The sequence below is a fragment of the Nocardia sp. NPDC051052 genome (assembly GCF_044456045.1).
Taxonomy (GTDB): domain Bacteria; phylum Actinomycetota; class Actinomycetes; order Mycobacteriales; family Mycobacteriaceae; genus Nocardia.
The window spans coordinates 570592-625429 of the sequence record NZ_JBITFL010000001.1 but is presented as its reverse complement, the minus strand read 5'-3'; the positions used below and the strand labels follow the sequence as shown (position 1 = coordinate 625429).

Annotated in this window: 59 protein-coding genes and 1 other RNA gene (1 of these 60 cut by a window edge); 33 read left to right on the top strand and 27 right to left on the bottom strand. The window is 66.9% G+C overall.

Annotation, left to right across the window (positions count from 1 at the left end):
* Positions 1 to 751 carry the end of an elongation factor G-like protein EF-G2 gene (locus ACIBCN_RS02775; protein ID WP_396989735.1) on the top strand. 1448 nt of this gene lie to the left of the window's left edge, so only the last 751 of its 2199 coding nucleotides appear in the window; its start codon lies beyond the left edge, outside the window; the stop codon is at positions 749 to 751.
* A gap of 62 nt (positions 752 to 813) precedes the next feature.
* Here the strand turns inward: ACIBCN_RS02775 and ACIBCN_RS02770 are convergent, their stop codons facing one another.
* From ACIBCN_RS02770 to glnA, 3 genes are all read right to left on the bottom strand, one after another.
* On the bottom strand, positions 814 to 1713 hold the full coding sequence (locus ACIBCN_RS02770; protein WP_396989734.1) for a tyrosine-protein phosphatase: 900 nt from the start codon (positions 1711 to 1713) through the stop codon (positions 814 to 816).
* 375 nt (positions 1714 to 2088) lie between these two features.
* Entirely contained in the window at positions 2089 to 3492 is a 1404-nt protein-coding gene (locus ACIBCN_RS02765) for an alpha/beta hydrolase family protein (RefSeq protein WP_396989733.1), read from the bottom strand.
* A 533-nt stretch (positions 3493 to 4025) separates the two neighbouring features.
* The gene (gene glnA, locus ACIBCN_RS02760) at positions 4026 to 5462 is read right to left on the bottom strand and encodes a type I glutamate--ammonia ligase (protein ID WP_396989732.1); all 1437 of its coding nucleotides are present in this window, start codon (positions 5460 to 5462) and stop codon (positions 4026 to 4028) included.
* A 251-nt stretch (positions 5463 to 5713) separates the two neighbouring features.
* Here glnA and ACIBCN_RS02755 point away from each other — a divergent pair, with 251 nt between their 5' ends.
* Both ACIBCN_RS02755 and ACIBCN_RS02750 read left to right on the top strand, forming a co-directional pair.
* On the top strand, positions 5714 to 6169 hold the full coding sequence (locus tag ACIBCN_RS02755; protein WP_396989731.1) for an RDD family protein: 456 nt from the start codon (positions 5714 to 5716) through the stop codon (positions 6167 to 6169).
* A 51-nt stretch (positions 6170 to 6220) separates the two neighbouring features.
* Entirely contained in the window at positions 6221 to 6589 is a 369-nt protein-coding gene (locus ACIBCN_RS02750) for a YrdB family protein (protein ID WP_396989730.1), read from the top strand.
* 112 nt (positions 6590 to 6701) lie between these two features.
* On the opposite strand, the gene ACIBCN_RS02745 is transcribed toward ACIBCN_RS02750, so the two are convergent.
* The 4 genes from ACIBCN_RS02745 to ACIBCN_RS02730 all read right to left on the bottom strand — a co-directional run bounded on the left by ACIBCN_RS02745 (position 6702) and on the right by ACIBCN_RS02730 (position 9563).
* Positions 6702 to 7436: a DUF4191 domain-containing protein gene (locus tag ACIBCN_RS02745; protein WP_357382115.1), complete on the bottom strand. Its 735-nt coding sequence runs from the start codon at positions 7434 to 7436 to the stop codon at positions 6702 to 6704.
* Between the two features lie 77 nt (positions 7437 to 7513).
* Positions 7514 to 7963, bottom strand: coding sequence for a TY-Chap domain-containing protein (locus ACIBCN_RS02740; protein ID WP_396989729.1), 450 nt, complete (start codon positions 7961 to 7963; stop codon positions 7514 to 7516).
* Positions 7964 to 8114: 151 nt separating this feature from the next.
* A complete protein-coding gene (locus ACIBCN_RS02735) occupies positions 8115 to 8561 on the bottom strand; it encodes a DoxX family protein (RefSeq protein WP_396989728.1) in 447 nt (148 codons plus the stop codon).
* Positions 8562 to 8714: 153 nt separating this feature from the next.
* Entirely contained in the window at positions 8715 to 9563 is an 849-nt protein-coding gene (locus tag ACIBCN_RS02730) for a sigma-70 family RNA polymerase sigma factor (RefSeq protein ID WP_396989726.1), read from the bottom strand.
* Positions 9564 to 9808: 245 nt separating this feature from the next.
* On the opposite strand from ACIBCN_RS02730, the gene ACIBCN_RS02725 reads away from it, so the two are divergent.
* A complete protein-coding gene (locus tag ACIBCN_RS02725; RefSeq protein ID WP_396989725.1) occupies positions 9809 to 10549 on the top strand; it encodes a DUF2334 domain-containing protein in 741 nt (246 codons plus the stop codon).
* Positions 10550 to 10989: 440 nt separating this feature from the next.
* Positions 10990 to 12111: a glycosyltransferase gene (locus ACIBCN_RS02720; protein WP_396989724.1), complete on the top strand. Its 1122-nt coding sequence runs from the start codon at positions 10990 to 10992 to the stop codon at positions 12109 to 12111.
* A gap of 156 nt (positions 12112 to 12267) precedes the next feature.
* On the opposite strand, the gene ACIBCN_RS02715 is transcribed toward ACIBCN_RS02720, so the two are convergent.
* Positions 12268 to 13203: a DMT family transporter gene (locus tag ACIBCN_RS02715; RefSeq protein ID WP_396989723.1), complete on the bottom strand. Its 936-nt coding sequence runs from the start codon at positions 13201 to 13203 to the stop codon at positions 12268 to 12270.
* Between the two features lie 442 nt (positions 13204 to 13645).
* On the opposite strand from ACIBCN_RS02715, the gene ACIBCN_RS02710 reads away from it, so the two are divergent.
* The 5 genes from ACIBCN_RS02710 (at position 13646) to ACIBCN_RS02690 (ending at position 19292) form a co-directional block, all read left to right on the top strand.
* A complete protein-coding gene (locus ACIBCN_RS02710; RefSeq protein WP_396989722.1) occupies positions 13646 to 15319 on the top strand; it encodes a CocE/NonD family hydrolase in 1674 nt (557 codons plus the stop codon).
* On the top strand, positions 15316 to 16692 hold the full coding sequence (locus tag ACIBCN_RS02705; RefSeq protein WP_396989721.1) for a M20/M25/M40 family metallo-hydrolase: 1377 nt from the start codon (positions 15316 to 15318) through the stop codon (positions 16690 to 16692). The genes ACIBCN_RS02710 and ACIBCN_RS02705 overlap by 4 nt, the downstream gene beginning before the upstream one ends.
* Positions 16689 to 17924: an alpha/beta fold hydrolase gene (locus ACIBCN_RS02700; protein WP_396989720.1), complete on the top strand. Its 1236-nt coding sequence runs from the start codon at positions 16689 to 16691 to the stop codon at positions 17922 to 17924. Before ACIBCN_RS02705 ends, ACIBCN_RS02700 begins: the two co-directional genes overlap by 4 nt.
* 9 nt (positions 17925 to 17933) lie before the next feature.
* Positions 17934 to 18386, top strand: coding sequence for a 6,7-dimethyl-8-ribityllumazine synthase (locus ACIBCN_RS02695; protein ID WP_396989719.1), 453 nt, complete (start codon positions 17934 to 17936; stop codon positions 18384 to 18386).
* A gap of 672 nt (positions 18387 to 19058) precedes the next feature.
* Positions 19059 to 19292 carry a hypothetical protein gene (locus tag ACIBCN_RS02690; protein WP_396989718.1) on the top strand — a complete coding sequence of 78 codons (234 nt, stop codon included), beginning with the start codon at positions 19059 to 19061 and terminating at the stop codon, positions 19290 to 19292.
* On the opposite strand, the gene ACIBCN_RS02685 is transcribed toward ACIBCN_RS02690, so the two are convergent.
* Positions 19256 to 20200 carry an endonuclease/exonuclease/phosphatase family protein gene (locus ACIBCN_RS02685; protein WP_396989717.1) on the bottom strand — a complete coding sequence of 315 codons (945 nt, stop codon included), beginning with the start codon at positions 20198 to 20200 and terminating at the stop codon, positions 19256 to 19258. The genes ACIBCN_RS02690 and ACIBCN_RS02685 overlap by 37 nt on opposite strands.
* Before the next feature lie 186 nt (positions 20201 to 20386).
* On the opposite strand from ACIBCN_RS02685, the gene ACIBCN_RS02680 reads away from it, so the two are divergent.
* Entirely contained in the window at positions 20387 to 20674 is a 288-nt protein-coding gene (locus ACIBCN_RS02680; protein WP_396989716.1) for a hypothetical protein, read from the top strand.
* 66 nt (positions 20675 to 20740) lie between these two features.
* On the opposite strand, the gene ACIBCN_RS02675 is transcribed toward ACIBCN_RS02680, so the two are convergent.
* Positions 20741 to 21382, bottom strand: coding sequence for a cysteine hydrolase (locus ACIBCN_RS02675; protein WP_396989715.1), 642 nt, complete (start codon positions 21380 to 21382; stop codon positions 20741 to 20743).
* Between the two features lie 10 nt (positions 21383 to 21392).
* The gene (locus ACIBCN_RS02670; RefSeq protein ID WP_396989714.1) at positions 21393 to 21719 is read right to left on the bottom strand and encodes a hypothetical protein; all 327 of its coding nucleotides are present in this window, start codon (positions 21717 to 21719) and stop codon (positions 21393 to 21395) included.
* Positions 21720 to 21830: 111 nt separating this feature from the next.
* Between ACIBCN_RS02670 and ACIBCN_RS02665 the strand changes: the two genes are divergently transcribed.
* The gene (locus ACIBCN_RS02665; RefSeq protein WP_396989713.1) at positions 21831 to 22193 is read left to right on the top strand and encodes a winged helix-turn-helix transcriptional regulator; all 363 of its coding nucleotides are present in this window, start codon (positions 21831 to 21833) and stop codon (positions 22191 to 22193) included.
* A gap of 14 nt (positions 22194 to 22207) precedes the next feature.
* Here ACIBCN_RS02665 and ACIBCN_RS02660 read toward each other — a convergent pair whose 3' ends face one another.
* From ACIBCN_RS02660 to ACIBCN_RS02650, 3 genes are all read right to left on the bottom strand, one after another.
* Complete coding sequence (locus tag ACIBCN_RS02660) at positions 22208 to 25270, bottom strand: bifunctional [glutamine synthetase] adenylyltransferase/[glutamine synthetase]-adenylyl-L-tyrosine phosphorylase (protein ID WP_396989712.1); 3063 nt, start codon at positions 25268 to 25270, stop codon at positions 22208 to 22210.
* Positions 25271 to 25348: 78 nt separating this feature from the next.
* Entirely contained in the window at positions 25349 to 26689 is a 1341-nt protein-coding gene (locus tag ACIBCN_RS02655) for a glutamine synthetase family protein (RefSeq protein ID WP_150408211.1), read from the bottom strand.
* A 94-nt stretch (positions 26690 to 26783) separates the two neighbouring features.
* Positions 26784 to 28316, bottom strand: coding sequence for an alpha/beta hydrolase (locus ACIBCN_RS02650; RefSeq protein ID WP_396989711.1), 1533 nt, complete (start codon positions 28314 to 28316; stop codon positions 26784 to 26786).
* Between the two features lie 277 nt (positions 28317 to 28593).
* Between ACIBCN_RS02650 and panB the strand changes: the two genes are divergently transcribed.
* The 5 genes from panB to ACIBCN_RS02625 all read left to right on the top strand — a co-directional run bounded on the left by panB (position 28594) and on the right by ACIBCN_RS02625 (position 32703).
* A complete protein-coding gene (panB, locus tag ACIBCN_RS02645; RefSeq protein WP_396989710.1) occupies positions 28594 to 29451 on the top strand; it encodes a 3-methyl-2-oxobutanoate hydroxymethyltransferase in 858 nt (285 codons plus the stop codon).
* 20 nt (positions 29452 to 29471) lie between these two features.
* A complete protein-coding gene (locus ACIBCN_RS02640) occupies positions 29472 to 30311 on the top strand; it encodes a phosphotransferase (RefSeq protein ID WP_396989709.1) in 840 nt (279 codons plus the stop codon).
* Positions 30312 to 30386: 75 nt separating this feature from the next.
* Positions 30387 to 30842 carry a hypothetical protein gene (locus ACIBCN_RS02635; RefSeq protein ID WP_396989708.1) on the top strand — a complete coding sequence of 152 codons (456 nt, stop codon included), beginning with the start codon at positions 30387 to 30389 and terminating at the stop codon, positions 30840 to 30842.
* Positions 30842 to 31819, top strand: a complete 978-nt coding sequence (gene pip / locus ACIBCN_RS02630; protein WP_396989707.1) for a prolyl aminopeptidase — start codon at positions 30842 to 30844, stop codon at positions 31817 to 31819. The genes ACIBCN_RS02635 and pip overlap by 1 nt, the downstream gene beginning before the upstream one ends.
* Positions 31820 to 31821: 2 nt before the next feature.
* Positions 31822 to 32703, top strand: a complete 882-nt coding sequence (locus tag ACIBCN_RS02625; RefSeq protein WP_396989706.1) for a CHAD domain-containing protein — start codon at positions 31822 to 31824, stop codon at positions 32701 to 32703.
* Positions 32704 to 32786: 83 nt separating this feature from the next.
* Here the strand turns inward: ACIBCN_RS02625 and ACIBCN_RS02620 are convergent, their stop codons facing one another.
* On the bottom strand, positions 32787 to 34220 hold the full coding sequence (locus ACIBCN_RS02620; RefSeq protein ID WP_396989705.1) for an RNB domain-containing ribonuclease: 1434 nt from the start codon (positions 34218 to 34220) through the stop codon (positions 32787 to 32789).
* Between the two features lie 16 nt (positions 34221 to 34236).
* Positions 34237 to 34569, bottom strand: coding sequence for a hypothetical protein (locus ACIBCN_RS02615; protein ID WP_150408191.1), 333 nt, complete (start codon positions 34567 to 34569; stop codon positions 34237 to 34239).
* 429 nt (positions 34570 to 34998) lie between these two features.
* Here ACIBCN_RS02615 and ACIBCN_RS02610 point away from each other — a divergent pair, with 429 nt between their 5' ends.
* Complete coding sequence (locus ACIBCN_RS02610) at positions 34999 to 35376, top strand: hypothetical protein (RefSeq protein ID WP_396989704.1); 378 nt, start codon at positions 34999 to 35001, stop codon at positions 35374 to 35376.
* A 3-nt stretch (positions 35377 to 35379) separates the two neighbouring features.
* Here ACIBCN_RS02610 and ACIBCN_RS02605 read toward each other — a convergent pair whose 3' ends face one another.
* The 3 genes from ACIBCN_RS02605 to rnpB form a co-directional block, all read right to left on the bottom strand.
* On the bottom strand, positions 35380 to 36318 hold the full coding sequence (locus ACIBCN_RS02605) for a slipin family protein (protein WP_396990166.1): 939 nt from the start codon (positions 36316 to 36318) through the stop codon (positions 35380 to 35382).
* Between the two features lie 131 nt (positions 36319 to 36449).
* Positions 36450 to 36893: a hypothetical protein gene (locus ACIBCN_RS02600; RefSeq protein WP_396989703.1), complete on the bottom strand. Its 444-nt coding sequence runs from the start codon at positions 36891 to 36893 to the stop codon at positions 36450 to 36452.
* 198 nt (positions 36894 to 37091) lie between these two features.
* Positions 37092 to 37505, bottom strand: an RNA gene (gene rnpB / locus ACIBCN_RS02595) — RNase P RNA component class A.
* 76 nt (positions 37506 to 37581) lie between these two features.
* Here rnpB and ACIBCN_RS02590 point away from each other — a divergent pair.
* The 4 genes from ACIBCN_RS02590 to ACIBCN_RS02575 all read left to right on the top strand — a co-directional run bounded on the left by ACIBCN_RS02590 (position 37582) and on the right by ACIBCN_RS02575 (position 39909).
* On the top strand, positions 37582 to 38469 hold the full coding sequence (locus tag ACIBCN_RS02590; RefSeq protein WP_396989702.1) for an alpha/beta hydrolase: 888 nt from the start codon (positions 37582 to 37584) through the stop codon (positions 38467 to 38469).
* A 168-nt stretch (positions 38470 to 38637) separates the two neighbouring features.
* Positions 38638 to 39156 (top strand): TrmH family RNA methyltransferase, encoded by a 519-nt coding sequence (locus ACIBCN_RS02585; RefSeq protein ID WP_396989701.1) that lies wholly within the window; start codon positions 38638 to 38640, stop codon positions 39154 to 39156.
* Positions 39157 to 39295: 139 nt separating this feature from the next.
* Positions 39296 to 39514 (top strand): type II toxin-antitoxin system HicA family toxin, encoded by a 219-nt coding sequence (locus tag ACIBCN_RS02580; protein WP_396989700.1) that lies wholly within the window; start codon positions 39296 to 39298, stop codon positions 39512 to 39514.
* Positions 39511 to 39909 carry a hypothetical protein gene (locus ACIBCN_RS02575; protein WP_396989699.1) on the top strand — a complete coding sequence of 133 codons (399 nt, stop codon included), beginning with the start codon at positions 39511 to 39513 and terminating at the stop codon, positions 39907 to 39909. The genes ACIBCN_RS02580 and ACIBCN_RS02575 overlap by 4 nt, the downstream gene beginning before the upstream one ends.
* A 51-nt stretch (positions 39910 to 39960) precedes the next feature.
* On the opposite strand, the gene ACIBCN_RS02570 is transcribed toward ACIBCN_RS02575, so the two are convergent.
* The gene (locus tag ACIBCN_RS02570; RefSeq protein WP_396989698.1) at positions 39961 to 40602 is read right to left on the bottom strand and encodes a TetR/AcrR family transcriptional regulator; all 642 of its coding nucleotides are present in this window, start codon (positions 40600 to 40602) and stop codon (positions 39961 to 39963) included.
* A gap of 41 nt (positions 40603 to 40643) precedes the next feature.
* Here ACIBCN_RS02570 and ACIBCN_RS02565 point away from each other — a divergent pair, with 41 nt between their 5' ends.
* From ACIBCN_RS02565 to ACIBCN_RS02555, 3 genes are all read left to right on the top strand, one after another.
* Positions 40644 to 41357 (top strand): hypothetical protein, encoded by a 714-nt coding sequence (locus ACIBCN_RS02565; protein ID WP_396989697.1) that lies wholly within the window; start codon positions 40644 to 40646, stop codon positions 41355 to 41357.
* Between the two features lie 126 nt (positions 41358 to 41483).
* Positions 41484 to 41768 (top strand): hypothetical protein, encoded by a 285-nt coding sequence (locus ACIBCN_RS02560; protein ID WP_396989696.1) that lies wholly within the window; start codon positions 41484 to 41486, stop codon positions 41766 to 41768.
* Positions 41769 to 41812: 44 nt separating this feature from the next.
* Entirely contained in the window at positions 41813 to 42367 is a 555-nt protein-coding gene (locus ACIBCN_RS02555; protein ID WP_396989695.1) for an NUDIX hydrolase, read from the top strand.
* A 4-nt stretch (positions 42368 to 42371) separates the two neighbouring features.
* On the opposite strand, the gene ACIBCN_RS02550 is transcribed toward ACIBCN_RS02555, so the two are convergent.
* Positions 42372 to 43226 carry a phytanoyl-CoA dioxygenase family protein gene (locus ACIBCN_RS02550; RefSeq protein ID WP_396989694.1) on the bottom strand — a complete coding sequence of 285 codons (855 nt, stop codon included), beginning with the start codon at positions 43224 to 43226 and terminating at the stop codon, positions 42372 to 42374.
* A gap of 46 nt (positions 43227 to 43272) precedes the next feature.
* On the opposite strand from ACIBCN_RS02550, the gene ACIBCN_RS02545 reads away from it, so the two are divergent.
* Together ACIBCN_RS02545 and ACIBCN_RS02540 are read left to right on the top strand one after the other, a co-directional pair.
* Entirely contained in the window at positions 43273 to 43851 is a 579-nt protein-coding gene (locus ACIBCN_RS02545) for a TetR/AcrR family transcriptional regulator (RefSeq protein ID WP_396989692.1), read from the top strand.
* Between the two features lie 133 nt (positions 43852 to 43984).
* The gene (locus ACIBCN_RS02540) at positions 43985 to 44815 is read left to right on the top strand and encodes a hypothetical protein (protein ID WP_396989691.1); all 831 of its coding nucleotides are present in this window, start codon (positions 43985 to 43987) and stop codon (positions 44813 to 44815) included.
* 13 nt (positions 44816 to 44828) lie between these two features.
* Here ACIBCN_RS02540 and ACIBCN_RS02535 read toward each other — a convergent pair whose 3' ends face one another.
* Positions 44829 to 45299 carry a GNAT family N-acetyltransferase gene (locus ACIBCN_RS02535; protein WP_396989690.1) on the bottom strand — a complete coding sequence of 157 codons (471 nt, stop codon included), beginning with the start codon at positions 45297 to 45299 and terminating at the stop codon, positions 44829 to 44831.
* Between the two features lie 423 nt (positions 45300 to 45722).
* Between ACIBCN_RS02535 and ACIBCN_RS02530 the strand changes: the two genes are divergently transcribed.
* A complete protein-coding gene (locus ACIBCN_RS02530; protein ID WP_396989689.1) occupies positions 45723 to 47225 on the top strand; it encodes an MFS transporter in 1503 nt (500 codons plus the stop codon).
* Positions 47226 to 47243: 18 nt separating this feature from the next.
* Here the strand turns inward: ACIBCN_RS02530 and ACIBCN_RS02525 are convergent, their stop codons facing one another.
* Complete coding sequence (locus ACIBCN_RS02525) at positions 47244 to 47663, bottom strand: DUF2000 family protein (protein WP_396989688.1); 420 nt, start codon at positions 47661 to 47663, stop codon at positions 47244 to 47246.
* 50 nt (positions 47664 to 47713) lie between these two features.
* On the opposite strand from ACIBCN_RS02525, the gene ACIBCN_RS02520 reads away from it, so the two are divergent.
* A complete protein-coding gene (locus ACIBCN_RS02520; protein WP_396990165.1) occupies positions 47714 to 48019 on the top strand; it encodes an AraC family ligand binding domain-containing protein in 306 nt (101 codons plus the stop codon).
* A complete protein-coding gene (locus ACIBCN_RS02515) occupies positions 47917 to 48537 on the top strand; it encodes an AraC family transcriptional regulator (protein ID WP_396990164.1) in 621 nt (206 codons plus the stop codon). The genes ACIBCN_RS02520 and ACIBCN_RS02515 overlap by 103 nt, the downstream gene beginning before the upstream one ends.
* 19 nt (positions 48538 to 48556) lie before the next feature.
* On the opposite strand, the gene ACIBCN_RS02510 is transcribed toward ACIBCN_RS02515, so the two are convergent.
* Both ACIBCN_RS02510 and ACIBCN_RS02505 read right to left on the bottom strand, forming a co-directional pair.
* Positions 48557 to 50707: a DUF6461 domain-containing protein gene (locus tag ACIBCN_RS02510; RefSeq protein WP_396990162.1), complete on the bottom strand. Its 2151-nt coding sequence runs from the start codon at positions 50705 to 50707 to the stop codon at positions 48557 to 48559.
* A gap of 60 nt (positions 50708 to 50767) precedes the next feature.
* On the bottom strand, positions 50768 to 51967 hold the full coding sequence (locus ACIBCN_RS02505) for an FAD-dependent oxidoreductase (protein WP_396989687.1): 1200 nt from the start codon (positions 51965 to 51967) through the stop codon (positions 50768 to 50770).
* Positions 51968 to 52119: 152 nt separating this feature from the next.
* On the opposite strand from ACIBCN_RS02505, the gene ACIBCN_RS02500 reads away from it, so the two are divergent.
* Positions 52120 to 52725: a TetR/AcrR family transcriptional regulator gene (locus ACIBCN_RS02500; protein ID WP_396989686.1), complete on the top strand. Its 606-nt coding sequence runs from the start codon at positions 52120 to 52122 to the stop codon at positions 52723 to 52725.
* Between the two features lie 155 nt (positions 52726 to 52880).
* On the top strand, positions 52881 to 53438 hold the full coding sequence (locus ACIBCN_RS02495) for a DUF6959 family protein (protein WP_396989685.1): 558 nt from the start codon (positions 52881 to 52883) through the stop codon (positions 53436 to 53438).
* Positions 53439 to 53451: 13 nt separating this feature from the next.
* On the opposite strand, the gene ACIBCN_RS02490 is transcribed toward ACIBCN_RS02495, so the two are convergent.
* Both ACIBCN_RS02490 and ACIBCN_RS02485 read right to left on the bottom strand, forming a co-directional pair.
* Positions 53452 to 53805 carry a DUF2087 domain-containing protein gene (locus tag ACIBCN_RS02490; protein ID WP_396989684.1) on the bottom strand — a complete coding sequence of 118 codons (354 nt, stop codon included), beginning with the start codon at positions 53803 to 53805 and terminating at the stop codon, positions 53452 to 53454.
* Positions 53806 to 53898: 93 nt separating this feature from the next.
* Positions 53899 to 54279 carry a hypothetical protein gene (locus tag ACIBCN_RS02485; protein ID WP_396989683.1) on the bottom strand — a complete coding sequence of 127 codons (381 nt, stop codon included), beginning with the start codon at positions 54277 to 54279 and terminating at the stop codon, positions 53899 to 53901.
* Between the two features lie 127 nt (positions 54280 to 54406).
* Here ACIBCN_RS02485 and ACIBCN_RS02480 point away from each other — a divergent pair, with 127 nt between their 5' ends.
* Positions 54407 to 54814 (top strand): avidin/streptavidin family protein, encoded by a 408-nt coding sequence (locus ACIBCN_RS02480; RefSeq protein WP_396989682.1) that lies wholly within the window; start codon positions 54407 to 54409, stop codon positions 54812 to 54814.
* Positions 54815 to 54838: the final 24 nt, after the last annotated feature.

Sequence of the window (54838 nt, the reverse complement as noted above, 5' to 3'; positions counted from 1 at the left end):
CACCCACCAGCTGGTGCTGTGGTGTCTCGGCGAGGCGCACCGCGATGTCGCGCTGGAGCGGTTGCGGAGCCGGTTCGGGGTGCAGGTCGATGTGGTCGATCATCAGGTCGCGCTGCGAGAAACGTTCGCGGGCAAAGCGAATGGGCGCGGCAGGCATGTGAAGCAGTCCGGCGGGCACGGGCAGTACGCCGTCTGCGAGATCGAGGTCGAGCCGCTGCCGGGCGGTTCCGGCATCGAGTTCGTGGACCGGGTGGTCGGCGGAGTCGTTCCGCGCCAGTTCATTCCGTCGGTGGAGAAGGGCGTGCGCGCGCAGGCGACCCGTGGTGTCGCGGCCGGATATCCGCTGGTGGATGTGCGGGTGACGCTGTTCGACGGCAAGGCGCATTCGGTCGACTCCTCCGATGCCGCGTTCCAAACAGCGGGCGCGCTGGCGTTGCGTGAGGCCGCGGCCAGCGCGGGTGTCGCGCTGCTCGAGCCGATCGCCGAGGCGTGGGTGGTCGTCTCCGACGACTATGTCGGCCCGGTGCTCAGCGACCTGTCCAGCCGCCGCGGTCGCGTCCTCGGCACCGAACCGCACGGCGTCGGCCGCACCCGAATCCATGCCGAGGTACCCGAACTCGAACTCAGCCGCTATGCCATCGATCTGCGCTCGCTCTCGCACGGCACCGGCGATTTCACCCGCGCCTACACCCGCCATGAATCGATGCCCGGCCAGCTCTCCGCCGCACTCCGCGAGCAGGCGAAAAAGTAGCCCCGGCAACGGCAACGGGCCCATCCACAGGGTAAGTGAATGGGCCCGAACAGCTTTCATGCCTAGGTGACCAGGTTCTTACGCAGCTTAACGATGGTGCCCGCGTCCAGGCCGAGGCCCTTGGTGAGGAACTTGCCGAGATCGCCGTAGTCCTGCTCCATCTTGTCGACCGCGGCGTCCAAGTACGCGTCCCTGACCTCCTGCAGCGGGATGAGCAGATCGGGGTTCTGCATCAGACCCGCCTGCTGCACCTGCTTGCGCAGTGCGGCGTCCGCGGCGGCGCGGTACTGGTTGGACAGCAGATAGTCTTGCCGCGCAGTGCCTTCCGGCACGCCGACCGCGCGCAGCAGCACGTAGGTGAGCCAGCCAGTGCGGTCCTTGCCCGCGGTGCAGTGATACAGCGTGGCCTTGTCCGTGTTGGCGAGATCTTTGATCGTCTGTCCGAACGTCGCCCGTGACTCCGGGCGACTGATGAACGTGGTGTACATGTTCAGCATGATCTGCTCGGCCTTACCGTTGCCGAGCGCGTCCTGCTGCTTCTGCGGATCGCGGGTCTGGATCACCGCGAGCATCTGCTGGAACAGCCCGGTGTCGTCGATCGGCCGCGCCACCGCCTGCGCGCCCGGAATCGGCTTGTCCGCGCCGGCGAACTGGATCTCCCCCGGCGTGCGCAGGTCGACCACCGCCTGCACCTTCAGGCCCGCCAACTTCTGCACATCGGCATCGGTCAGTTTCTCCAACGAGTCGGACCGAATAGCCTTGCCCGACTTCGTCTTCGCACCGTCATAGGTCCGATACCCGCCGATATCGCGGGTATTCACGGCACCCTGCAAATCAATCTTTCCCCCGGCCACCGCCAATTCCGCTTCGGGCTGTGCGGTCGCGAGTGGTGGAGCGGTCGTCATCGTCACGGCGAAAATCGCCAAAGCGGCGGTTATCAATGAAATCAACGAAATCTTCATGACGCCGGACAGTAGAACCTGTTTCAGTCAGGTATCGGCGTTCGCCCCCATCCCGCCGCATCTGCCCCGCTCACCGGGACTCCCCGGACAGTCAACGAGATTCACGCTGGACAACCTGTCCTGAACTCGTAACCTGCTGCGCCGCAGCGGACAAACCAATGCGAATCCCACAACTGCCGCGCCCGAAACCGTCGCCGCGGTATCACCACGGGCAGACGCGCACAGCCGCAGGCCTTTCGACATGCGCCCGTGTTTGTGCGGCGATTCGTCGTGCGGGAAATCAGGCGTGGCCCGGTTGATTCGGCGATTGCCGCAGCAACCTATCCGGAAACAGCATTGTAGGCACGGACTTCCGGTTGGAACCGCGCAGGGGCGTTACGGGAGTAGCAGTCCCCAAAACACGGCCCACGGTAGGAAAACAAGTCCGGCGGCCAGGAGCAGTAGCAGGCGCACGCGGTCCGCGCCGACGATTTCTCGGCGGTGGCGCCACCATGACACCGCGGTGGTGAGTGTTGCTAGCGCGGCGCCGAGGGTGAGCAGTTGCAGGACGAGCCACGGGATCGGACGGGCGAGGACGAGCGGACCGAGGTGACGCATGCCGGTGGATTGCAGCAGTGCGAGATAGGCGAGGAAACCCACCACGACAAGCGGCGCGGTGACGACGAGCCAGCGGGCTTGATGACGTACCGGCGATGACGAATTCCGGCCGCGAATCCTGCGGATCAGCCCAGTTAGCGGGTAGGTCAGGAATGCCACCAGGAACAATGCGAGCGCAAATCCCTGGGCCCACAACGATTCGTACCAAGCCAGTGGCAGCAACGGTTCGGACTGCCGGTCCTGCGCTGGCGCGGATTCGACGACCACGTCGGGTTGTCGGTTCGCAAGGCCGGTGAGCCACGCACCAACCAACTCCGGATAACGCGGGGCCAAGGGTTCGAGCGCGTCGAAGCCTGCGTCGCTGGTCGTATCGAGATCGGGGCCGCCACCCGGCACGAACTCGATCGCGTAATGCTGGTTGCCGCCGCGCGCCAACGCTTCGGTGAACACCCGGGAGCTTTCCTGCGGCGGATGGTTGATGTCGTATTCGCCCCACAGCGCGAGCAGCGGTTGGCGAATCCGCTCCAGGACCGGAACCGGGTCGTAGTCGGCTTCCGGGAACAAGCCCGCAGCGACGATTATCCGGGTTGTGTTGTGCGCGAACGTTTTCGGCATCGAACCCGAGACGCCCTGGTGGCGGATGAGGTTCTCCTGATACCACGCGGTCTGGCGGGCACCGCCCATCCCGACACCACCTACGGTGATCACGAAGCCGACGTGATCGGACCGGGATGCCGCGAGCGGAGCGACCCAGGCGCCCTCGCTGACTCCCCACAATCCGACCCGCGCCGGATCGACCTCGGGCCTGGCGCGCAGCAGTTCGACCGCGGCGGCCGCGTCGTCGGCGAGCAGGCCGTAGTTGCGGTGCGTCTTCGAATATCCGACGGTCCGCTTGTCGAAGGTGAGTGTGACCAAGCCGAGCTGCGCGAACATCTCCGCGTGCTTGCGTAGGTCGGCGCGGACGTGCCAATCCGAACCACCGAGAAGCACGATCGCAGCGCTCGGGGTGTGTGCCGACATCGGCACCGTGACGGTGCCGTTCAGCACCACACCATCGGAACCGGTGAAAGATACGTCCGTCGTGGACACTCCGGTTTCCTGGGCGTGCACGGGAGAAGCCGACACCCACCCGATCGACAGCACCAGTGCGACAACCGCCAGCCAATAGGCAAGCGGGCTCACCGAACAGGAGCGTGCACGACGCGCCGATAATGGTGGGATACACCATGATTGGCTATCCATGCCAAGCAACGCTACACGCCGACGCGTCCGCCGAAATCATGCTGAAGAGCCAGCGGATTCGACCACTATCGATACCTCTGGGGCATGGACGATTCGGCACAACCGTGCTGAGCGTGTCCTCACGTGGATGCTCCGAACCACGAAAGTAACGCTCTAAGTGGCTCAGACTACGTCGCAATCAGACGCACGGACTCGCCACATAACTTACCCATGTCGTCGACATCGCTGGTGAGCAAGGCCACCGGACCCTGCTGCCGTAGTGCCATTTCCGCGACAACAGCGTCGATCGCATACTTGCGCCCGTGCAGTCCGGCATCGAACGGGCAACGGGAACGGGCAACGGGAACGGGCAACGGGAACGGGCAACGGGAACGGGCAACGGGAACGGGCAACGGGAACGGGCAACGGGAACGGGCAACGGCCCACCCGCGTTGCGGATGGGCCGTTGCCGAACGACTCTGTGTACGAACGACTTACACGTCGTAGTACAGCTCGAATTCGTAGGGGTGCGGGCGCAGGTTGACCGGGGCGATTTCCTGCTCGCGCTTGATGCTGATCCAGGTCTCGATCAGGTCGTCGGTGAAGACGTTGCCTTCGGTCAGGTAGTCGTGGTCCTGCTCGAGGCGGTCGATGACCGTGGCCAGGCTGGTGGGGGCCTGCGGGATGTTCTTGGCCTCCTCCGGCGGGAGCTCGTAGAGGTCCTTGTCGACCGGGGCCAGCGGCTCGATCTTGTTCTTGATGCCGTCCAGGCCCGCCATCATCATGGCGGCGAAGGCCAGGTACGGGTTGCCCGAGGAGTCCGGCGCGCGGAACTCGATGCGCTTGGCCTTCGGGTTGTTGCCGGTCACCGGGATACGCACGGCCGCGGAACGGTTGCGCTGCGAGTACACCAGGTTGATCGGCGCCTCGTAGCCCGGAACCAGGCGGTGGTAGGAGTTCACCGTCGGGTTGGTGAACGCCAGCAGCGACGGCGCGTGGTGCAGGATGCCGCCGATGTAGTGCCGCGCCAGATCCGACAGCCCGCCGTAGCCGGCCTCGTCGTGGAACAGCGGCTTGCCGTCCTTCCACAGCGACTGGTGCACGTGCATGCCCGAGCCGTTGTCACCGAAGAGCGGCTTCGGCATGAACGTGACGGACTTGCCTTCCTGCCACGCGGTGTTCTTCACGATGTACTTGAACAGCTGCAGGTCGTCGGCCGCACCGAGCAGCGTGCCGAACTTGTAGTTGATCTCGGCCTGACCGGCGGTGCCGACCTCGTGGTGGCCGCGCTCCAGCTCGAAGCCCGCGTTCTGCAGGTTGGTCGAGATCTTGTCGCGCAGGTCGACGTAGTGGTCGTACGGGGCGACCGGGAAGTAACCACCCTTGTTGCGAACCTTGTAGCCGAGGTTCGGGGAGCCGTCCGGGTTCGTCCGCGCGCCGGTGTTCCAGGAACCCGAGACCGAGTCGATCTCGTAGGACGCGCCGTTCATCTTCGACTCGTAGCGGATCGAGTCGAAGATGTAGAACTCCGCCTCGGCGCCGAAGTACGCGGTGTCGGCGATGCCGGTCGAGCGCAGGTACTCCTCGGCCTTGCGCGCGATGTTGCGCGGGTCGCGGCTGTACGCCTCCCGGGTGAACGGGTCGTGCACGAAGAAGTTGAGGTTCAGCGTCTTGGCGGCGCGGAACGGGTCCAGTCGCGCGGTGCTGAAGTCGGGCAGCAGCAGCATGTCCGACTCGTCGATCGACTGGAAGCCACGGACGGAGGAGCCGTCGAACGCGAGCCCTTCCTCGGCGAGGTCGGTCGTGAAGGCCTTCGCCGGGATCGAGAAGTGCTGCTGAACGCCGGGAAGATCGCTGAAGCGGATGTCGACATATTCGACTTCTTCATCAGCGAGGAATTTGATGACCTCGTCGGCCGTGCTGAACGTCACTTGTTCTCCTTACGGATCGGTTCCCAGCGAGTGTCGATTGCGTGGGTTCGTCGCGTCCAGACGGTATGGACGCGGTGTTTCCCGGCGGTCAAGTTTGTGTTTCGCCAGTGTTACACGTACGGCTGACCGGGTGACTAGGCCCACCCGGGCTCGAACTGCATGCTAATCCTGCCATCCGCGCCGATGCGCGCTGACGTGAACTCCCCTTATGCGGTGCCGAGCGGCCGGTCGGCCCCGCATATTGTGGGGGCATGGCACGTATAACGGGATCGTGGCTCTCCGGCCCTGCGGAGGGTGCGGACGATCCGGCAACCTCCGAGTTCCCCGGCGAACAGCTTGGGCTGCCGAAGTCCGGTGCGGGATCGTTGTCCGGGATGGCCCGGCGGATCGCCGCGCTGTTCGTGGACTGGTTGATCGCGCTCGGCATCGCGGCGTTGATCATGCGTGGCGGGTCGGCGTCCAGCCTGACGTTGCTGATCTGGTTCGTGATCGGGGTTGCCGCGGTGACGCTGTTCGGGTTCACGCCGGGGCAGTACTTCTTGCGGTTGCGGACCGTCCGGATCGACGCACCGGTGACGGTCGGGTTCGTGCGGGCGCTGGCCAGGCAGGCGTTGCTGGTGTTCGTGGTGCCCGCGTTGTTCACCGATTCCGATGGCCGCGGGATGCATGACCGGGCGACGGGTACCGCGCTCGTCCACTCGCGCTGACAGCTGCGTATACATCTGACACCGCCCTGCTCGGTTAGTTACGCTCCGGCGGTGTCACTCAATCCGGCCATGCTCGCGATCCGGTTTCTGCTAGAGCTCATCGCCATCGCGTCCTTCGGTGTCTACGGTTGGCGAGCCTTCGATTCGCCGTGGAAGTTTCTGCTCGTAGTCCTGTTGCCGCTGGTCGCCGCAGCACTGTGGGGAACACTCGCGGTACCCGGCGACCCGAGCCGCAGCGGGGAAGCGCCCGTCTCGGTGCCCAGGGCCGTGCGGCTCGTGGTCGAACTCGCCGTCTTCTTCGGCGGCGCCGCAGTCCTCTGGGCCGCCGGCTTACCCAGATGGGCCCTGATTTCCGTCGCGGTGCTCGTCATCTACCAAGCCCTCGCCTACGACCGCATCGCCTGGCTGGTCAAAGCATGATCATGGGGAACTGGTGCTGGCATCCGTCGAGAAGCCAACAACACCAGTTCCCCATGATCTTGAAGTCGGCTGGTAGCGGCCGCCGCACACGGGCCTTTCGTCTAGGTCCAGCTCAGCGGCGGCGAATGGTGCGCTGCACGCCGCGCATCTTGGCGCCCGCGGGCATCGGCCCCTTCGGCAGGGCCGGGCCGGTGCGCGAGCTCAGCGCGGTCAACCGGCCTTCGATGAGGTCCATCCGCTTGGCGTCGATGTTGCGGGGCAGTTTGGTCAGGTAGCGCTGCAGCTCTTTCAGCGGCACCTGGCCTTCGTCGTTGCCGATGACGACGTCGTAGATGGGGGTGTCACCGATGAGCCGGGCGGTGCGCTTCTTCTCCTGCGCGAGCAGCGATTTCACGCGCTGCGGTGCGCCCTCGGCGACCAGCACCACACCGGGCAGGCCGATCACCCGGTGCACCGCGTCGAGCTGGGTGGTCGCGGCGATGCCGTTGGACACCCGCCACTTGCCCTGCAGGTTGTCCAGCACCCACGCCGCGGCGCCCGCTTGGCCCTCGGCCTTGCCGTAAACGCTCTTCTGCACCCGGCGACCGAAGATGATGAACGCGGCCAGCGCGCCGAGCACCACGCCGAGCGGGACGAGGAACCAGGTCAGACCGAAGATCAGGCCGATGACCAGGAAGACGGCGGTGATGCCGAGCAGGGCGCCGATCATCAACGGCAGCAGCAGCTTGTCTTCCTTGCGCTGCATCTGGAACGCCTGCCAGAGCTGCTGCCTGCGCTCTTTCGACTGCTGCTTGCGGGCCGCTTTCGCCGCGGCCTTCGCTTCCTTGGTGGGCTTACCTGCTGCCATGTCACTCAGGATAGTGCCCATGTCGTGCGAGTTTCGCCACGCCTACCTCGGCGGCGCGCATTACCGCCGCGACGGCGTCAATTCCAACCGCGCCTGACCATCGATCCGAGCGCGGTGAGATCCAAATCACCGGACACCTCGGTCCACCCCATCGCCCGCAATTCCACCGGGGTGGCGACACCGAGCGCGTCACGGAAACCGATGGCGACCGAGCGGGCGAACTCGATCAAACTGCGCGGCGAAATGGGCCAGAACATGGTCTTGGTCCAGTTGTCGACCTCGCGGCGCAGCATCGGCTCGTTCCAGCCGAGGTCGCGTAACTCCTGCGCGGCGGCATCCGGAATGGGCTGCGCCAGATAATGATCACCGGCCAGCTCGGCGGACAATTTGATGTCGTACTGCATGAACTGGACGTACCGATTACCGGGCGCCGCGATCACCAATGTCGCGCGCGAAGGTAGCTCAGACAGACACTGCGCCAGTGCTTGAACGAACTGTTCCCAGTCCGCGGTCACCGGCTCGTTCATTCTTCCCCCGGGCGCTCGCACTGGCCCGATCATACGCCGCCGCGCCTGAGACACCCGGTGAATCATGTTGTAGCCCCGAATACTTCGCGCCGATCATAGCGAACGCGAATGGCCCGTCGTTCGCTGGGAAGACGGGCCATCGCGCGCGTTCTCACCTCGTCGCCGACACCGTTACGCTCGGCACCGTCGCCAATTCCGGCACCCGCCCGTAATCGCGGAACACGCGTACCCCGAGCTTGCGATCGGCGGGCCGCAGCGCCCACGAAGCCACCACGCACAACGCGAAAAACGCGGTATAGAACAGGTGATTCGCGCCCGACCCGTGCGCGACGTGGGAGGCCAGCCCACCCGTCAGATCGAAAAACGCCCCCGCATACGCCCATTCCTTCACCAGCGGAAAGCGCGGAACAGCAATCGCCGCGGCTCCCAGCACCTTCCAGAACCCCAGAATGCCCATCACATAGGTCGGATACCCCAGCTCGACCATGCCGCCCGCAGTACCGCCGCGTTGGATCAGATCGGCGACACCGCCGGTCGCCAACACGAAAACCACCGCCGCGGTGGTCGCCCAATATCCGATCGCTCGTGCGTTGCCCATTTTCTGCTCCTTGCCTGCGCACTCGGTGCGATCCGTGCCGCTCCGTCACCTCCCTTGACCGGTGGGTTGTCAGAAATGTGACGAGGTGTCGGAGCCGCGACGCAAGGGATCGGCGCCGGTGAAACGACGCGGGTGAAACCGGCACAGACCGGTTCAGCCCACCTGGACCTCCAGTTCCAGTTGATCGAGCGTGCCGGGGTCGGCGAGCAGATCGATGGCGACGATCCGGCCGTCGGACACGGTGAAGTCGAAGACCACCCGCGGTGTGCCGCCGACCGACCAGACCGCTCCCGCGCGGCCGTCGATGAGCGCGAGCCGCGCCCCCTGCGCACGGCCGGAGAAGGTCTTGGCGACCGCGTCCGCGCCGAGGGCACCGGTCGCGCCGGTTGCCATCGCGGCGGCATCCACCCGGAGTACGACTTCCGGGTCCAGCAGGGTCAGCAGTGCGCCGAAGTCGCCGCCGCGGGAGGCGGCGAGGAACGCGCCGACGACTTCGCGCTGCCGATCCCGGTCGGCGGCGGCTCGCGCACCCTGCACCCGCCTGCGCGCTCGGCTCGCCAATTGCCGTGCGGCGGCGGGGGTTCTGCCGACGATCGGGGCGAGCTCGTCGAACGGGACCGCGAACATGTCGTGCAGCACGAACGCGAGCCGCTCGGCCGGGGTGAGCGTGTCGAGCACCACCAGCAGCGCGAGGCCGATCGAATCTCCCAGCATCGCTTCGTGCTCCGGGCCGGTGACGAGTTCGGCCGGTTCGAGGTCGGCTAGCGGCTCCTCGCGGCGGACCTTGCGGGATTGCAGCATGTTCAGGCATATCCGGGCGACCACCGTGGTGAGCCAGCCGCCGAGATTGTCGATCTCGTCGGCATTCGAACGGCTCAGCCGCAACCACGCCTCCTGCACCGCGTCGTCGGCTTCCGCACCGGTGCCGAGGATCCGGTACGCCACCCCGAGCAGGTGCGTCCGCTGCTGCTCGAACCGCGCGGCCAGAAAATTCTCGTCCATCTGTCACATTCCTTCGATAGCTCCGGTCAAGCAAACGAACCGGGGCCACACCGGATCGAGCCGACAAGGAGCACACCATGACCGCTGGACTGCCAACCATCGTCTATCCCGGCACCGACCCGGTCAAGGCGAAACCCGAAGGTGGCGCATCGGGGTGATGCCTCATCGGGTCGGGTACTGATCTGTTGGGTGGCGGCACCGTGCTGTTCAGCTGGTGGTCACGGGGCGGTGTTAGCTTGCGGTGCGTGTGTGCGCGGTTGGTGGTGAGCGTCCATGACGTCGCACCGGCGAGTGCGGCCGAGACGGCACGGTGGTGTGCTGATGCCGACGGGTTCGGGATTCCGGTGTCGCTGCTGGTGATTCCCGGGCCGTGGCGTGGTGCGTCGCTGGCCGAGCAGCCGGATTATGCGAGTTTCCTACGGGAACGCCGTGGCGGTGGAGACGAGATCATGGTGCACGGATGGTCGCATCGGGCCGGACCGGAGGGTGCGTGGCCGCGGCGTGCGCTCGGTCGAGCGGTAGCGCGCGGTGCCGCCGAATTCGCGGCGCTCGACGTCGACCAGGCCACCGCCAAGTTGCGGGCGGCTAACCAGGTGATGGCCGAATCCGGGCTGTCGACAACGGGTTTCACCCCGCCGGGCTGGTTGGCCGCACCCGCCGCGGAACGCGCGTTACGCGCGACGGGCTTCACCCACACCACCGACCACTTCGGCGCGAAGGACCTGCGCACCGGCCGCAGGCATCGCGGCTTCGCCCTCTCGCACCGTCCCGGCGGCGGCTGGTCCGAGCGCTTCGGCGCCGCCATGCTGGAAACCCTGGCCCGCCGCAACGCCGCCGGTGGTGGGCTCGTCCGCCTCGCACTGCATCCCGACGACCTCCACCACCCAGGCCTGCGTGAAGCCACCCTCCGCGCCATCGACGCGGCCCTGCGAGCAGGCGCGCGCGCCACCACCTACGCCGACCTCGTCGAATCGGCGGTCCGCTGATGCAACCTGCCAACCCGGTAACCCTCGGTGCCGAAGTCGGCACGATTACTTACCCTGACCCGACTGGACATGGGGCCCGCTGATGCGCATCGTGCAGTTCGCGAACCTCTACACCCCCACACCCGGGGGACTGCGTACCTGTCTCGATGGGATCGGCCGCGGACACCGTGCGACCGGACACGGGCGAACAATTGCGATCCTTGGGCTCAACACCGCGCACATCCGCAGATTTGCCGGGCTGACCAGATCGGCGGTCCGCTGATGCGCATCGTGCAGATCGCGAACCTCTACACCCCCACACCCGGGGGACTGCGTACCTGTCTCGATGGGATCGGCCGCGGACACCGTGCGACCGGACACGGGCGAACACTCGAGATCCTTGGGCTCGACACCGCGCACCCCCGCACGTTTGCCGGGCTGACCAGATCGGCGGTCCGCTGATGCGCATCGTGCAGATCGCGAACTTCTACACCCCCGCGTCCGGGGGGCTGCGTACGTGCCTCGACGAGATCGGGCGTGGGTATCTCACGGCGGGGCACAGTCGGGTGCTTGTGGTTCCTGGACCTGCTGATGGGGATGAGCTGACCGGGTCCGGCCGGCGAATTACCGTGCACAGTCCGAAGTTCGGGGCCGGCGGGTATCACGTACTGACGGCACGGCGGACACGGGCGTTGCTCGATCGGCTGCGGCCTGATGTGCTCGAATGCAGCGACAAGTTGAGTGTGCGATGGTTGGCGCCATGGGCGCGCGGTGCGGGGGTTCCGCTCGTGCTTTTCTCGCATGAGCGCATCGACGCGATTCTGCGCACCCGCGTCCCACCGGGCTTCCCGTTGACCACGGCCGCCGACCTCGCCAACCGCCGCCTCTGCGTCCGCGCTGAAAAGGTCGTGGTGACTTCGAGTTTCGCGACGGCGGAGTTCGCCCGCATCGGGGCGACCAATGTGCGGCGCGTCCCGCTCGGCGTCGATCTGACCACCTTCCGCCCGGTCGATCCCGTAACCGAAACCCTATGGGCCGCAGACGAACCCGTGCGCCTTGTCGTGGTGAGCAGGCTGTCCAAGGAGAAGCGCGCTGAACTCGCCATCGAGGCGGTGCGCGTCCTGGTCGAGTCCGGTCTGCGGTGCGAACTGGCCGTCATCGGCGACGGCCCGCTACGCCCCCGCCTCGAACGCCTCGCCGCCGGACTCCCGGTGATCTTCCACGGCCACCTCACCGATCGCGCCGCCATGGCCACCTTGGTCGCCGAGGCCGATATTGCGATATTCCCCTCCCCCGCCGAAACTTTCGGCCTTGCCGTCCTCGAATCCCTCGCGTGCGGCACCCCGGTCGTCGTCCCCGCCGCGGGCGCCGCAGGCGAACTCGTCGACGCGCCCGGCTCCGGTATCGTCTCCGACGGCTCCCCCCACGGCCTAGCCGACGGCGTCCGCGCACTCCTCGCCGTCCCCGCCCCCCGCCGCCGCACCGCCGCCCGCTCGGCAGCCGAACGCTTCCCCTGGTCAGCCACCGTCGCAGGGATGCTCGCCCTCTACGCCGACTACGATTCCCCCGCCCGCACAGCCTGACCCGCGATACCTGGACAGGGCACGAATCCCACTGTCCGCGTGGCGAGTTGGAAGCTGCTCACCGTTTGTATAATCCGCACACCGTGTATACCGGGTGTGCAGGTTACGCAAAAGGTGAGCGATTCATCGAGTGCAGCAGGGACGTCCCCGAGACCGCTACAAGACACCCTCGTGCACAGGTTGCTTCGGTGTTGACGGCAGGGTCTGGTCGAGTTCGTCGTGCAAGGTTGGGGAATTGGCGAGGAGGGCGATGCCGGTGATTACCAGGGCTGCCGCGAGGGCCAGTAGGGCCGGGTGCGGGTGGACGGTTACCGCGAACAAGGTGAGGCCGGCGGTGTAGCTGAGGACCGGGTCGGTGATGGTCATGGCGGTGAGGGCGGTGGGGAGGGAGCCGCGGGCGTACGCCTCCTGGGTGAGGAGGCCGCCGAGCACGGTGGATATCGGGATGCCGAGCAGCGCCCAGCTCAGGGTGGGCAGCGCCGACGTCGCGACGACCACCAGCACCGCGGTGGTCGAGAAGCAGCAACCCGCCGCCACCGCGACCAGCGCCGAACGCAGCTGGGGCGAGTGGGTCAGTCGTGAGACGGCGATCAGGGTGATGATCGCGGCGACGACTCCCGCGCCGACACCGGGCAGCAGTTGCGCTCGCACGTCCGCGTGACCGGCTGCGCCCTGACCGACAAGCAGGATTAGGCCGCCACACACGAAAACCGTCCCCGCCCAATCCCGCCCGAGCAGCGAACGCTTGCGCCGCGCCGCCGCGAACGGCAACGCGAACAGCAACTGCACCACGAGCAGCGCCTGCACCACCGCGATCGCCCCCAACCGCAACGCGACGGCATGCACGGCGAACCCGGCAACATTGGCACCCTGCCCGGCCAACCAGCGCCGGTCGGTGATCAGCCGACGAGCGATACCCGCGATCACCAGGAACCGACTGTGCCCCGCTTCCGTCGCGGCCTGCCGCGCCGCCCCCTGCTGCAGCGCCGCCGAGACGGCGAACAAGAGCGCGGCGAACAGCGCGAGGGAGATCGTCCCCACCGCGAGCGCGTCCACGGGCGCGCTGCCAAGCATGTCGGCGGCATCCGGCATACCGCCCATGCTCGCGGGCCGGGATGAACACCGGATGGCATCCGCCCGGCAGCTCGGCAACAGCTCGGCAGGTCACTCTGCTCAGGACGCCGATGGTCGCCGATGACCCATGCCAATCACCAAGCCAATGGCCACCGCCGTCCAGGCTCGATCACCGCTGCCGCCGAGTCCGGGCAACCAGGTCACAGCCGACGACCGCACCGAGGGCAACAGCTCGGCAGGTCACCCGACCGCGGACGCCGATGACGGGTGCCGATCACCAACCGAACGGCCACCACCGGCCAAGCTCGATCACCGCTGCCGCCGAGTCCGGGCAACCAGGTCACAGCCGACGACCGCACCGAGGGCAACAGCTCGGGTCGGGTCGGCACGGCCGCACCACGTGGACACCCCACCCCGGTTCCGGGGGCTGGACGGTGGTCCGGGCACACTCGATAGTCCTATGGTGAGCGAACGAAACGTCCTGCTGCGGGTCCTGTGTGGGCTGCTGCTTTTGCTGGCTGTTGCCACGCCGGTGAGTGCGGCGGCGGCGCCGCCGCTCGGTGTGCCGTTTCAGTGGAAGCAGGCGTTCATCGACGCACCGGATGGCACTCGCTTGCACGCGGACATTCTGCGACCAGATGGTGTCGCCGATGACGTGCGCACGCCGGTGATTCTCACCGTCAGTCCGTACCGCGCGCACCTGGCTTATCTGAGTGAGCCACGGCTGGCCGGTGGTCCGTCTACCGACAACTTGCAGGCGGACATGTTCCTGCGGGCGGGATACACCTACGTCATCGTCGATCTGCGCGGGTTCGGCGGGTCGTCCGGCTGTCCTGATTTCGGCGGGCCGGGCGAACGGTCCGATGTCACCACCGCCGTGGAATGGGCCGCGAGCCAGCCTTGGTCCACCGGGAAAGTGGGCATGTTCGGTGTCTCCTATGAGGCGTGGACCGGGTTGATGGGGCTGGCGGGCAAGCCGAAGGGGTTGGCGGCGGTAGCGTCGTTCGAACCGGTGGTGGATCCGTACTCGTATCTGTATATGCAGGGAGTCTCCTGGAAGTTCTCAGGGAAGCCGATCACCGAGAATGGTGTGCGCCCAGCTGATTTCGCGGGGATGGAGCATTTGCTGATCGCGTCGACTCCGGGCCGGCCGGATGATTCGCCCGAATATCAGGCCGACGCGGCGCAATTGCCGTGGCAGTGCTATCAGCGGTATCTGGCCGACATGACCAACCATGACGGTAATTCGCCCTTCTGGCGCGACCGTGACCTCATTCCCCGGTTGCGCGGCAACACGATTCCGCTGTTCCTCGGCCAGGGCTTCGTCGACTACAACACCCGCCCCTACCGGGTGTTCGACCTGTGGAACGGTCTCGGCCCCGGCGAGCACAAGGCCTGGTTCGGTCAGTGGGGTCACCGCACCTGCCACGACAAGTGCGACACACCGAATTTCGACACCGAGCTGCTCGCCTTCTTCGACAAGCATGTCGCGGGCCGCGACGTGCAGGTACCGGGACCACGAATCACGGTGGGCCAGTTCGACGGTCGCTGGCGCGCCGAAACCGCTTGGCCGCCTGCCGATGCCGCCCGGATGCCGGTCGAGTTGCGTCCCGGCGGCTACACCGATCGCGGACTGCTGCCCGGTCCGGATCGCGAATTCTGGTCCGTCTCCGAACCTTTGGCCCAGGACCAACAGCTGTCCGGCCTGCCGTCGGTGTCGCTGCACGTGAGTGGACCCACCAATGCGACGGTCGCCGTTGAGCTTTACGACATCGGGCCCGACCAACTGGCCACCGTCATCACCCGCGGCATCGCGCCCATCACCGGAGACACCGCCGAAGTCCGCCTGCTCGCCCAGGATTGGCCGATCCCGGCGGGCCACCGGATCGGTGTGCGCATCACCGACGTCGTCGACGACGTGTGGTCGCACTCCCCCGCCTTCGCCCCGGTCACCGTGACCGAGGCTCACCTCGAACTCCCGATGCTGACCGCGCCGCGCACTCCCGACCTGCCGGGCGGGGTCACCGAGGGCATCGTGAAGTGGCGAAACGAGAAGACCATACCGGTGAGCCCCGGCATGCTGAACAATGCAGTGGTGTCCATGAATTTGCCGAACCGTACCGGTGATCGATGACGGACCCCGTCGACGACCGCACCGCCGAGCGCCTTGCCGTCGCATTGCGCTGCGCGACGGTGTCCACAGACGATCGGGACGAGGTCGACGATCAGGCCTTCGATCAACTCTCCGCACACCTCGAGCAATCCTTCCCGCTGGTGCACGCCGAGCTGGCGCTGGAGCGATTCGGCCACAGCAGGCTCTACCGGTGGCAAGGCATCGAGCCGGCAGGCGTCTGCGCGATCCTGCTCGGACATCAGGATGTGGTGCCGGTCGACGACCCGCATCGCTGGACCCAGCCACCGTTCGCGGGTGTGGTCGACGACGAATTCATTTGGGGCCGTGGCGCGATCGACGACAAGAGCCGGGTGGTGGCGATCCTGGAGGCCGTCGAATCGGCGCTCGCCGACGGAATTCGCCCGCAGCGCACCATCTTTCTCGCCTTCGGGCACGACGAGGAGGTGTTCGGCGACGCCGGTGCGATGCGCATGGCGGAGCGCCTTCGCGAACTCGGCGTGCACGCCGACCTGCTGCTCGATGAGGGCGGCATGATCACCGAGGGCGTCGCCGACGGTGTCGACCAGCCGGTCGCCAACATCATGCTCGGCGAAAAGGGTTATGCGACAGTGCAACTGTCGGTCACCGAGGTGGGCGGCCATTCGTCCATGCCTGGCAAGCAGACCGCGGTCGGCCGGCTCGCCCGCGCGGTGAGCCGCATCCAGGATCATCCGATGCCACTGCGGATGACTCCGGTGACGGCGGACATGCTGGCCCGGTTGCGCCAGGCGATGCCCGCGTCGCGCCGCCACCTGCTCGGCGTGGCCGGCATCGCCGCGCCGCTGATCACCCGGGTGATGGCGATGCGGCCGCAGACCGAGGCGATGGTGCGCACGACCACAGCCCCCACGGTGATCCGCGGCGGCGTGAAGACCAACGTGCTCCCGCAGCATGCCGAGGCCTTCGTCAATTTCCGCATCCTGCCCGGTGATTCGGTCCGGTCGGTGCTGGCACACTGCCGGAAGGTGGTGCGCGACAACGGCGTGCACATCGAGGCCGAAGGGATGGCGTCCGAACCAACGGTGAACATCCAACCCGGCCCCGAGTTCGAGCTGATCGCGGATATCGCCAGGGCGATGGTGCCTGGCACCCTCGTCACCACCGGCATCGTCCCCGGCGCCACCGACTCGCGGCACTATCACGACCTCGCGCGCACCCGCTGCAACTTCGCCCCGATCGTGCTCGGCGAACGCGATCTGGCCTCGATCCACGGAACCGACGAGCGACTGTCCCGTCTCAACTACGCTCGACTCATCGAGTTCAACCGCAGGCTGATCGCGCAGTTCGCGCAGTCGCCGAACACCGCGCCGCAGACGTCAGGAGCCGATGCATGACCGCCGAGCCCGAGGCGACCGGAAATTCCGAGCCGCAGGCACCTGACACCTCGCCGAGCAGCACCGCAGAAGGCACCGACGCCGAACCGGCCAGCACCACAACGGCCACCGACACCAAGCCGGGCAGCACCGCAGAAGGCACCGACGCCGAGCCAGGCAGCGCCACAGCAAGTACCGACGCCGAACCTAGCAGCGTCATAGCGGACACCAGGCCCAGCGGCGACGCCCAACCACAGCCCAGTGACAGCCAGCCGCAATCGAGCGACGGCACGCAGCCGCAGCCCAGCGATGACGCCCAGCTTCAAACGAGCGACGACGCCCAGCCGCAGCCCAGCGCCGCGCCTCCGGCAGACACCGTCGAATCAGCGACCGGCAGTGATGCGGCCGTCCCGCAGATCCACACCGAAACCGGCCGGTTCGACGGCACCGGTAGCGGAATCGCCTGGCGCGCATGGCTTCCCGACTCCCCTGCGCGCGCCGTGATCGTCCTCGTGCATGGCGTAGCCGAACATTCCGGCCGCTACGTCCATGTCGGCCAGCGCCTTGCCGCCGCCGATTTCGCCGTCTACGCCCTCGATCACATCGGCCACGGCAAATCCGCGGGCAGCAAGGCCAATATCGAGTCGATGGACGGTGCCGCCGACAATGTGGCCGCCATGCTCGACATCGCGACCCGTGAACATCCCGGCGTGCCCCGCTTCCTCATCGGCCATTCGATGGGCAGCCTCATCGTGCTGCACTTGGCCACCCGCGCACCGGTCGACGTCACCGGAATCGTGCTCTCCGCACCGCCGCTCGACATCTCCGCGGGCAACGCCGTGCAACGCGCGCTCGCCCCGGTTCTCACCAGGCTCACCCCGAATCTCGGTGTCCTGCAACTGGATTCATCACAGATCAGCCGCGACCCCGCAGTCAGGCGCGCCTACGACAACGACCCACTGGTGTACCGAGGCAAGCTCCCGGCCCGCACCACCACCGAGATCCTCAACACCACAGTCCTGGTGAAGGGCCGCCTGGCCGAGCTCACCGTCCCGCTGCTGGTGCTGCACGGCACCGCCGACGCAGTGGCCGCTCCGTCGAGCACCGACCTCATCGAGCAGGGCGCGGGCTCGACGGACCTGACCGCGATCCGCTACGAGGGCCTCTACCACGAGATCTTCAACGAACCCGAGCAGGACAAGGTGCTCGGTGACGTCGTGGACTGGCTGGAAACACACGTTACCGGCAATTAAGATTCGGGGATGGGAACCACCGGATCCGTCGCGTTCATCCGCGCCAGCTGGCACAGCGCCATCGTCGGCAAGGCCTACGAGGGCTTCACCGCCGAGTACGCCGGTCTCGGCTACGACCCGGCCACGGTCGAGGTCTTCGATGTGCCGGGTGCGTTCGAGATCCCGCTGCACGCGCAGCGCCTCGCCCGCTCGGGCAGGTACGCGGCGGTGGTCGCGGCGGCCCTGGTCGTGGACGGCGGCATCTACCGGCACGATTTTGTCGCGTCCGCGGTGATCGACAGCCTGATGCGGGTGCAGCTGGACACCGACGTCCCGGTGTTCTCGGTCGTGCTCACCCCGCACCACTTCCACGAGCACAGCGAGCACGTCTCGTATTTCACCGAGCACTTCGTGACCAAGGGAGCCGAGGCCGCCCGCGCGCTGGCGACGACGCTCACCTCCCTGCGGTCGTTGCCGGTGTAGCGGTTGCTTGTAGCGAGACAGGCAGACCTGCTCGCCCTCCAGCACGCCGGTGCGGAACGCCTCCACGCGCTGGTAGCCGCTCGGCACCACCTTGCCGTTCACGTCGCCGGCGGCCAGGCCGTCGCTGAGCAGTTCGGAGACCGCCTCGTCGAGGTCACCAGCCGACAGGCGCGGGTCGCTGCGCGGCTCGCTCAGCTTGGTCGTCACCACGCCGGACAGGCAGGCGGTGCGCAGCCCCGCGGTCTCCGCGCCGGTCAGGCCGAGCTTGCGATCGTTCTGCACCGCAAGGACATACCGCGACACGAAGATGATGAACGCGTTGTAATCGCCGTTCACCGCCGCCGAGAGCGGATCCTCCTCGCCCTTGGCCGGTGCGCCGCGCTTGGCCAGTGCACGCACGTCGGTACCGATCTTGTTCGTGCTGGGACAGTATGAAACCGGTTCGGTAGCAGCGATATTCGAGCAGTTCTTCGGGACGCCCGCGTAGTCGAACTGCGGCTTCCTGCTGGTCGGGAAGATGGTGGTGAGCGCCCGGCTCACGCTGTTCAACGACTCGGCGGTCACCGGAAGCTGCTCGAACTCCGCACCCGGCTCGAACGACACCGGTAGCGTGCCGCGACGTTGCGCGATCTGCTGCGTGGTGATCGACTTGCAACCTTGCGCACCGTCCGAATGACCGATCTGCACCGCGGTCACCCGCTCGAACGCCGAACCGTGCGCGTTCTTCGAATCGCTCGGATCCTGGTCGCGAATGGCCACCGTGGCGCCGAGGACCGCGTCGAGCCGGTAGTCGCCGCGCACCCGCGCGCGCATCACCAACGGTCGAAAGACCTACGCGCGCTGACCCGTACCGCACCGTGCCTGCGAGATCAATTCAACCGCACCCTGGCGATCAACGCGCGGTGATCGGAACCAGGAACACTCAGCGTGCGCACCTCCTGCGCGGTCGCATCGGCGAGCAGGATGTGGTCGATGCCGATGATCGGCCCCCAGGAGCGATCGTTGGGGAACGTCGGCAGTAAGCCGGCGCCCACCTGGTCGGCCGCCGACTCGAAGCGGCCGTGCAGCAGTTCGCGATAGGCCGCGTGATCGCGGGTCGCGTTGAAGTCGGCACCGACGATCGCCGGACCCGGTTGCGCGTCAAGGATTTCGCGAATCCTGGGCATCTCTACGAGCCAGTCGGAAAAGTTGAACGGGGGCGGGATCGGATGGAAGGCGAACACCGTGATCGGCCCGCGCGCAGGGTGATCCATGATCGCGGACACCTGATTCAGCACGAAGCCGTCATATTTCTTGGTGTCTCGCAACGGATATCGGCTGTAGATGCCGGTGCCGCCACCACCGTCGGCGGTCGGCTGGAGGTAGGAGTACGGCAGCTGCTCGCCGAGTTGCGCGGCGGCCAGCCGATCGACCGCGCTCTTGGTCAGTTCGTCCACGGTGAGCACGTCGATCCGGTTGTCCCGCACCGCCCGCACCACCGCGTCGACATCGGCCTGCCCGAACAGCAGGTTCGACTGCATCACCATCACCTCGGGACCACTGGCCGCCCGGCTCTCCGGGACGAACGTGGGCACCAGGGTCCACAGCACGACACCCACCAGGACCCCGGCCACGCCCGCGCTGCGCCAGCCACGCGCGGCCAGGAAGATCACCAACCCGACCAGCGCACCGACCATCAGGTACGACGCCCCCGACTGCAACAGGACCAGTGGCCGCTGCTGCCAAGCTCCGAAATGCAGTACGACTCCGGCGACTCCCGCCGCCAGCGCGCACCATCCCACCCCGAGCACTACTCGCTTCAACCATTTCGGCATGCCCCGACCCTAGGTGGCGGATGTGGAGATGCTGTGCGCCGACCGTGGAGTTCTCGGGCGACTGCGGCGATCGGCAGGCTGCGCCCACGCCGACAACGTTGCCGGACCGAGACGGCCCCCTACAAGACGCCGTCGTTCCTGAAGTCCGCCGCCTAGAATGCACCGCAGGCATCGGAGGAGGGCCGGATGTATGTCGAAGAGTTTCGCGTGGCCGCACCGCTTACCGCCGACAGCGCCGAAGAACTTCTGCTGGCGATGATCGGGTATACCTCGCGGATCACGGTCAGCGGCAATGGACGCAGTGTGCATGCGCCCCTACTCCCGACCTGCTTGGACGTGCTGCGACTGCGGGCGGGCAGCGTCGTGACGGTGACCGTCGAGCACGGGCACCGTCCCGAAATCGACGAAGACCGTCTAGCGCTTCGCGAGTTCGTCGACCGCTTCCAGGCACTCACCGGTGGGCAAATCCCCTAGCGCACAGGCACATCCCTCGTCCCCACGGCGGACAGCTGTCCGTGGGGTGCCTGTGCGCCAGGGAAATCAGGGCCCGGTCATCAGATCGATCAGTGCCGCGGTCTCGGTGATCAACGATCCGCCCGCGAATTCCAAAGTGGCGTGCGACCTTTGCGCGGCCAGCGGATGTCCCGCACCGCACGCGTCGGTGACCATGATCGGCAGGTACCCGAGGTCGAGGCTGTGCCGGACCGTGGGTTCGATCCCGACCTCCATGGCGATGCCCGCGATCGCGTAGGAGTCGATGCCGCAGTCGCGCAACGCGATATCCAGGGGCGTCGCCGCGAAGGCCGACATGGTGATCTTGTCGAAGACGACCTCGTCCGAGTTGGGAGTCAGTTCCGGTACGAGCTGGTATTGCGGCGATCCCTGCGGAAAGCTGGCGTGCAATTCGTCCAGATCGTCCACCCGTTGCCATTGCATGGCGGTACGCAGTTGCGAAACGCCGGAGGCAGCGATCGGCAGCGACACGTGCCGGGTGTAGAAGACACGAAACCCGTTGGCCCGAGCGGCATCTCGCAACCGCACGCAGGCTCGCACGATCCTGTCGCCGTCGGGAACCTGACCGACGATGCCGACCTGCATGTCGTAGATCAGTACCGCCATCCGGGTGGGATCGCACGCGTCCGCGACGGTTTGCGGAATGCGGAGACCGAAGGCGTTTCGCATGGCCGCGCCCTCACTTGGTCCGGTCGTAGGGCTCGGCGACGTCGACCTTCGGGTCCATCAACGCCTCCAGCGGCAGCGGGGCCTGCACCGGGACGTAGGTCCACTCCAGATAACCGGCCTTGGTGAGTGGGAAGTCGGCGACGTACCGCTGCGCCTCTTCGACGCTGTCCACCTCGAACACGATCACCACGCCCGGCTCATCGGCGCGCGCGTAGTTCTCCCGCACGATGCCCGCCTTCCACAGCCGCCACACATTGGCGACCTCCTCGGGCAGGTACGGGTTGATGGTTTCCAAGGTCACGCCGGGCTTGAAACGGTCGAAAACAATGACCTTCATAGGGATTCGGGCTCCATGTCTGCAGTAGGGAGTAAGTACTCCCGTTCATGGAATCGCGATGATTACAGTGTTACAAGAACGCACTTTTTAGTGAGTACCCGGAGGCGAGCGATGGTCGAGAAGCGCTACCACTGCGCGGTGGAGGTGACCGTCGACCTCATCGGCGGCAAGTGGAAGCCGGTAATCCTCGCCCACCTCAAAGAGGGCGTGCGCCGTTACGGCGAGCTGCGCAGGCTGATGCCGACGACCAGCGAGAAGATGCTCGTTCAGCAGTTACGTGAACTGGCAGCCGACGGACTGGTCCGCCGCACCGTCTTCGACACCATGCCACCACAGGTCGAATACGACCTCACCGACGAAGGCTGGAGCCTCGTCCCAGCCCTCACCGCCCTCTACGAGTGGGGCGAAAAACGCGCCGAGCGAACAGGTCTACTCATCGACCCCGCCCCGTCGATCGCGAACCAGCCCCAATAGGCGCGGCGACCGCCCTACTGGCCGAAGACGCGCTCCACCACCGCTTTCGCGCGACGGGTCACGCGCATGTAGTGGTCGAGGAACTCGCTGCCGTCATCGTTGGGCCAGCCTGCCACCCGGGCGACCGCGGACAGCAAGCGGCCAGGTCCGGGTAGCTGGTCGGCGGGTTTGCCGCGCACCAAAACCAGTGCGTTGCGGGCCTTGGTCGCGGTGAGCCACGCGTCACGGAGCAGCGCGACATCGGACGCGTCGAGCAGCTTGGTCTCCTCGATGACGTTGAGCGACTCCAACGTTGACGTGTTGTGCAGGCCGAGCACATCGTGGGCGTAACGCAGCTGCATCAGCTGAACGGTCCACTCGATATCGGCGAGGCCGCCGCGGCCAAGCTTGGTGTGGGTGGCCGGGTTGGCGTTGCGGGGTAGTCGTTCGGCGTCGATGCGGGCCTTGATCCGGCGGATCTCGCGCACCGCTTCGGTCGACACCCCGCCCTCCGGGTAGCGCACCTTGTCGATGACGTGCAGGAAGCGCACGCCGAGCCGCTGGTCGCCCGCGACCTGATGGGCCCGCAGCAACGCCTGCACCTCCCACGACTGCGCCCACTGCTGGTAGTAGGCGTCGTAGGCGGCCAGCGTGCGGACCAGCGCGCCGTTGCGTCCCTCGGGCCGCAGCCCGGCGTCCACCAGCAGCGGCGGGTCGGTGCTCGGTGCGCCGAGCAGCTTCTGCACCTTGTCGGCGACACTGATCGCCCACTTCACGGCCTTGGTCTCGTCCTCGCCGGGGCGGGGATCGCAGACGAACAGCACGTCGGCGTCGGATCCGTAGCCGAGTTCCTTGCCGCCGAGCCTGCCCATGCCGATCACCGCGAAGTCGGCGGGCGCGGGCGCGCCCAGCTCCGCCTCGCTGGCCCGAATCACCGCCGCGAGTGAGGCTTCCAGCACCGCGACCCACACCGAGGACAGCGCACGGCAGACCTGTTTGACGTCGAGCATGCCGAGCAGATCGGCCGACGCGACGCGGGCCAGCTCGTGCCTACGCAGCGAACGCGCCGCGCCCACCGCACGTTTCGGGTCGTTGTAGCGGGCAGCGGCCGTCATGATGCCGCGTGCGACATCTTCGGGCTGCGGGCTGAGCAGCAACGGACCGCCCGGCCCGTCGGCGTACATGCGGATGGTGTCGGGCGCGTTGATCAGCAGATCGGGCAGGTACTCCGAGGAGCCGAGCACGATCATCAGCCGCTGCGCGATGGCGCCCTCGTCGCGCAGTTCGCGCAGGAACCAGGTCTGGTCGCCGAGCCCCTCCGACACCCGCCGGTAGGCGAGCAGGCCCGCGTCGGGATTCGGTGTCTCGCCGAGCCATTCGAGCAGGGTCGGCAGCAGCAGCGCCTGGATCCGGCCCTTGCGCGACACCCCGCTGGTGAGCGCTTTGAGGTGCCCGAGCGCGTGTTCGGGCGCCTGGTAGCCGAGCGCGGCCAACTGCCGGATCGCCGCATCGGGGCTGAGCCGCAGCGCCTCGGGTTCCAGCTTGACCACCGATTCGAGCAGCGGGCGGTAGAACAGCTTGGCGTGTAATCGCCGCACCCGCACGGCATTCCGGCGGATCTCGGCGGCCAGCACGCCGACGGCGTCCTGCCTGCCGTCCGGCCGGATGTGTGCGGCGCGGGCCAGCCAGCGCATGCCCTCCTCATCGTCGGAGGCGGGCAAGGTGTGCGTGCGCCGCAGGCGCTGCAGTTGCAGGCGGTGTTCGAGTAGTCGCAGAAACTCGTACGACGCAGTGAGATTCGCGGCGTCGTCGCGGCCGATATAGCCACCGGCGGCCAACGCCGTGAGCGCTTCGACGGTGCCCTGCACGTGCAGCGCCTCGTCCACCCGGCCGTGCACCAATTGCAGGAGCTGGACGGCGAATTCGACGTCGCGCAGGCTGCCGTGCCCCAATTTCAGCTCGCGCTCCCGCATGTCGGCGGGCACCAGGTCTTCCACCCGGCGCCGCATCGCCTGTACATCGGCGACGAAGTCGGGGCGCTCGGAGGCGGTCCACACCATCGGCATCAGCGCGTCTTTGTACTGCTGGCCGAGCTCGAGGTCGCCGGTCATCGGCCGGTTCTTCAGCAGCGCCTGGAACTCCCAGGTCCGCGCCCACCGCTTGTAATAGGCGACATGGGAATCCAGCGTGCGCACCAGCGCGCCCGCCTTGCCCTCCGGCCGCAGCGCCGCGTCGACCTCGAAGTAGGCCGCGCTGGCAACGCTCATCATCTCGGCCGCGAGCCGGGTCGCGGTGGCGTCGGCAGGTTCCGCGACGAACACCACGTCGACATCGCTGACGTAGTTGAGCTCGCACGCACCGCTCTTGCCCATGGCGATCACCGCGAGCCGCACCGGCACCGGGCCGTCCTTGCACACCCGAGCCACCGCCACCGACAGTGCCGCGGTGAGCGCGGCATCGGCCAGCGCGGTCAGATGACGGCCGACCACCTGGTACGCCAGTACCGGTTCATTCTCGACGGTGGCCGCGAGGTCGAGCGCCGCGAGCAGCAGCAGCTGATCGCGATACCGCTTGCGCAACAGCGCGACCACCTCGGGTCCGGATTCACCAGCCCGGAACAGAAGTTCACCCGTCGCCTGACCACCACCCCCCGTGGAGTCTCGTGGCGACGCTGTGTTCGACGCGTTAGGCCCCTCCTCCGGCACCGCGTGCACCGCGTCCAGCAAATCGGCGATCAATTCGTCGCGGCTCGGCAGCTCCTTGCGGCGCAAGATCTGCCAGGCCGACGGGTCGACGACGAGATGGTCGGCGAACGCGCTGGACGAGCCGAGCAACGCGAACAGCCTGCCGCGCAACGCCGTTTCCGCACGGATCGCCGAATCCAGTGCGGCCCAATCGTTTTCCATCCGCTCGCGCAATTTGACCAGCGTATTCAACGCCAGGTCGGCGTCGGGCGCGCGCGACAGCGCCCACAACACGGGGATACTTTCGACGTTGTCCCAGCCCAATTCGTGCAGCGAGGCGGCGGCGGAGGGCTCGAGCAGACCGAGCCGACCGACGCCGGGGACCGCGGAGCGGGCAGTCGGAGGCCGGACCATAGGTCTCAAATTACATGGTCGCGGCTAACGACCAGCCCGTCCCTGGACATACATTCGGTTGCGGAACGGCGGCGCTCGCTACAGACCGAGATATTCCTTGAGCTCGTACGGCGTCACCTGGCTGCGGTAGTCGGCCCACTCCCGGCGCTTGTTGCGCAGGAAGAAGTCGAACACGTGCTCACCGAGGGTCTCGGCGACCAGTTCGGACCGCTCCATCGCCTGCAGCGCCTCGTCCAGCGTGCCGGGCAGTTCACGGAAGCCCATCGCGCGCCGCTCGGCGACGGTCAGCGACCACACGTCGTCCTCGGCCTCCGGCGGCAGTGTGTAACCCTTCTCGATGCCGCGCAGACCGGCCGCGAGCAGCACGGCGAAGGTCAGGTACGGGTTGCAGGCCGAGTCTGGGCTGCGGATCTCGACGCGACGCGAGGAGGACTTGTTCGGCGTGTACATCGGCACCCGCACCAGCGCGGACCGGTTCGACCGGCCCCACGAGGCCGCGGTCGGCGCCTCGCCGCCGTGGATGAGCCGCTTGTAGGAGTTCACCCACTGATTGGTGATCGCGCTGATCTCCGGCGCGTGCTCCAGGATGCCCGCGATGAACGCCCGCGCGGTGCCGGACAGGTTGATCGGGTCGTCCGGATCGTGGAAGGCGTTCGCCTCGCCCTCGAACAGGCTCATGTGCGTGTGCATCGCCGAGCCCGGGTACTGCGCGAACGGCTTGGGCATGAACGTCGCGCGCACGCCCTCGTCGATGCCGACTTCCTTGATCAGGTAGCGGAAGGTCATCACGTTGTCGGCCATGGACAGCGCGTCGGCGTAGCGCAGGTCGATCTCCTGCTGACCGGGCGCGCCCTCGTGGTGGCTGAACTCGACCGAGATGCCCATCGACTCCAGCGCGTCGATCGCGTGCCTGCGGAAGTTGGGCGCCGAGTCGTGCACGGCCTGGTCGAAGAAGCCGCCGGAATCGGCCGGGATCGGCTGCGAGCCGTCCACCGGGCCGTTTTCCAGCAGGAAGAACTCGATCTCGGGATGCACGTAGCAGCTGAAGCCGACGTCGGCGGCCTTGTTCAGCTGGCGGCGCAGCACGTGGCGCGGGTCGGCCCAGGACGGCGAGCCGTCGGGCATGGTGATGTCGCAGAACATCCGCGCGGAGTGCTGGTGGCCCTTGCTCGTCGCCCACGGCAGGACCTGGAAGGTGGACGGATCCGGGCGGGCGACCATGTCGGCCTCCGACACCCGGGCAAAGCCCTCGATGGCGGAGCCGTCGAAGCCGATGCCCTCCTCGAAAGCGCCCTCCAGCTCGGCGGGAGCGATGGCGACGGACTTGAGGTAACCCAGCACGTCGGTGAACCAGAGCCGCACGAAGCGGATATCCCGCTCTTCGAGCGTCCGCAGCACGAATTCCTTCTGGCGATCCATGTCCGCGAGAGTAAGCACCCGGCGTTAAATCCGTGTTACATACACGCTGAGTGTGCTGTCCTTGTTGTGCGAAATGACATCAGCGCCGGTCCGCTCAGCAGGTGAGCCCCGGCGCCGGGTCGGTCAGGTCGACCAGATAGTCGATGACCGCGTTGTCCACGCACGACGATCCACCCGAGAGCGCGACCGTGTGCCTGTTGCCCTTGTAGGTCAGCAGCGAGGCACCCAGCTGAGCGGCCAGGTCGACGCCCGCCTGGTACGGCGTCGCCGGATCCTCGGTGGTCGACACGACCACCGTCTTCGGCAACCCGGTCACCGTGATCCGGTGCGGCTCACTGGTATTCGGCACCGGCCAGACCGTGCACTGGTCCAGCGGGGCCGCGCCGGTGCCGCGACCGTCGTCGAGGAACGGCGCCGCCTTGCGGTATTCGATGTCCTGCTTGGCGGTGACGTCGCGGTCGCTGATGCGCGGGTCGTCCACGCAGCGAATGGCGGTGAACGCGTCGGAGGTGTTGTTGTAGGTGCCGTCGTCGCGGCGGCCGTCGTACAGGTCGGCCAGTTGCAGCAGGGTGTCACCGCGGCCGTCGCGCAGTTCGGACAGGCCGAGGGTGAGTACCGGCCACAGATCGTTGGTATAGAGGGCTTGGCGTACGCCGGTGAGCGCGTCACCGTAGTTGAGGCCGCGCGGGTCGGTGGTCGGTACGGTCTTGTCCCACAACGGATTCACCAGCGCGCGGAAGCGCTGCACCGCCTGCGTCTTGTCGGTGCCGAGCGGGCAGTCCGCCTTGCCCGCGCAGTCCGCGGCATAGGCGTCGAACACCTTCTGGAAGCCCGCCGCCTGCCGCAGCGACTCCTGCACCGGATCCTGGGCGGAGTCGACGGCACCGTCCAGGACGAGGGCGCGCACGTGGTCCGGGAACTTCTCGGCGTAGGCCGAACCGATCTTGGTGCCGTAGGAGTAGCCCAGGTAGCTGAGCTTCGCGTCGCCGAGCGCCGCGCGCAGCACGTCCATGTCCTGCACCACCTCGCGGGTGCCGACTCGGCTGAGGAAATCCTTGCCGGTGTGCTCGGTACAGCGATCCGCGTACTGCCGATTCTCGTTTTCCGCCGCGGCGATGCCCTCGGGCGTGTTGTCCTTCTGCGGTTCGGCCCGCTCGGCGTCCTGCTCCTGCGCGGTCTCGCACACGATGGCCGGAGTCGAGGAGCCGACACCGCGCGGGTCGAAGCCGACCCGATCGAAGCGCTCGGCCAGCGGCGTCTTATTGCCCAGCGCCGACATCGTCAGGCCCGACTCCCCCGGCCCACCCGGATTCATCAGCAGCGAACCGATCTTCTTACCGGACGCCTTGATCCGCGAGACAGCGATCTGCGCGGTCGGCCCGTCCGGCGCGGCATAGTCGACCGGCACCGTGATCCGCGCACACTGCGCGCTCGGCGCGAACCGATCGTCCTGCGACCCGAACCCGCTACACGCCCCCCACTGAACAGTCTGCGTATAGAACTTCGCCAACTCAGCCGGCGCCGCGGGCATCGGCCCCGTCGGATGCCCGTCGACCGTGCACCCCGCCGCGACCAACGCCAGCACCGCCACCACCAGCGCCCCGCGCCCACTCCGAACCAAACCCATCCACAGATACTGACAGCTCCACTGCTCGCCGGAGACAACGCACCGGCCAGAAGCCCTAGCTCCCGCCCACTTGACGTAGCGAACGTGCTCCTGACGCACGTTGCGGGATGCGTCAAGAGCACGAACCGTGCGTCAAGTGCGGCTGGGATGGGGTGTGAGGAATCGCATCGTGGGAAGGGGTTCGTTTGGGCTGGTGGGGGGTGGCAGACTGGGGTTTGTCAGATGAACCCGGGGACCCGGATGGGCCCCGAGGAGACAGCAGACGAAAGGGACGAAGATGTCCGTATCCGATTCGGAAACCCCTGCCTACGGTGCGGCACCCAGCCAGCCCAAGAAGGCTATGCGCAAGACCCGGGTGCAGCACCTGCAGCAGATGAAGGCCGACGGCCAGCGCTGGGCCATGCTCACCGCGTACGACTATTCCTCGGCCCGGATATTCGAGGAAGCGGGCATCCCGGTGCTGTTGGTCGGCGACTCGGCCGCCAACGTGGTCTACGGCTATGACACCACCGTGCCGATCACCGTGGACGAGCTGCTCCCGCTGGTCCGCGGCGTGGTGCGCGGCGCACCGCACGCGCTGGTGGTGGCCGACCTGCCGTTCGGCACCTACGAGTCCTCCGCGCAGCAGGCACTGGCCACCGCGACCCGGTTCATGAAGGAGGGCCAGGCGCAGGCGGTGAAGTTCGAGGGCGGTGAGCGGGTCGCCGAGCAGATCGCGCTGATCACCGCCGCGGGCATTCCGGTGATGGCGCACATCGGGTTCACGCCGCAGAGCGTCAACACCCTCGGCGGGTTCCGCGTGCAGGGTCGCGGCGACGGCGCCGAGCAGCTCATCGCCGACGCCATCGCGGTCCAGGAGGCCGGTGCGTTCGCCGTGGTCATGGAGATGGTGCCGGCCGAGCTGGCCGCGCAGGCCACCCGCAAGCTGACCATCCCCACCATCGGCATCGGCGCCGGCGTGGAAACCGATGCGCAGGTGCTGGTCTGGCAGGACATGGCCGGATACACCAGCGGCAAGACCGCCAAGTTCGTCAAGCGGTTCGGCAATGTCGGTGATGAACTGCGCACCGCCGCGGCGGCCTACGCTGATGAGGTAGCCCGGGGCACCTACCCCGGGCCCGAACACAGCTTTTAGATCGACGCCATGGAGTAACGATGACCGGCCGAGCAGTGCACGCCCCCGCCGCACTGCTCGGCCAGCCGGACGAACCGTTACTCGATTGGGCGGCGAGCGCGCTCAAGGCGCAAGAGATCGAAGTCACCGGCACACCGACGATCACCCGCCGTCGCGCCTGGTCGCTGACCGCCCGTATCCCGACCGAAACCGGCCCGGTGTGGGCGAAGGCCAACGCCCGCGCGTTCGCCCACGAGGGACCGCTGATCCAGCTGCTCGCCCGCCTTCGTCCCGGTAGCGTGCTGGAACCCCTTGCGGTGCAAGAGGAGCACGGCTGGCTGCTGAGCCCGCACGGCGGCGACACCGCGCGCGACACCGACGCCGAATGGTCCGGGCTGCTCCGCTCCTACGCCGGCCTCCAGCAGTCCCTCACCGCGCACATCGACGACCTGATCGCCACCGGCACCCCCTACCTGCCGCCCTCCCGGCTCGGCACGATCTACCGCCACTTCGAGCCGCGCGTCCCCCGCCTCGGCCACCGCGTCGAGGAGGCCGCCGCCGAACTGGCCGAATACGGCAGGCTCACCATCGAACACAACGACGTCCACCCCGGCAACGTCTTCGCGGGCACCGGACGACTGTTCGACTGGGGCGACGCCGTGATCACCCACCCCTTCCTCTCCCATCGCATCCTGCACAACCCGCATCGCGACGCCTACTTCGCGCACTGGGGCCCGATTTCCGCCGCCGAGATCGCCCTCGCCGAACGCCTCGCCCCCTTGATCGCGCTCCACCCCTGGCGCACCATCGACACCTCCATCCCCCGCTTCGCCCGCTGCGTCGAAGCGCTGCTGGACGAACTGCGCGTCGCGTTCCGATAGACACACAGTCCGGGCCGCGGCCGCGAATCAATGGCAGACTCGATGCGGACATTCGCGATAGAAGTTGAGGTACAGATGCCGCACAGCCGTTGGATTTCACGCAGCACGCTGCTGCTGGCGGGCGTTTTCGCCGCCGCAGCACTGACCGCATGCGGAAGCGAGTCGAACCCGGCTCCGACCGGGAGCTCGGGCTCGACAACGGGGTCGGCGACGGCGACCACCAAGCCGGGCGGCACCGCGGGCACGAACAAGCCGGCCCCGCCGGTGATCTCCGATGCCGCCTCCGCCCAGCTCTGCGACATGATCAAGCCCGAGCTGTCGAACTGGCGGGTGCAGGGCCCCACGCTCGGCAAGATCGGCCTCAACGCGCTGGTGCACGAGTGGGCGCTGCGCAACGGCGGCATCAACGGCGCGGTGCTGGCCGACAAGCCGATCGTCGACCGCCTCACCACCAAGAGCTGCCCCGACGTGCACCAGGAGGCGATCCAGGCGCTGGAGCTGCCCGATCTGGCCTCGGGCCTGGCGTTCTGATGGGCGGCACACAGTTGCGGACGCTGTACCCCGAGATCGAGGCCTACGACTCCGGCAAGCTCGACGTCGGCGACGGCCAGTCGATGTACTGGGAGGTCAGCGGTAATCCCGACGGCAAGCCGGTGGTCTTTCTGCACGGCGGCCCCGGCGGCGGCACCTCGCCGGCCCAGCGGCGGTTCTTCGACCCGGCGGCCTACCGGATCGTGCTGCTCGATCAGCGCGGCTGCGGGCGCTCCACGCCGCACCTCGCCGACGACCCGAGCCTGACGACCAACACCACCCAGCATCTGATCGCCGACATCGAGGCGCTGCGAACCCATCTCGGCATCGAACGCTGGCAGGTGTTCGGCGGCTCGTGGGGTTCGACCCTCGCGCTCGCCTACGCCGAGACGTACCCGGATCGGGTGACCGAGCTGGTGCTGCGCGGCATCTTCCTGTTGCGCCGCAAGGAAATCGACTGGTACTACAACGGCGCCGCGGGCTACGTGTATCCCGACGAGTGGGAGAAATACCTCGCGCCGGTGCCGGCGGCCGAGCGCGGCGAAGACCTGGTCGAGGTCTATCACCGGCTGCTGCACTCCGCCGACGAGGAGGTCGCGCTCGCGGCCGCGGTCGCCTGGTCCACCTGGGAGGGCGCGACGAGTTCGCTGCTGCCGCAACCGGATCGGGTCACCGAATCCGCCGATCCGCGGTTCGCGCTCGCCTTCGCGCGGATCGAGAACCACTACTTCCGCAATCACGCCTTCCTCGACGAGGGTCAGCTGCTGCGCGACGCCGACACCATCGCGCACATTCCGACCGTCATCGTGCAGGGCCGCCACGACATCGTCTGCCCCACGGTGAGCGCCTGGGATCTGCACAAGGCGTTGCCCGGTTCGGAGCTGCACATCGTCGAAGACGCCGGACATGCCTCCTTCGAGCCCGGCATCACGCATCATTTGATCGAGGCAACCGATAGATTCGCGAAGGCAGGGTAACCATGACGGCCAGCGCAGGCAAGGCCATCGTCGCGGCGCTCAGCGACAACGTGGACCGACTGCTGGCCGCTGAACCCGAGGTACGCGGGGACGAACCGGATTCGGTCCACCAGATGCGGGTGGCCACCCGCAGGCTGCGCAGCGTGCTGCGGTCCTATCGCGGGCTGTTCGAACGGACACCGGCCAGGACAATGGGCGAGGAGCTCAAGTGGCTGGCCGGTGTGCTCGGCGTCGCGCGCGACGCCGAGGTGCGGGCCGAACGCTTCCAGACGTTGCTGACGAAACATGGTCAGCAGTCCGAGCATTCGAAGACCGACCTCGAATTGGTGACCGCCCGTCTGGTCACCGCCGAGAACGCCAAGTACTCCGTCGCGCACGCGGACGTGCTGCAGGCGTTGGACAGCGTGCGCTACCGCGAGTTGCGCGACGAACTCACCGAGTGGCGCACCGAACCGCCGTTGCGTTCCTCGCGCGCCGCGGTGCCCGCCGCGGATTTCTTCACCGTGGTGCTGGAACGCGACCGTGAGCGCGTGCTGGGGCTGATCGAGCGGGAAACCACCGTCACCCCCGCCGAGCGCGTCGAGCTGCTGCACGATATCCGCAAGAGCGCCAAGCGATTACGGTACTCCTGTGAGGCCGCCGAGACGGTCCTCGGCACCGACGCCAGCGACCTCGGCGGCCGCGCCAAACGACTGCAAACCGTGTTGGGCGACCACCGCGACGCCGTCGAATCACAACACGCCATCTACGGCATAGCGGCGGATGCCGGTGCCGCAGGCGAAGACACGGCCCTCTACCGCATCCTGGCAGGCGCCGAAGACACCGCCGCCCGCCAAGCCCTCACCCGCTACCCCGACGCCGCCACCGCGCTCTCCGGCGAGTGACACAACAGCCGCACCCTCACTCGGGATCCGCAATAGGGCCCTAGAGCGAGTGCGGATCCCGAGTGAGGGTGCGGATTCAGGCCTTACGCGGGGTAGGCGAAGCTGATCTTGCGGGTGGTGGGGTCGGCGGATACGAGGCGGACTCGGACGGCGGCGCCTTCCGGGGGTTCGCCTTGGCAGGGGCCTAGTACCGGTGGGTCGGCGATGAAGATCTCGGCTGCTCGGTTGCCGTTGGCTTCGCGCACCACGACCGCGTCGAACTCGGTGCCCGCTCGTTCGGCGAGCAACGTCGACTCGGCGAGGTCGATGCAAGCTCGTTCCACTTTGCCCGCGATCGCGTCGCTGCGGCGCATGCTGTCGGCGGTGTCGGCGAGTCCATCCTGGACCCATTGCGGGACTTCGGCTCCCGCGCAACGCGCTAGGCAGATCTCGGTGCTGAAGCGGTCGCTCAGGCGGCGCAACGGCGCGGTGACGTGCGCGTAGGGTGCGCGGATCGCGCTGTGCTCCAAGCTTTCCGGGGTGCTGACCTCGGAATCGCCGTTCAGCACCGTGTAGGACGCGCCACGCAACAGACTCGTCGCCTCCGACATGAGTACCAGCGCGGCAGGCGTATTCGGATCCAACCCGGCCAGCATCTGTCCGACCGACAGTTCCGCGGGCCACTCGACACCCAACGCGGCCGCCGTGCGATGCATGGAAGCTATTGCCGACTCGGCGGGCGGCGGCATTGTGCGCAACAGCGCGGGCGCTCCGGCGTCGATCATGATGCGCGCCGCACACATCCCGGTCAGCAGTGAAACTTGCTCGTTCCAGTCGTCGGCGGCGGTCCGCGGCTCAACGATCAGCCGCCAGTGGCCGTCCGAGTTACCATCGCGCACAATGCTCTGCGCGGGCAGCCGCAGCCCGATCGCGCCGCGCAGCAGCCCCAGTTCGATGCGCCGCGTGCCGAATTCCGGCAGGGCGGCGATCGACGGATGCAGTCGGCCCGCGTCGGCGTCGGCCTGCACGCCGGCGTAGTCGAGCCTGGCGCGCGAACGCACCAGCGCCCGCTGCACCGAAAACCGTTGCGGTTCAGCCTTTTCGTCGAGCTCGATGGTCCACAGCGCGGCGGGCCTGGTCTGCTCGGGCAGCAGGCTCGCGGTGCCTTCCGACAGCACCGGCGGGTGCAGCGGCACGGTGCCGTCGGGTAGGTAGAAGGTTTGCCCCCTGGCGCTCGACTCCTTGGCGAGCGCGCCGTGCGGATCGATCACCGCGCCGACGTCGGCGATGGCGTAATGCAGGACAAAGCCGGTGTCGGTGCGTTCGAGATGCAGGGCCTGGTCCAGATCCATGGCCCCCGGCGGGTCGATCGTCACCAACGGGATGTCGGTGCGATCGGCCCGGTCGCCCGCGAACGCGTCGGACGCGTCGCGGGCTTCCGTGCTGGCCTCGGCGGGATACGCCGAGGCCAGGCCGAATTCGGAACGGATGGCGCCGAAATCTACCGGCGCCGAGACGATCCGCTGATGCAATTCCACGCTGAGGGCGCCAGACCTACTGCAGCGCCAGCATGGTGCCGTTCAACGAATCGAGCGGCCCATAGACGGTGAAGGTGACATGTCCGCCCGGGACGGCGGCCGACACCGCGGCCGCCGCGTCCAACGCTTCGCCGAACGAAGCCGCCGAAGGATGAGGCAGACCACCGAGGGTCTGTCCGAAACGGTTCTGGGCGACCCAGACCGTGTCAGCCGGGCTGAGGTCGACCTGCACCCCACCCGGCAGCGGCGTCACCGCTACGGCGCTGGCGGAGCCAGCACCCATCATGGCGAAAACCGAAGCAGCCCCGGCGATCAACGCGCCGGCGACCAGTGAGCGAACAATCCGCATAGAGTTGAGACCTGCTTTCCCGCATTCGAAGTGTGAAGGGCTCGTTGCGGCCACGCAACGGGCCGTGCCAACGCGCACTACTTTATGACGTCGATCACGGTCCGGCTAGTTACCGGCAGATACACACGGCGAGTTCACCGCGCCGACATGGCCGCGACGTGGCTGCTAACGTGGGCCGCAGTAGCGGGTCTCACACTGTGCCCGCGCATTCTGAAATGTCCTGTACGTCGACAATTGGGAGTTCCACAGCTATGTCATCGATTCTGTACGACTACCTGTTGCCGCTGCTCGGGGCGGACCAGGCAGCGTATTGGGCCCAGGTCTTCGTCATCGCACCGGTCTGACCCACAAGCCTTCTGCCACACCACGTCGCCTCCCGTTCACCGGACGGGAGGCGACTTTGGTCTCGGACCGCTAGCATCCCGCTCCGTGATCAGAACTACCGCCGCTCTCGCGGCCAGCGCGACCCTCTTTGCCCTGCTCCTCACCGGCTGCGGGGACGACAAAGCCAGCAGCACCCCCTCCTCTTCAGCTCCCGCCGCGCAATCGAGCGGTGACGCGCAAGTCGTCGACAATGTGAAGGCGGGCGCGTTCGTCGTCAGCTTCCGCGGCGCGTTCCCGAAACTGGCCGACGGCAAGGACGACGCGAAGATCGCCACCATCCTCAGCGACACCTGCAAGGAGATCAAGGCGAGCAAGTCCGAGGACGACGTCGTCAAGAGCATCACCAAGCGCGCGTCCGGCAAGGCCGAGGCGACCCCCGAGGAGGCGAAGGCCATCTACCAGATGGCCAAAATGATGTGCTGAGTCTCAGCCACGGTCAGTAGTCGGCGCTTCGTCCGGCGGATCGAGCTGACGCTGCTCGGGGTTCGGGGGGATCGCCGCGGGCTCGTCGGCTCGTTCGACTACCGCCGCGGGCTGTTCGGCGACCGCCGCGGGCTCGTCGGCCCGTGCCACCGATGCCGTCGTCTGTCGCGGTGCTTGCGGATTGGCCGGCACCTGCGGCGTGCTGCGCTCCAGGAAGCGAAGCAGCTCCACTGGGAACGGCAGCACCAACGTCGAATTCTTTTCCGCCGCAACCTGAACGACGGTTTCCAGCAGGCGAAGCTGCAGCGCGGCGGGCGACTCCGACATCTGCGCGCCCGCCTGCGCCAGCATCTTCGAGGCCTGCAATTCGCCCTCGGCGGAGATCACCCTGGCGCGGCGTTCGCGTTCCGCCTCGGCCTGGCGCGACATCGAGCGTTTCAGCGAATCCGGCAGTGCCACATCCTTGATCTCGACCCGGTCGATGTGCACGCCCCAGCCGAGCGCCGGACTGTCGATCATGATTTCCAGGCCCTTGTTCAGCTCCTCGCGATTGGACAGCAGGCTGTCCAGGTCGCTCTTGCCGATGATCGAACGCAACGACGTCTGCGCCACCTGCCCGACGGCGAACAGATAGTTCTGCACCTCGACGATCGCGAGGACCGGGTCGAACACCCGGAAGTACACGACGGCGTCCACCCGCACCGTCACGTTGTCGCGGGTGATGCCCTCCTGCGCGGGCACCGGCATGGTGACGATCTGCGTCGACACCTTCCGCATCCGGTCGACGAACGGAATCATCATGCGCAGCCCGGGTTCTCGCGTCCCGACCACCCGCCCGAACCGGAAGATCAGCCCCTTCTCGAACTGCGTGACCACCCGCGCACTCGCGGCCGTCAGCACGCCGCCGACAACCACCCCCGCGCCCACGATGCTGCTGAGAATCGCAAGTATGTCCACGCCCGGCCCCTGAATCGCGCCCGGCGGCAACAGGAGCGGGCACCTGGGCGCTCCGGCCCCGCGGCTACCTCCATGATGGCACCGCGGAACCGGCTGCGACAGAAGATCAGAGCGTCCTATTTGACGGTCAGCCGCTTGACGGCCGTGCCGCCTTCGATGCTCTGCTGGCTGTCACCCGACACCAATGAGCCGAAGACGCGCACCATTTCGCCCGCCGCCGGCGTGAACGGCTCGGACTCCGCGATCTTCGTGGCGGTGACGGATACCGTCTGGCGTTCGGCATTGCACGTCGCCTTGGTCTTGGCACCGATCGTCTGCTCCGCGCCCTCGCCGGTGCTGCGGACGAACACCTGGAGCGTCACGGTTTTGTCGGTCGACTCGCAGGTGTAGCTCACCGAGACAGCCAACCCGCTGCCGCTCAACTCGGCGGCGGTGATGTCGACGTTGTTGACGGTGGGTGGCGTCGCGGGGGTGGTGGTCGGAGCGGCGGCGGCGACACCGGCGCAGGCCACGGCGGCCAGCGCGGTTGCGGATGCGAGGGTTCCCGCGCGACGCAGCATGGTGTGAACGTTGATGACGATCTCCTAGCAGTCGATCCTGCGGCGGCCCCGAATCGGACACACCGCACAAAACCTCGACCGACAATGTACTGGTATCCCGCCCGCTCCGGTCGACCCAATCATCTGGTCACAGAGCCGATCTCAGCCGTTAACGCGCAATTCGCCTGGCGACCACCAGCGGATCCTCACTCGAAAAGGCGGACGAGTTGGCCTGTAAGCCGGATCCTGTCCCCGGTTCGCACCGGGGGGCGACCATCCATCTGGACACACCGTTGCCGGGTGCCTCGAGCGGTCCACCCGCAGGCTCGGGCGAGCAGCCCTCGAACACCTGCGCAGCCGCACCGCGAACGGTGCGACCTTTGACCTTGCTCCGGGCGGGGTTTACCTAGCCGCCCCGGTCACCCGGGGCGCTGGTGCGCTCTTACCGCACCGTTTCACCCTCACCACACGACCCGAAGGCCGTGGGCGGTCTGTTCTCTGTGGCACTGTCCCGCGGGTTGCCCCGGGTTGCCGTTAGCAACCGCCCTGCTCTGTGGAGTCCGGACTTTCCTCGGCGTCGAGCGGCGGCACAGCCGTGCCCGTTCCCGACGCCGCGGTCGCCCGGCCAACTCGTCCGCCGTATCAGCGTACTGGTCGCCGCGCACTCCGCCAGGACGCGGGCCCCACCTACGCAGTACGGTTGGCTGCCATGGAACGTGTCGAGGTCGGCTTCCCCTCCGGAAGCGAGCAGTGCGCCGCCTGGCTCTACCGTCCGGATGGTGCGCCGAAGCCCCGTCCGCTCGTCGTCATGGCACATGGCCTCGGGGCAAATCGGGAAATGGGACTCGACCGGTACGCGCGGCGCTTCGCCGCCGCGGGCATGGCGGTCCTGGTGTTCGACTACCGGCATTTCGGGGCGAGCCAAGGTGAGCCGCGTCAGGTGATCCGGATCGGGCGCCAGCGCGAGGACTGGCAGTCCGCCATCGCCTACGCGCGCACCATCCGCGGCATCGACGCGACCCGGATCGCGTTGTGGGGCACCTCGTTCAGCGGCGGACACGTGCTCGCGGTGGCGCCGCACGACGACTACCTGGCCGCGGTGGTCGCGCAGGTGCCGTTCACCAGCGGGTGGTCCTGCGCGATGGCGAAGGGGCCGATCAGCATGACCAAGGTGACCGCGATCGCCGCCACCGACCTGCTGATCGGGCCGCTGCGGCGCAAGCACGTCGGCATCCGGTTGGCCGGGCGCAAGCGGTCGGCGGCGCTGATGAGCGCGGCCGACGTGCCGGAGGGCAACGGCAGGCTGGCCGAGGAGAGCGAGCACTACAAGCCGAAGGTGGCTGCGCGCGTTGCGTTTTCGGCACTGTTCGATTCGCCGGGTAAGCGAGCCAAGTCGCTGAAGATGCCGGTGCTCTACGCGTTGTGCGACGACGATTCGATCACCCCCATCAAGTCCGCGCTGCGGGCGGCGGAACGCACCAAGCACGCCGTCGTGAAGCGCTACCAGGCAGGGCATTTCGATATCTACTTCGATGACGTGTTCGAGAAGGCGGTGTATGACCAGACGGAGTTTCTGGTCTCGATCCTGCGGCCGTGAGTCGTTGACCGGTCACCCGCTGGCGGCGGCCGAATCAGCCCGTGCCGTATCGTGGAGGTCAGCTCACCTGTCGAGCACTCTTGCTCCCGTCGATGGCCCCGATGCGCCGCGAAGCATCATTCTCATGAAACTTGCGCTGCCCCACGGGAAGGCCCTTCCCGTCCACTCGTGACGACCGCGCGGGCCAAGTCCCGCCCCGACCTGCGCCGCGAACGCCGCCAACGCGCCCACGGCTGCTGGAACCACCTCATCATCGCGCCGCTATGGCCCAAACACGGCGTCAACCTCGGCACCATGCTGCGCACCTGCGACGCCGTCGGCGCCTGCATGGCCGTCCCGCGCCGCCCCTGGATCCCCGACGCCCTCGCCCACGGCAACACCCTGCGCGAACCCCAATGCGTGCACTGGATCAACGGCCGCGTCGACCGCTGGCTGGCACGCCAGCGCACCGGCGGCTCCGCCATCGTCGGCGTAGAACTCACCGACGAATCCATCCGCCTCGCCGACCTCCCCACCGCCCGACGCCGCACCATCATCGTCCTCGGCCACGAATCCACCGGCATCCCACCCGAAGGACTAGAACTACTCGACGTAGCCGTCGAAATCCCCATGATAGGCACCGGAAACAGCCTCAACGTAGCCGTCGCCGGCTCCCTGGTGCTGTACAAATTAGCGGGCCTGTGTTGACGAAAGAACCCTCCCCAAACCCGATTTAGCAGCGCAGACGCGGCAGTTACCGTTGTGCCAATGGCCCACCCGCCCAGCCGCCCCCCAAACTGACTAGTGCCCTTGCCTATTTTCTGGCTATAGTGCTAGCCTATCGCGAGTGATCGCAGAGCAGCCAACCAAGAAAGTCCTCAAGGCTCTCAGAGCCGCGGGCTGGTCTCGGTTGCGCGATAGCGCCGGTAGCCACACCATCTACGGTTGCCGCACCGGCAAACACGACGTCGGTGTCCCGGACGGGCACAAATCCATCTCGCCGGGAGTTGTCCGCACCATCAACAAGGCTGTTGCGTCCTGCGATTGCATGGAGGAGGACCAGTGAGCAAAGCAATCACCTACGAGATTCACACGAACCGCGTCGGCCGTTGGTGGGAAATCACCATCCCGGCTCTCTACGGAGATGATCCGTGCGGACAGGCACGACACCTCACTGATGTCGGCTATGAGGCACGGACCATCATCGCAGCCAAACTTGATGTTCCGCTCTCCCAGGTCGAGACATCGTTGATCGTTGACGATTTCGGAGGCGCACGCGACATTCAGCCGCGCACCGAACGCATTGCCGCACTTCGGATACAAGTAGACCGCTTGTCGGGCGAACTCAAAGCCGAACAGGTTGCGCTCGTGAAAGAGCTTCGGCGCGAGGATGTTCCAGATATCGACGTGGCTATGTTGCTTGGCGTGGCGCGTCAACGGGTTGGCCAGCTCGCCGAGTAATTCAGCTGGATCGGAGCACAGTGGACCGGTCGTGGTGCCGCCGTCCGCTGGTTATGTCGCGGCTGTGGGGATTTCGAGAAGTTCGCGGATGACCATAGTGCACCACCACTTTTCGACCTGCTCCGATGACCATCCGCGCTCGCTGATGAGTTCGGTGTAGACGTCTATGTTGCAGATTGCGGCGTAGATGTCGAGGGCGGTCTGGAGGTCGATGCTGCTGCGGAGGGCGCCTGGTGGCCAGGTGGACAGCACCTGACGGTGGGCGTCGTCGGCACGGGCACGAGCTTCTCGATATGCCTGTGCCAGTTCGGGTTCCGTACGGCCCGCCTCCCGCAGTAGCACGATTACCTCGCCCGCGCGCTCGAACAATCGGCGATCGTAGGCGACCATCGCGGCGAGCTGCCGGGGCGGTTCGGGCGCGGACTCCAGCTCGGCGAGCAACCGCGAGAGGTCGGCGGACAGGTCGGCTGCGTCGGTCAGCGCCCAGGTGAGCCCATTTTTGTTGCCATAGGCCGCGTAAATGGTCGGCACCGAGACTCCCGCTTCGCGGGCCACGTCACGCACCGTGGTCGCGGCCCATCCCTTGGCGACGAACAGCGTGCGCGCGGCGCGGGCGATGTCGGCACTGGTCTGCTGCGCCTGTGCGGTCCGACGCAGCGAGTCGTAGCGACGACGTGCCGGTTCCTCGGTCACCAGGGGTTCCCCTTTCGGTTTTCACTACTTATATTCAATATATGACAGATAAGACAGAGCGGGTAGGCGGCTGGCCGTTCTCCCGCATCGGTGGCCTCGCCGGCCTCGGCTTCGCACTGATCGCCGTCGGGGCGAATCTGATTTTGGAACCGGCGGGCATGCCCCGCGTCGGCGCCGACATCGGCGCGGTCAACACCTTCTTCACCACCGAAGCCGTACCCGCCCAGCTCTCCTCGGCCTGTACACCGGCGGCTTGGCTGTGCATGATCGTGTTCGGCGCGGCCGCCGTGGCCATCATCTGGCCGCGCGAGCGCGCGGCGGGCTCGGCCTGGTCGCTGGTCGGCTTCGCCGGGCTGCTGCTGCAGACCGGCACCTTCGTCTGCGTCGTCGCTATCCGCCTCGCGCTCAGCGCCACCGCCGACCACACCCCCGCGGCCACCGCCGGACTCTGGGCCATGCACAACGCCCTGTTCACCGTCAACGGCCTCTTTCTCGCTACCGCCATGCTCGGCCTGTCCCTCGGCGGCCTGCGCACCGGCCTCATCCGCCGCTGGCACGCCATCCTCGGATTGACCGCCGCCACCGGTCAATTCGTCTCTGCCACCCTCACTCCCCTGATCATCGACCATCCGAACCCGCTCGCGCTGCTCGGCCTGGTCACCTGGCTGATGTGGGCGGCCTGGCTCGGCGCGTACGGCATCATCCTGTTCCGCCTGCAACCCGCGCGACTCGACGGTCAGTTGGTGGCCGCCTGACCTCGGCACATCCGTTGTGGCAGCCGCACACCCGCGTGTGCGGCTGCCAGAGTATGTGTGCGACAAGGTGTCCCGCGCGGCGGTAGATTGCGGTCGGACGGACCGTCCGGAATTGAGGGAGCCGCGATGATAGATCCATTGATCCTGGAGGCTCGGCGCGTCTACTTGCTCGACCAGCTGCGTGAATTGCGGCGGGGGGTGACCGAATTGGCGGAGGGGTATGGCGCGCTGCCTGCCTCGGGGCTGTTGATCGACACCGAGGGTATCGGCGCCCTGACGACGCCTGCCTACTGTGTGGCGGGGGCTCGCGAGGTTTTCGAGGAGGCGGCAATCGAACTCGATGCTGCCGTCGATGCCGTCGACCGGGCGGGCATGTACACGACACGGATCCGTTCGGTCGTCCTGGACTGAGGACGACGGAATGCTGTCGGTGGTTGTCGCTACCGTGCCCGGTTATGAACCCTACGACTGCCGTCGTCGCCGAGATCGTGCGCGGGATCGAACCATTCGATGCGCTCGAACAGGAGCACCTCGACGAGGCATTGGTTTGGCTTGCGTCGACCGATGACGTGTTCCGCCGCGTCAAGCCCGCGACGCCGCCACGACATCTGGTCAGCTATGTCGTGCTGGTCGACCCCGACGCACGGGCGGTGCTACTCGGCCGCCATCGCCTCGCCGGATTGTGGCTACCGACCGGCGGGCACGTCGACCCCGGCGAGCATCCGCTGGCGGCGGCGCGGCGCGAGGCCGTCGAGGAGATCGGCATCCAAGCCGAATTCACCGTCACCGGTACCGATCCCCTGTTCCTGACCATCACCAGCACGGTCGGCGCGGACAGTCACCACGACGTCAGCCTGTGGTACCTCATCCGCGGCAGCCGATCCGAGCGCTATCCGCTCGACCCTCGCGAATTCAGTGCCGAACACTGGTGGGACATAGACCAATTCGCGGTCACCGAGGCCGACCCGCACTTCGGCCGGTTCCTCGCCAAGCTGAGCGCGAACGTCTGACCCGTCACAACGGTTGAGCGCCGGGTTCCAGCAGTCGCTTCGGGTGCATGCCGTCGACCTGGCCGATGAACGGCGGATGGATGCTGTAGCCGAGCATGCGGCGGATGTCTTCGGACACGGCGCGCGCAGTGTCGCGGGTAGTCGACAGCGTGAACGCTTCCTGGGGCCGCAGCCACGGCTCGCAATACTGAGCGGTGACGGCCAGCCGCGGATGCTGTGCGCGATTGGCGCCCCCGCCATGCCAAAGGGTGCCGAAGAAGACCACGCACGAGCCCGCCTTCATCACGACGGGTTCCCGCTCGCTCTCCTCGGGCATGCGGTGACCCCACAGGTGACTACCCGGAATGATGTCGGTGGCACCGTTATCGGCGGTGAAGTCGTCGATCGCCCAGATTGTCGCCGCGCCGAGGGCGGCGCGTGGGCGCGGCAGTGGATAGAAGCCGTCGTCGGTGTGCAGCATCTGCGCCCGCTCGCCGGGCAGGATGTTGATCACCTGCAGCATCGACAGCAGATAGTTCGGCAGGAACAGCCGATCCAGCAGCGCCAGCACTCGCGGATGGTCCGCGATCCGATCGCAGCTGCGGGTCTTGTTCAACACGCTGTATACCCGCTGGGTGGTTTGGCCCTCGAACATGTTGCGGCCGTGGCGATTCAACAGCGGTGCCACCGCTTCGCGGATGTCGTCGAGCTCGCGCGGGGTGAGTAGATCGGGCAGGATCACATACCCGTCGCGCCGGAGCGCGACTAGATCGGCCTCGCTTACTGCCGCGTCGACGGCTTCGCCGCCGCTCGCGGTCCGGCGGTAGGTTCCGGCCAGATCGCCGCCCAGGTCCGCCAATGATGACACTTCACTACTCATGGGGGCTCCCTCGGAAACATAACTGAGTTCGGTTATGCTTCTGACTGTGGCACGCGCACCGCTAGGACGTCAACAACTACTCGACGCCGCCCGCGACGAATTGGTCCGCGGCAACGGCGTGATGGAACTCAGCGCCCTCACCCGCCGAGCAGGCTTGAGCACCGGCGCGCTCTATCACCACTTCGGCTCCAAAAGTGGTCTGCTGGCAGCGATTTACGACGCGTTCTATGAAGGACTCGGTCACGCCATCGCCGACGCGCAACTGCCCGCCGATGCCGACTGGGCCACTCGCGAACGCGACCGCACCTACCGCTTCGTCGCTTACCACTTCGCCGACCCCCTGGCTCCCGTCCTGCTCGACCGCACCGCCCTCGACCCGCAGCTCACCGAGCTCGAAGCGGTCTACATCCAGCACATGAGCGACAACGCCGCCGCCAACATCCGCCACGGCCAGACCCTCGGCCAGCTCCCCACCGACGTCGACCCCGACAGCGCGGGCGCCTTCGTCATCGGCGGACTACGGCACGGAATCGCCCAGCAACTCCGCACCGCCCCGCTCCCCTCCCCCGATCAGGCCGCCGAACGACTGTGGCGCCCCACCGCCGCGTCCCTCGGGATCGCCTGACCCCACGGACTCATCGTCGTCGCCAAAGGTGTTCCGCGACGCCACGTTCGCTGCGAAGTTCCGATCGGTCACGCCTGTCGAGGAGGATTGAAGCGCACGCTGACGAAATATTCGCCTCGATAAGCTGACGGTCATGAAACGGCCAGATCTGAGCTCTCCGCCGACCTACGATGAAGCGCTGCGAATCGCGCGCGACCACGCGCAGAATCCCGGCACTCTCGTCCCCTACCCCCATCAGGGGCTCGAGAATGCCCGCTACGGCGGGGGTTTCGTTTTCTTGCAGACGATCGGATCCGACCGCCGCGAGGTGGACGGCTATGTCCTGGTGACCGCGACTGGCTACGGCAGCGGAATATTGTCGGCGGGCCGACACACCATCGACACGGTGATCTCCGAACACTTGGCCCGAGCCGAACATGCCAACAGAAACATCCCCGACAGCGACCTCTCAGTGGCGCACCGAGTAGCACTCGCGGCCTTCGATGCCGGTCGCACACGCATCGACGAGACGCCCGAACGCACCGCTCTCGATGCCGAAACAGCCGACTACGCCGAGTTCGTTCTCATCGTCCTGCGGCGCAGCAGCAACCCGGGCGACTCTGGACGTAATATCCTCGCCCGCAACGATTTCCTGTTGCAAGATCCCACCCCGGGCCGCCGATACACCCATCCCTGCCCGCATTGTGCGCGACCGGCGATCTACGCCGAACGCTACCCCCGCGTGGTCTGCGATCATTGCCTGAGCCGAACCGCCGACCGCGCCGGGCGCCGAGTCACCGGCTACAACACCCATTTGAGTGGCGGAATGATCGCCTACTACACCGACACGCTCGAACATTCCGACTCCTCGAAGGAGGAATGCGTCGAGGTCACTCGAACCGGTGTGTGTTTTATCGACGGACAGCCCGCGACCATGCAGGAGGCTCGTTTCGGCGGGATCGTCGTCCAAATGGCGTCGGACTGATCACAAAAGCAGGTTATCGATCCGAGCTGTCGGGCAGCGTCAGCTTGAAACCCACGTGACTGGCCTCGAATCCGAGCTTTCCGTAGAAGCGATGCGCGTCCACCCGACTACCGTGCGAGGTCAATTGCACCAGGGCGCAACCGCGTTCGCGGGCGCGCCGCACGCACTCCTCGATCAGTCGCGATCCCAAACCGTTGCCGCGCAGTGGACGATCCACCCGTACCGACTCGATCTGGGCTCGTACCGCTCCCTTGCGGGCCAGTCCGGGCAAGAAGCTCAGTTGCGCGGTTCCCACCACGGCACCGCGGTGTTCGGCCACCAATAACTCCTGCCGCGGATCGTCGTCGATCACGGCAAAGGCCGCGCGATACAGGCTCAGATCGTCCGCGGACTCACGGGCACTGCCGAGTGTGTCATCGGCCAGCATCGCCACCAGTGCCGAAAGGTCATCGATCGTCGCGGACCGGAAGATGATCTCGTCCATACCCCAATTCCATCACGAGCCGCGACAGGGCCGCCCTCGGCTCTCGTGCCCCCATTCAGGGCCTGCACGTCCTTGCGGAGGGCTCCGCGTATTCGGCGTGCGTGGAACCCCGGGGATGCCGTATCGTGGTCGAGTCTTGCACCGAAGATTCCTTCGGGGGCAGGCGTGGACTTCTTGTTGCTTCTGTAGTGGATTCGAGGTGGTGACTTATATCCCAGGCCATGTAGCCGTCCGTGTTCCCCCACGTCCTGATTTCTGGACGTGTCCGGGGGCGGACGTCGCGCTGGCCTGAGTTGCGTCACCCCAATCCCTGTTCTCTGTCATTTCCCGGGTGCAGCTCTGCCGACTGCCTCGGCTTTGGTGTTGTCCGGCCCTGGTGTGGTTGACGGCGAGCTCCCCGATTCCTGAACCAGGAGTCCTACCGTGAATTCCTCCGCGCTCGACAACGAGCCCGAGCACATCCCAGAGCTTTCGGCCCGTGCCTCCTCCGGCGCGGCGTCGAAGATGACGACGGCCGCCAGGATCGCACTCGCAGTCGTGCTGACCGGCGAACTCATGAGCATCCTCGACGATGCGGTCGTCGTGACGGCCATGCCTACCATCCAGCAGTCATTCGGCGCCGGACCGGCGGCGTTGCAGTGGCTGACCGCGGGCTACGTGCTGACCTTCGCGCTCGGGCTGATCACCGGCGGCAGGCTCGGCGACCTCTACGGCCGGCGCAAGACCTTCCTGCTCGGCACCGTGGGGTTCACCGTCGCTTCGCTGCTGTGCGGCATAGCGGTCGGGCCCGGCATGCTGATCGCTGCCCGCGTGCTCCAGGGCGGCGCGGCCGCCGTGATGATCCCGCAGGTCCTGGCCACCCTGCACGTCACCTTCGCCGGCGAAAACCGCAGCAGGGCATTCGGCCTCTACGGTGCCATCCTGTCGCTGGGTAGCGTCGCGGGTCCGGTGCTGGGTGGCGTGCTCACCGAGGCCGACCTGTTCGGGCTGTCCTGGCGGCCGATCTTCCTGATCAACGTGCCCGTCGGGCTTGTCGTGCTCATCCTCGGACGCAAGTTCGTCATCGAGTCGACCGCGGCGAAGGCCGACCGTCTCGATCTCGCAGGCATGCTGTTGTCCGCGAGCGCGATGGTGCTGATCGTCTTCCCACTCGCCGAAGGTCACGCCCACGGCTGGCCGCTGTGGTGTTTCGCCATGCTCGCCAGCGGTCTGCTCGTGCTCGGCGTCTTCCTACGCCATCAGCAGCGCCGGAAAGACGATGCCCCGCTGATGGCGCTGTCGCTGTTCAAGAGCAACCAGTTCTCCGGCGGTCTGGCCGCGCAGCTGATGCTGGGCGTGTTGTGCGGGCTGTTCTTCATGACCTGGAGCCTGTATCTGCAGCACGGTCTGGGGATGAGCCCGCTGATGGGGGCGCTGGCCTTCGTGACGCTCGCCGTCGGCGAGCTGGCCGGCGCGATGACCGCGGCGAAGACCGCCGGACGCTTCGCCCGTCGCCTGCCCCAAACCGGAGCCCTCACCGCGCTCGCCGCGCTCACGGCCTACGGGATCCAGATCAACAGCGCGCGAGCCGATTTGACCCTGCTCGCGATGACGGCCCCTGTTCTGCTGCTCGGGTTCGGCCTCGGCCTGATCGGCGGACCGATCGCCGACCTGACGCTCGCGAAGGTTCCGCACGAGAGCGCCGGTTCGGCCTCCGGCCTGTTCAACACCGCACTCCAACTGGGCTACGCCCTCGGGATCGCGCTGACCGGCCCGATGTTCTTCTCCGCCACCGGCGGCGCACCCACGGGCACGTCCAACCGCGACGCGTTCACCGGCGTGCTGTGGTGGGTCGGTGGCGTCTTGGCCGTGATGTGGGCCTTCATGTGCTGCCTGCCCCAACGCACGAACGGCCAAGCCGAGGAGCCCGGCGGTGACATCGGGTAGCGGCCACATCCGTTTGGTTCACAGATGCATCCGCGCACCTTTGAGCGTCTTGTCCACGACGTTGCGCGGCCCGTACACCGCGATACCGACGAGGTCCAGGTGGTCGGTGCCGACCGCACGCACTGCGGCGCGGTTGTCCCGGTCGTTGCCGGTGGTGAACAGGTCGGAGGTGAACACCGCCATCCGGATGCCCCGCGCCAGTGCCTTGCCGTGTGCGGCGCGCAGCACCTCCTTGCTGCCTTCGAAGACGAGTACGGGCTGGCGGAACATCGAAAGGTAGCTCGTCGCGTCGGCGTCCTCGTACGGTTCCCCGATCACCTCCGGGTGGGCCGTCCCCAGCCCGCTGACCAGAAACGCCGTCACGTTCAGCCGCTGCCAGGTCGGTAAGTCGTCGCGCAGCAATACCGCGATCTTGGTGTCGAATCGCACGTTCTCCATGCGAATGACTCTGCCGCGATCGAGCCCGCCGAGGCTTGTACGATCCTGGCATGGTTGCCGAGGACGCGGTCGAACAGATCAGGGCCTGGCAGCCACGGGTACCAGGTGTCGTCGAGGTTTTTCACGCCCGTTTCATCGGGCACGTCTACCCGATGCACGCCCACGATTTCTGGACGCTGCTGATCGTCGACTACGGAGCGGTCCGCTACCACCTCGATCGCCACGAGCACGGCATTCTCGGCTCGATGTTTCGCTGCTGCCGCCGCATGTTCCGCACAACGGCCAGGCCGCGACCGAACACGGGTTTCGCAAGCGGGTGCTCTACCTCGACGGCGCCCAGCTGCCCGAGGCGATGATCGGTTGTGCCGTAGACACTCCCACCTTCGCCGACCCGCTGCTGCACCGCCGCGTCCGCCAGTTGCACGCGGTACTCACCCACCCCGGCGACGAGTTCGAGGCCGCCAGTCGCCTCGCTCTGGTGCACGATCGCCTCCGCGACCTGCTGCGCGGCACCGGTCCGCCGCCTCGACGCGCGGACCCGGGGCTGGCGCACCGCCTGCGAGCACTGCTCGATGCCCATACCACCGAAGGCATTTCCCTCACCGACGCCGCGGCCGTGCTGCACGCCGACCCCACCCACCTCATTCGCGCGTTCTCCCGCGAGTTCGGGATGCCACCGCACCAGTACCTGATCTCGCGCCGGGTCGATCATGCCCGCCCGCTGCTGCTCGGCGGCATGCCTGCCCGAGATGTGGCCGCCGCCACCGGTTTTCACGACCAGCCACATCTGATCCGGCACTTCAAACGCATCCTCGGCACGACGCCAGGACAATACGCGCTCAGCGCCGAACGTCCGATAGTGCCGATCACCTAGCGCCGGACCGGTGGTTGAGCTAGCGCAGATCAGTGAGGACAGTTCGAGCTTCGTCGAGGAAGTCGGCGGCCGCGGGTCCCCAGGCATACCGTGCGCCGTCCATGGCGCCGATCGCGGCGGCCAGTGGGTCGGGGTTGGTGGCTTGGTGCAGCGCGGACCAGAACCAGTAGTTCGTCTGATCGCCGATGGACGATTGACGTACGCGCAGTTCGGCTTCCGGTGTCAGCGCCCGTATTTCGATGCACGCGATCACCGCTGGGTCCTCGGCCAGGTGCACGTATTCGGCGGTTCGGCGAACAACCCACCACGCCATCGCTTGCTGTCGTTCTGTGGGTAGATCCGCAAGCAGGTCGGTGTCGGCTCCCAAGGGACCGTGCCCCTGTTGCGCTCGGGAGCCGTCGGATTCGCGCCACACCGGGTGGAGTTCACCGAGCAACGGCAGTACGGCGAAGCCGATCCCGGCGGACTCCACCCGTGCGAGATCACCTTCGGCGACCGCGCTACCGGTGAAACGCTCCACCGCGACGAGCCCTTTGGCGATCCGATTGCGGTAGTCATCGAAATCCAGATCGCGCAGGATCGGCTCCAGCGCGGGATCCTGCTGCTGCTCACCGAGTTCGAATGCCGCGATGATCCGGCCGTCTTCCGCGAACGACAGCCGGGTCAGACCGTTGACATTCCAGTACAGCGATGCGGCGCGCGTACCACGCGAGAGCGCGCGCAGCTCCGGGCCGTGGCTCCCCCGATAGCCGTTGTACTCGACCGCCATCACCCCGTCCGCGATGGACGCCACCGCGATCCACGGATCATTACGTTCCATGGCCCGTTCCTCGAGTTCGTCCATCCGCTCGGGGGCGGCAGGGTCAGCACCGAAGGAGCGCACCACCGTGTCGGGATTACCCGCGGCGACAACGGTGATCGTCCCGGCATCCGCGAGCGCGGACTTCTCCACCCAGCGATAGGCGTCCTCGGGCTTGGCCGCGACGAGCGGTTCGGCTTCGCCGCGTAAACGGTGACCGAGTCGATCGGTTCGCTTGTGCACCACCGGGTCGGTGGCCGGTGACTGCCAAACAGTCAGCTTGTAGGACTCCTGACCGTCGCCTTCGTCGCGTCCCGTGGCGTAGACCCGGATACGGTAGTTACCCGGCCACGGCGGCGTCTGTTCCTCGAGCGAACCAGGTCCGCCCCGCCCCTCGGACTGTGGTGCACCGAGTATCGATGCCAGGCCGTGGCTCGCGGTCCAAGCGACCTCGACCACCTCGTCCCATCCGCTCAGGTCGACGTCGGACGGTGCGGCTTCCAGCACCTCGACCGTCACATGAACCGTGGCGTCCGCCGTCCCGGTCCGCACCGCTATTCCCCCAGGTGCTACGGCCACCAGACCGTTGTCGCCGAAGTCGGCGGTGGCGGGAAAGTCCGATTCGCTCAACGCGAAACGATGTGCACAGGCTCGCACGTTGCCCGACGAATACCTCGGATACAGATACCCGTCGCGGAGCTGCGCGATGCGCGCGGCAGCGTACCCTGCCGGCATCGGGGCGGCCCGCAGCAGCGGACTCGCCGCGGTCAAGGCGGCACCGACCACCGTCGCCGGATCATCGCCCTCGCCCAGATTCCGCAGCACGATTGCCGCCACCGCCACCCCGAGCGCCAAGTAGGCCGCGCCATGAGCCGCCGCGACGCCGGCCTCGTCGAGCGCGCCGACGGAATCGGACGCAACAGCCGAATGTAGTTGTGCGGCAACATCGGAGTGCTCGCTCAGCCGGGCGGTCAATTCGACGACCAACGCCAGCGCACCAGGCCGGAAGGCCTCGAGTTTGTCTATCGCTGTCGTCGTTTCACCGGCGCCCGCGAGGTACCCGAACATGACGGCCTTGCCGTCCTCCGGCACGGGCAGCAGCGCGGCCAGACTCGGAACCTCCGGCACGGCGAGTTCGGCGACGAGCAACTCGAGGGCGCCGAGTACCCGTTCCGGCAGCAATTGCCCGAGCCGGGACAGCTCAGCACGAATTCCCTTCTCGCCCATCGCATACGAACCGAACTCATCGCTCGACAGCGGTAACCGGCCCAGCGCCGCCGCGGGTGGCGCCGGTATCCGTGGCCGCACCGACCACATCGTCTGCACCACAAGCGATCCGAGCTCATCGACAACCGCGTCAGAAATGTCCATCACTGCCCCTCCTCGCGCCGAACGCGCGCCCCGAATGTACCTAAGAGCCGCCGGACCCACCTATCGACTTGCGGTGTGCCTGCGTCGATATTCCGCCGCCCTGGCCTGATAGTTCTTGTGTTCCTCCGCGTGGTCGGGGGGAAGGTGCGGCGCGTCAGGAGATGTCGTGGCGAAGAATTGAGTGAGTGCGGTGTTCGAGCTCACGGCGAGTTCTCCGGAACGTTGGAACATCGTTGTCTCATAGCGGGTGATCGCGTCGTCGAGGTTGTTCTCTGCGTTGATGGCGTGCGCGAGTTCCGCGCCATCGAGTAACGCGAGGTTTGTGCCGTAGCCGCCGAAGGGTGCCATCAGGTGGGCCGCGTCGCCGATGAGGGTGACACCGGGGACGTGGTTCCAGGTCAGCGGAGCGGGCAGGGCCCAGAAGCTGCGCTGCACGTAGTCGCTGTCGTTGTCGGTGATCAATGGGCGCATGAGCGCGGACCATCCGCTGAATTCCCGCAACAGATAGGACCGGACGGCCTCGCGGTCGGTGATGTCGACGCCCGCGGTGACGTACCAGTCGAGTTGAGCGCGGAAGGCCACGTAGCCGCGGGCCACGCCGTTGCTGTTGCGCTGGACGATCACCGCGCGGCCGTCGCCGTCGGCGGAGAACATGTGGCCGTCGCCGACGATCGCGGCGATCTCGGGGTGCCTGGTGTCCACGTCGTCGAATCGGGCGTCGAGAAAGCAGACTCCGAGGTACTGCGGCACCGCGTCGGTGAGCAGCCTGCGAACCGGCGACCATGCGCCGTCGGCGCCGATGACGAGGTCGGCTTCGGTGCTGGCGCCGTTGGCGAACTCCAGCCGATACGCCCCGCCGTCGATCGGGATCACTTGCAGGAGTTTGTGCCCCCAGGCGACGGTGCCGGGACGCAGATAGTCGTAGAGCATGGTCCGCAGTTGGCCGCGGTCGATCTCGGGCGCCGCCTCGTCGCCCTCGGCGGGAACGAACTCGGCCAGGACGGTGCCGTGCTGGTCGCGGCGGCTTTTGGCCTGGCCCTCGACTCGGGCCAACGCGCGGAAGGCGTCCATCAGGCCGGCGTCCTCCAACGCGATCTGGCCCGTGTCGGCGTGCATGTCGAGCGTGCCGCCCGGGTCACGGACGTCCACGGCGGCGTCGGCGTCGTACACCGTGGGCTGGATGTCATATCCCTGTAGGACGCGTGCGCACATCAAGCCTGCGGGACCGCCGCCGACGATAGCGATACGGGGTGTGGTCATGAGTGGATCCTTCCGAAGTTGTTGCGGCGGTGGGGTTATCGCCGCCGGGCACAGGCTGGACGGCCTCGCCCCTTCCAACATAGATGAATCCGTTCGAAAAGTATAGCGGTTCTATCTTTCGACTTGTTATACCCGTGCGCTAAGGTGACTGGGTGACCGAACCAGGACGCCGCGAGCGCAAGAAGGCCGCCAACCGCCAAGCCCTGGCGGACGCGGCGGTGAACCTGTTCCTCGAGCGCGGCTACGACGCGGTCGGCGTCCGGGAGATCGCCGAGGCGGCGGATGTCTCGGTGGCCACCCTGTTCAAGCACTTTCCCGACGGCAAGGAAGCACTGGTCTTCGATCAGGACGCCGACCGTGAAGCAGCGCTCGTCGCCGCTGTCCGCGAGCGACCCACCGGCCATTCCATCCCCAGGGCGCTGCGCGGGCTACTGCACGACGAACGCTCCCGACAGGCCCGCAACGACCCTCGCTTCGCCGACTTCCACCAGTTGATCGACACCACTCCGGTACTGCGCGAACACTTTCGCCGCATGTGGCTGCGCCACGAAAACGCCCTTGCCGCGGCGATCGCCGCCGACACCGGACTACCCGAGAACGACCCCGCCGCCCAGGCACTGGCCCACTTCGCCCTGGAAGCCGTCAGCCTCGTGCACGGCCGAGACGACCCCGACGCCGCACTCGACCGGATCTTCGCCCTCCTCGAGGTCGGCTGGACAGCCACGGCGCAGGCCTCGACAAGGCACGACCGCACCTGACCAACGCCTACGCACACGCCACCTACCGCGCGGTGGTCGAGCGAGATGCGCTGCGGCGCAGCACATCCGCTATCAGCCGATGCGCGGACGTCGCATGACACGGCCGCACCACAAATGCGGAAGCGTTATCGGCTGTCATCGACCATGCTGGCCGGATGGAACACATCGATGTCGAACTGCTGGCCCCACGAGGCAACGTCACCGTCATCCGGTTGCCTTGGCGGAAGTTCCCCGGAGTGTTCATTCAGGGCGACTCGTTCTCGATCCTCGAGGCAGCCGCCCGTGCAGCCGCCCGGACAGCACCCGAAGTCCAGGAGCTCGCTGATGACCTGTCGAAGATCCTCGCCTTGTACGCCAAGACGCTCAACGAGCACAACATCCCCCTGCCCTACACGACTGCGACGTACGAGGACAGCACCGAGTTGCTCGCCTCCGGCCGGCTCCAGTCACCGGACCTTCGCCGCTTTTTCGAGCTCGTCAGCGGCTACCTCGACTACGACTTCGACGACTCGGACTGGATGGCGATCACCACTGGCATCCAAGGGATTCCGGCGTTCGACTATCCCTTGCTCGGCTCGGCTGCGCTGACCGTCCGAGTGCGGCAAGAGAACGGGCAGGAGAACGTCACGATCGCTGTCACGGGAATGCCGAACGAGGCGCTGCGAATCCGTCTGGACACCCTCTTCGACGTGCTCACCCACGAAGAGAAGTAGCTTCCCGCCGTTATCAAAGGTCTGCTTCGGCAGACTGCTCGGCACCGGGAAGCCAATAGCGGGCACCATCGCGGGTGCGATCGAGGCGGCCACTCACGACCAGATAGCGGCGCAACGCGACGTAATCATCGAAGATTTGCGCCAGGCACTCGTTGACCTGTCCCTCGGTGTAGAAAACGTTCGGCTGGAAACGAGTGCGGGCAATGTGACTGAGCAGCATCTCCCGCAACGCACGGCGCCGGGACTTCAGTGACGGCATCGACACCAACCGGCCATCGCGAAAGAGACGATCGATAGCAGGGTCGCTACTACCGCTGCCGCCATCGGGGCGCGGTCGAACCGGGCCCGCCGCCTTCGTCTCGCTCACGCACCCAGTGTCACGCCACCACTCGCGCTGTCGCAACCGGATTTCGAACGGTCACATGACAGTTCACGACAGGCTGACCGTCGCGGGGCATGGTTAGGACCCGGACGTCGGTGGTAAGCAGCTGGTGTCTGGGGCCATGCCCACCATGAGCACGAGGCGATACCCGGCCGCCATGACGAGGAGCCCGGTGGTGGCCAGCAGGAGTGATAACCAGTCCATGCGGCGGAGATTCGCCCACAGATTGATCAGCAGGAGCAATCCGACCACGAGCATGATTATCGAACCCGTGGTCTGAATGCTTTCTAGCAACGCGTAATCCCGGTCACGCTGCCCGGCGCTGCCGTGCGGGCCCACATCGCAGTAGTCGCCGTTGGCCGGGGTGATCACGTATCCGGCCACGGCGATCGCCGGTCCGATGAAGATCGAGCCGACTATGTAGATCCCTGCAAACAACAACGGCCGGTTCTTGATCATGGTGTCAGACAATAACCATGCACTGTGGCGGCCCTGCGGTTGTCGTGTGGAGATTCTGTGCCCCGCAGACCAATTCGAGCCGCGGCCACACGGGAATGCCATCGAACCCGGAGCCGTTGTCACAACCATGGCCAACTCGGACACAGGGCACAGCTGGATCGGTATGTGGCGTAACCAGTACGGCAGCACCCTCGTCGTCACCGACGACAGTGGCGGCGCGATTACCGGCACATTCGAGACGGCATTAGGCGACAGCTCTTTCGCCGGTGTCCAGGTCCCGGTGACCGGCCTCCACCTCGGCAACTGCATAAACTTCGCCTTCGTTCGCAGTTCCGCCACCGGCGATTCGATCGCCTCATTCACCGGCCTGCTCCGGCACGGCAAGCTGGAGACACTGTGGCACGTCATCAACGACCAAGCGGTCAGATCGCCGCACCCCGACGCACCGCCACAGCTGATCGAATTGCCCTGGGCCCACGCCGCATTGACCAACGCCGACACCTTCGAACGCCTGAATCAGCAAGGGCCCCGTTGACCGGCTCGCTGCCACACCGTGGCC

What these genes read in the sequence shown, in the direction of transcription:
- ACIBCN_RS02770 (WP_396989734.1), bottom strand. Translation starts at nt 1,713, where the DNA reads ATGAAGATTTCGTTGATTTCATTGATAACCGCCGCTTTGGCGATTTTC.
- ACIBCN_RS02755 (WP_396989731.1), top strand. Translation starts at nt 5,714, where the DNA reads ATGGCACGTATAACGGGATCGTGGCTCTCCGGCCCTGCGGAGGGTGCG.
- ACIBCN_RS02745 (WP_357382115.1), bottom strand. Translation starts at nt 7,436, where the DNA reads ATGGCAGCAGGTAAGCCCACCAAGGAAGCGAAGGCCGCGGCGAAAGCG.
- ACIBCN_RS02740 (WP_396989729.1), bottom strand. Translation starts at nt 7,963, where the DNA reads ATGAACGAGCCGGTGACCGCGGACTGGGAACAGTTCGTTCAAGCACTG.
- ACIBCN_RS02735 (WP_396989728.1), bottom strand. Translation starts at nt 8,561, where the DNA reads ATGGGCAACGCACGAGCGATCGGATATTGGGCGACCACCGCGGCGGTG.
- ACIBCN_RS02730 (WP_396989726.1), bottom strand. Translation starts at nt 9,563, where the DNA reads ATGGACGAGAATTTTCTGGCCGCGCGGTTCGAGCAGCAGCGGACGCAC.
- ACIBCN_RS02720 (WP_396989724.1), top strand. Translation starts at nt 10,990, where the DNA reads ATGCGCATCGTGCAGATCGCGAACTTCTACACCCCCGCGTCCGGGGGG.
- ACIBCN_RS02715 (WP_396989723.1), bottom strand. Translation starts at nt 13,203, where the DNA reads ATGCCGGATGCCGCCGACATGCTTGGCAGCGCGCCCGTGGACGCGCTC.
- ACIBCN_RS02710 (WP_396989722.1), top strand. Translation starts at nt 13,646, where the DNA reads ATGGTGAGCGAACGAAACGTCCTGCTGCGGGTCCTGTGTGGGCTGCTG.
- ACIBCN_RS02705 (WP_396989721.1), top strand. Translation starts at nt 15,316, where the DNA reads ATGACGGACCCCGTCGACGACCGCACCGCCGAGCGCCTTGCCGTCGCA.
- ACIBCN_RS02700 (WP_396989720.1), top strand. Translation starts at nt 16,689, where the DNA reads ATGACCGCCGAGCCCGAGGCGACCGGAAATTCCGAGCCGCAGGCACCT.
- ACIBCN_RS02695 (WP_396989719.1), top strand. Translation starts at nt 17,934, where the DNA reads ATGGGAACCACCGGATCCGTCGCGTTCATCCGCGCCAGCTGGCACAGC.
- ACIBCN_RS02690 (WP_396989718.1), top strand. Translation starts at nt 19,059, where the DNA reads ATGACCGATCTGCACCGCGGTCACCCGCTCGAACGCCGAACCGTGCGC.
- ACIBCN_RS02685 (WP_396989717.1), bottom strand. Translation starts at nt 20,200, where the DNA reads ATGCCGAAATGGTTGAAGCGAGTAGTGCTCGGGGTGGGATGGTGCGCG.
- ACIBCN_RS02680 (WP_396989716.1), top strand. Translation starts at nt 20,387, where the DNA reads ATGTATGTCGAAGAGTTTCGCGTGGCCGCACCGCTTACCGCCGACAGC.
- ACIBCN_RS02675 (WP_396989715.1), bottom strand. Translation starts at nt 21,382, where the DNA reads ATGCGAAACGCCTTCGGTCTCCGCATTCCGCAAACCGTCGCGGACGCG.
- ACIBCN_RS02670 (WP_396989714.1), bottom strand. Translation starts at nt 21,719, where the DNA reads ATGAAGGTCATTGTTTTCGACCGTTTCAAGCCCGGCGTGACCTTGGAA.
- ACIBCN_RS02665 (WP_396989713.1), top strand. Translation starts at nt 21,831, where the DNA reads ATGGTCGAGAAGCGCTACCACTGCGCGGTGGAGGTGACCGTCGACCTC.
- ACIBCN_RS02660 (WP_396989712.1), bottom strand. Translation starts at nt 25,270, where the DNA reads ATGGTCCGGCCTCCGACTGCCCGCTCCGCGGTCCCCGGCGTCGGTCGG.
- ACIBCN_RS02655 (WP_150408211.1), bottom strand. Translation starts at nt 26,689, where the DNA reads ATGGATCGCCAGAAGGAATTCGTGCTGCGGACGCTCGAAGAGCGGGAT.
- ACIBCN_RS02650 (WP_396989711.1), bottom strand. Translation starts at nt 28,316, where the DNA reads ATGGGTTTGGTTCGGAGTGGGCGCGGGGCGCTGGTGGTGGCGGTGCTG.
- panB (WP_396989710.1), top strand. Translation starts at nt 28,594, where the DNA reads ATGTCCGTATCCGATTCGGAAACCCCTGCCTACGGTGCGGCACCCAGC.
- ACIBCN_RS02640 (WP_396989709.1), top strand. Translation starts at nt 29,472, where the DNA reads ATGACCGGCCGAGCAGTGCACGCCCCCGCCGCACTGCTCGGCCAGCCG.
- ACIBCN_RS02635 (WP_396989708.1), top strand. Translation starts at nt 30,387, where the DNA reads ATGCCGCACAGCCGTTGGATTTCACGCAGCACGCTGCTGCTGGCGGGC.
- pip (WP_396989707.1), top strand. Translation starts at nt 30,842, where the DNA reads ATGGGCGGCACACAGTTGCGGACGCTGTACCCCGAGATCGAGGCCTAC.
- ACIBCN_RS02625 (WP_396989706.1), top strand. Translation starts at nt 31,822, where the DNA reads ATGACGGCCAGCGCAGGCAAGGCCATCGTCGCGGCGCTCAGCGACAAC.
- ACIBCN_RS02615 (WP_150408191.1), bottom strand. Translation starts at nt 34,569, where the DNA reads ATGCGGATTGTTCGCTCACTGGTCGCCGGCGCGTTGATCGCCGGGGCT.
- ACIBCN_RS02600 (WP_396989703.1), bottom strand. Translation starts at nt 36,893, where the DNA reads ATGCTGCGTCGCGCGGGAACCCTCGCATCCGCAACCGCGCTGGCCGCC.
- ACIBCN_RS02590 (WP_396989702.1), top strand. Translation starts at nt 37,582, where the DNA reads ATGGAACGTGTCGAGGTCGGCTTCCCCTCCGGAAGCGAGCAGTGCGCC.
- ACIBCN_RS02565 (WP_396989697.1), top strand. Translation starts at nt 40,644, where the DNA reads ATGACAGATAAGACAGAGCGGGTAGGCGGCTGGCCGTTCTCCCGCATC.
- ACIBCN_RS02560 (WP_396989696.1), top strand. Translation starts at nt 41,484, where the DNA reads ATGATAGATCCATTGATCCTGGAGGCTCGGCGCGTCTACTTGCTCGAC.
- ACIBCN_RS02555 (WP_396989695.1), top strand. Translation starts at nt 41,813, where the DNA reads ATGAACCCTACGACTGCCGTCGTCGCCGAGATCGTGCGCGGGATCGAA.
- ACIBCN_RS02550 (WP_396989694.1), bottom strand. Translation starts at nt 43,226, where the DNA reads ATGAGTAGTGAAGTGTCATCATTGGCGGACCTGGGCGGCGATCTGGCC.
- ACIBCN_RS02540 (WP_396989691.1), top strand. Translation starts at nt 43,985, where the DNA reads ATGAAACGGCCAGATCTGAGCTCTCCGCCGACCTACGATGAAGCGCTG.
- ACIBCN_RS02535 (WP_396989690.1), bottom strand. Translation starts at nt 45,299, where the DNA reads ATGGACGAGATCATCTTCCGGTCCGCGACGATCGATGACCTTTCGGCA.
- ACIBCN_RS02525 (WP_396989688.1), bottom strand. Translation starts at nt 47,663, where the DNA reads ATGGAGAACGTGCGATTCGACACCAAGATCGCGGTATTGCTGCGCGAC.
- ACIBCN_RS02520 (WP_396990165.1), top strand. Translation starts at nt 47,714, where the DNA reads ATGGTTGCCGAGGACGCGGTCGAACAGATCAGGGCCTGGCAGCCACGG.
- ACIBCN_RS02510 (WP_396990162.1), bottom strand. Translation starts at nt 50,707, where the DNA reads ATGGACATTTCTGACGCGGTTGTCGATGAGCTCGGATCGCTTGTGGTG.
- ACIBCN_RS02505 (WP_396989687.1), bottom strand. Translation starts at nt 51,967, where the DNA reads ATGACCACACCCCGTATCGCTATCGTCGGCGGCGGTCCCGCAGGCTTG.
- ACIBCN_RS02495 (WP_396989685.1), top strand. Translation starts at nt 52,881, where the DNA reads ATGGAACACATCGATGTCGAACTGCTGGCCCCACGAGGCAACGTCACC.
- ACIBCN_RS02485 (WP_396989683.1), bottom strand. Translation starts at nt 54,279, where the DNA reads ATGATCAAGAACCGGCCGTTGTTGTTTGCAGGGATCTACATAGTCGGC.
- ACIBCN_RS02480 (WP_396989682.1), top strand. Translation starts at nt 54,407, where the DNA reads ATGGCCAACTCGGACACAGGGCACAGCTGGATCGGTATGTGGCGTAAC.